The sequence below is a fragment of the Brumimicrobium salinarum genome, assembly GCF_002844555.1.
Classification (GTDB): domain Bacteria; phylum Bacteroidota; class Bacteroidia; order Flavobacteriales_D; family Crocinitomicaceae; genus Brumimicrobium; species Brumimicrobium salinarum.
The window spans coordinates 1-57,671 of record NZ_PJNI01000011.1; the positions used below are offsets into that span (position 1 = coordinate 1).

At 33.7% G+C, this 57,671-nt stretch carries 57 protein-coding genes and 1 tRNA gene (1 of these 58 running past the window's edge); 19 read left to right on the top strand and 39 right to left on the bottom strand.

The window, feature by feature from the left end; genetic code table 11:
- A partial coding sequence (locus tag CW751_RS10330; protein WP_133122196.1) for a T9SS type B sorting domain-containing protein occupies window positions 1-822 on the top strand: 822 nt, incomplete at its 5' end.
- A gap of 284 nt (window positions 823-1,106) precedes the next feature.
- Here CW751_RS10330 and CW751_RS10335 read toward each other — a convergent pair.
- A complete protein-coding gene (locus CW751_RS10335) occupies window positions 1,107-2,423 on the bottom strand; it encodes a dicarboxylate/amino acid:cation symporter (RefSeq protein ID WP_101334929.1) in 1,317 nt (438 codons plus the stop codon).
- 94 nt (window positions 2,424-2,517) lie between these two features.
- On the bottom strand, window positions 2,518-2,964 hold the full coding sequence (locus tag CW751_RS10340) for an Lrp/AsnC family transcriptional regulator (RefSeq protein ID WP_101334930.1): 447 nt from the start codon (window positions 2,962-2,964) through the stop codon (window positions 2,518-2,520).
- Between the two features lie 153 nt (window positions 2,965-3,117).
- On the opposite strand from CW751_RS10340, the gene CW751_RS10345 reads away from it, so the two are divergent.
- Entirely contained in the window at window positions 3,118-4,368 is a 1,251-nt protein-coding gene (locus CW751_RS10345) for a cystathionine gamma-synthase family protein (RefSeq protein ID WP_101334931.1), read from the top strand.
- Window positions 4,369-4,446: 78 nt separating this feature from the next.
- Here the strand turns inward: CW751_RS10345 and CW751_RS10350 are convergent, their stop codons facing one another.
- Together CW751_RS10350 and CW751_RS10355 are read right to left on the bottom strand one after the other, a co-directional pair.
- A complete protein-coding gene (locus tag CW751_RS10350) occupies window positions 4,447-4,821 on the bottom strand; it encodes a DUF3127 domain-containing protein (RefSeq protein ID WP_101334932.1) in 375 nt (124 codons plus the stop codon).
- Window positions 4,822-4,836: 15 nt separating this feature from the next.
- Window positions 4,837-5,733 carry a flavin reductase family protein gene (locus CW751_RS10355; protein ID WP_101334933.1) on the bottom strand — a complete coding sequence of 299 codons (897 nt, stop codon included), beginning with the start codon at window positions 5,731-5,733 and terminating at the stop codon, window positions 4,837-4,839.
- 299 nt (window positions 5,734-6,032) lie between these two features.
- Here CW751_RS10355 and CW751_RS10360 point away from each other — a divergent pair, with 299 nt between their 5' ends.
- Complete coding sequence (locus tag CW751_RS10360; RefSeq protein ID WP_101334934.1) at window positions 6,033-6,929, top strand: RluA family pseudouridine synthase; 897 nt, start codon at window positions 6,033-6,035, stop codon at window positions 6,927-6,929.
- A gap of 21 nt (window positions 6,930-6,950) precedes the next feature.
- On the opposite strand, the gene CW751_RS10365 is transcribed toward CW751_RS10360, so the two are convergent.
- From CW751_RS10365 to CW751_RS10380, 4 genes are read right to left on the bottom strand one after another with little or no spacing between them, the layout of a single operon-like run.
- Window positions 6,951-7,580, bottom strand: coding sequence for a hypothetical protein (locus CW751_RS10365; protein WP_101334935.1), 630 nt, complete (start codon window positions 7,578-7,580; stop codon window positions 6,951-6,953).
- A gap of 56 nt (window positions 7,581-7,636) precedes the next feature.
- Window positions 7,637-8,029, bottom strand: coding sequence for a T9SS type A sorting domain-containing protein (locus tag CW751_RS10370; protein WP_101334936.1), 393 nt, complete (start codon window positions 8,027-8,029; stop codon window positions 7,637-7,639).
- A gap of 2 nt (window positions 8,030-8,031) precedes the next feature.
- Window positions 8,032-8,298, bottom strand: a complete 267-nt coding sequence (locus CW751_RS10375; protein ID WP_101334937.1) for a DUF493 family protein — start codon at window positions 8,296-8,298, stop codon at window positions 8,032-8,034.
- A gap of 2 nt (window positions 8,299-8,300) precedes the next feature.
- Complete coding sequence (locus CW751_RS10380; RefSeq protein WP_101334938.1) at window positions 8,301-8,762, bottom strand: hypothetical protein; 462 nt, start codon at window positions 8,760-8,762, stop codon at window positions 8,301-8,303.
- 232 nt (window positions 8,763-8,994) lie between these two features.
- On the opposite strand from CW751_RS10380, the gene CW751_RS10385 reads away from it, so the two are divergent.
- Together CW751_RS10385 and ruvX are read left to right on the top strand one after the other, a co-directional pair.
- Complete coding sequence (locus CW751_RS10385) at window positions 8,995-11,394, top strand: M1 family aminopeptidase (protein ID WP_101334939.1); 2,400 nt, start codon at window positions 8,995-8,997, stop codon at window positions 11,392-11,394.
- 1 nt (window position 11,395) lies between these two features.
- On the top strand, window positions 11,396-11,806 hold the full coding sequence (gene ruvX, locus CW751_RS10390) for a Holliday junction resolvase RuvX (RefSeq protein WP_101334940.1): 411 nt from the start codon (window positions 11,396-11,398) through the stop codon (window positions 11,804-11,806).
- Window positions 11,807-11,876: 70 nt separating this feature from the next.
- On the opposite strand, the gene CW751_RS15910 is transcribed toward ruvX, so the two are convergent.
- From CW751_RS15910 to CW751_RS10400, 3 genes are all read right to left on the bottom strand, one after another.
- A complete protein-coding gene (locus CW751_RS15910) occupies window positions 11,877-12,536 on the bottom strand; it encodes an SLC5/6 family protein (RefSeq protein WP_317045810.1) in 660 nt (219 codons plus the stop codon).
- Window positions 12,533-13,345: a sodium:solute symporter family transporter gene (locus CW751_RS15915; protein ID WP_317045811.1), complete on the bottom strand. Its 813-nt coding sequence runs from the start codon at window positions 13,343-13,345 to the stop codon at window positions 12,533-12,535. The genes CW751_RS15910 and CW751_RS15915 overlap by 4 nt, the downstream gene beginning before the upstream one ends.
- 99 nt (window positions 13,346-13,444) lie before the next feature.
- A complete protein-coding gene (locus tag CW751_RS10400; RefSeq protein WP_101334941.1) occupies window positions 13,445-13,834 on the bottom strand; it encodes an START-like domain-containing protein in 390 nt (129 codons plus the stop codon).
- Between the two features lie 68 nt (window positions 13,835-13,902).
- Here CW751_RS10400 and CW751_RS10405 point away from each other — a divergent pair, with 68 nt between their 5' ends.
- The 3 genes from CW751_RS10405 (at window position 13,903) to CW751_RS10415 (ending at window position 15,719) form a co-directional block, all read left to right on the top strand.
- A complete protein-coding gene (locus CW751_RS10405) occupies window positions 13,903-14,652 on the top strand; it encodes a methyltransferase family protein (RefSeq protein WP_101334942.1) in 750 nt (249 codons plus the stop codon).
- Between the two features lie 64 nt (window positions 14,653-14,716).
- A tRNA-Met gene (locus CW751_RS10410) sits at window positions 14,717-14,790 on the top strand.
- 500 nt (window positions 14,791-15,290) lie between these two features.
- On the top strand, window positions 15,291-15,719 hold the full coding sequence (locus CW751_RS10415; protein ID WP_240612569.1) for an Hsp20/alpha crystallin family protein: 429 nt from the start codon (window positions 15,291-15,293) through the stop codon (window positions 15,717-15,719).
- Between the two features lie 53 nt (window positions 15,720-15,772).
- Here CW751_RS10415 and CW751_RS10420 read toward each other — a convergent pair whose 3' ends face one another.
- From CW751_RS10420 to CW751_RS10430, 3 genes are all read right to left on the bottom strand, one after another.
- Window positions 15,773-16,690 carry a glycosyltransferase family 2 protein gene (locus CW751_RS10420; protein ID WP_101334943.1) on the bottom strand — a complete coding sequence of 306 codons (918 nt, stop codon included), beginning with the start codon at window positions 16,688-16,690 and terminating at the stop codon, window positions 15,773-15,775.
- A gap of 24 nt (window positions 16,691-16,714) precedes the next feature.
- Complete coding sequence (gene fsa, locus CW751_RS10425) at window positions 16,715-17,371, bottom strand: fructose-6-phosphate aldolase (protein WP_101334944.1); 657 nt, start codon at window positions 17,369-17,371, stop codon at window positions 16,715-16,717.
- 81 nt (window positions 17,372-17,452) lie between these two features.
- Window positions 17,453-17,716 (bottom strand): hypothetical protein, encoded by a 264-nt coding sequence (locus CW751_RS10430; protein WP_101334945.1) that lies wholly within the window; start codon window positions 17,714-17,716, stop codon window positions 17,453-17,455.
- A gap of 58 nt (window positions 17,717-17,774) precedes the next feature.
- Between CW751_RS10430 and CW751_RS10435 the strand changes: the two genes are divergently transcribed.
- From CW751_RS10435 to CW751_RS10445, 3 genes are read left to right on the top strand one after another with little or no spacing between them, the layout of a single operon-like run.
- Window positions 17,775-18,878 (top strand): hypothetical protein, encoded by a 1,104-nt coding sequence (locus CW751_RS10435; protein WP_133122197.1) that lies wholly within the window; start codon window positions 17,775-17,777, stop codon window positions 18,876-18,878.
- Window position 18,879: 1 nt separating this feature from the next.
- The gene (locus CW751_RS10440) at window positions 18,880-19,470 is read left to right on the top strand and encodes an RNA polymerase sigma factor (protein WP_101334947.1); all 591 of its coding nucleotides are present in this window, start codon (window positions 18,880-18,882) and stop codon (window positions 19,468-19,470) included.
- A gap of 2 nt (window positions 19,471-19,472) precedes the next feature.
- Window positions 19,473-20,261 carry a hypothetical protein gene (locus CW751_RS10445; RefSeq protein WP_101334948.1) on the top strand — a complete coding sequence of 263 codons (789 nt, stop codon included), beginning with the start codon at window positions 19,473-19,475 and terminating at the stop codon, window positions 20,259-20,261.
- On the opposite strand, the gene CW751_RS10450 is transcribed toward CW751_RS10445, so the two are convergent.
- On the bottom strand, window positions 20,258-20,833 hold the full coding sequence (locus CW751_RS10450) for a YqgE/AlgH family protein (protein WP_165779283.1): 576 nt from the start codon (window positions 20,831-20,833) through the stop codon (window positions 20,258-20,260). The two genes, CW751_RS10445 and CW751_RS10450, sit on opposite strands and share 4 nt — an antisense overlap.
- A gap of 346 nt (window positions 20,834-21,179) precedes the next feature.
- On the opposite strand from CW751_RS10450, the gene CW751_RS10455 reads away from it, so the two are divergent.
- Window positions 21,180-21,755, top strand: a complete 576-nt coding sequence (locus tag CW751_RS10455; protein WP_101334950.1) for an RNA polymerase sigma factor — start codon at window positions 21,180-21,182, stop codon at window positions 21,753-21,755.
- 157 nt (window positions 21,756-21,912) lie between these two features.
- A complete protein-coding gene (locus CW751_RS10460; protein WP_101334951.1) occupies window positions 21,913-22,725 on the top strand; it encodes a T9SS-dependent choice-of-anchor J family protein in 813 nt (270 codons plus the stop codon).
- Between the two features lie 466 nt (window positions 22,726-23,191).
- Here the strand turns inward: CW751_RS10460 and CW751_RS10465 are convergent, their stop codons facing one another.
- From CW751_RS10465 to CW751_RS10480, 4 genes are all read right to left on the bottom strand, one after another.
- Complete coding sequence (locus CW751_RS10465) at window positions 23,192-23,857, bottom strand: hypothetical protein (RefSeq protein WP_101334953.1); 666 nt, start codon at window positions 23,855-23,857, stop codon at window positions 23,192-23,194.
- A gap of 90 nt (window positions 23,858-23,947) precedes the next feature.
- Window positions 23,948-24,583, bottom strand: a complete 636-nt coding sequence (locus CW751_RS10470) for a LolA family protein (protein ID WP_101334955.1) — start codon at window positions 24,581-24,583, stop codon at window positions 23,948-23,950.
- 98 nt (window positions 24,584-24,681) lie between these two features.
- Window positions 24,682-27,195, bottom strand: coding sequence for an FtsK/SpoIIIE family DNA translocase (locus tag CW751_RS10475; protein WP_101334957.1), 2,514 nt, complete (start codon window positions 27,193-27,195; stop codon window positions 24,682-24,684).
- Window positions 27,196-27,404: 209 nt separating this feature from the next.
- Window positions 27,405-28,040: a hypothetical protein gene (locus tag CW751_RS10480; RefSeq protein ID WP_133122198.1), complete on the bottom strand. Its 636-nt coding sequence runs from the start codon at window positions 28,038-28,040 to the stop codon at window positions 27,405-27,407.
- A 163-nt stretch (window positions 28,041-28,203) separates the two neighbouring features.
- Here CW751_RS10480 and CW751_RS10485 point away from each other — a divergent pair, with 163 nt between their 5' ends.
- The 4 genes from CW751_RS10485 (at window position 28,204) to lon (ending at window position 35,307) form a co-directional block, all read left to right on the top strand.
- Window positions 28,204-29,163 (top strand): arginase, encoded by a 960-nt coding sequence (locus tag CW751_RS10485; RefSeq protein ID WP_101334961.1) that lies wholly within the window; start codon window positions 28,204-28,206, stop codon window positions 29,161-29,163.
- 13 nt (window positions 29,164-29,176) lie between these two features.
- Window positions 29,177-31,081 (top strand): arginine--tRNA ligase, encoded by a 1,905-nt coding sequence (gene argS, locus CW751_RS10490; RefSeq protein ID WP_101334962.1) that lies wholly within the window; start codon window positions 29,177-29,179, stop codon window positions 31,079-31,081.
- A 12-nt stretch (window positions 31,082-31,093) separates the two neighbouring features.
- Window positions 31,094-32,242 carry a putative sugar nucleotidyl transferase gene (locus CW751_RS10495; RefSeq protein WP_101334964.1) on the top strand — a complete coding sequence of 383 codons (1,149 nt, stop codon included), beginning with the start codon at window positions 31,094-31,096 and terminating at the stop codon, window positions 32,240-32,242.
- A gap of 617 nt (window positions 32,243-32,859) precedes the next feature.
- Window positions 32,860-35,307, top strand: a complete 2,448-nt coding sequence (gene lon / locus CW751_RS10500; RefSeq protein WP_101335062.1) for an endopeptidase La — start codon at window positions 32,860-32,862, stop codon at window positions 35,305-35,307.
- Window positions 35,308-35,368: 61 nt separating this feature from the next.
- Here the strand turns inward: lon and CW751_RS10505 are convergent, their stop codons facing one another.
- The 3 genes from CW751_RS10505 to CW751_RS10515 all read right to left on the bottom strand — a co-directional run bounded on the left by CW751_RS10505 (window position 35,369) and on the right by CW751_RS10515 (window position 38,122).
- The gene (locus CW751_RS10505) at window positions 35,369-36,571 is read right to left on the bottom strand and encodes a class I SAM-dependent rRNA methyltransferase (RefSeq protein ID WP_101334966.1); all 1,203 of its coding nucleotides are present in this window, start codon (window positions 36,569-36,571) and stop codon (window positions 35,369-35,371) included.
- 34 nt (window positions 36,572-36,605) lie between these two features.
- Entirely contained in the window at window positions 36,606-37,364 is a 759-nt protein-coding gene (locus CW751_RS10510; protein ID WP_101334968.1) for a sulfite exporter TauE/SafE family protein, read from the bottom strand.
- A 113-nt stretch (window positions 37,365-37,477) separates the two neighbouring features.
- The gene (locus tag CW751_RS10515) at window positions 37,478-38,122 is read right to left on the bottom strand and encodes a hypothetical protein (protein ID WP_133122199.1); all 645 of its coding nucleotides are present in this window, start codon (window positions 38,120-38,122) and stop codon (window positions 37,478-37,480) included.
- Window positions 38,123-38,238: 116 nt separating this feature from the next.
- On the opposite strand from CW751_RS10515, the gene CW751_RS10520 reads away from it, so the two are divergent.
- Window positions 38,239-39,024 (top strand): alpha/beta fold hydrolase, encoded by a 786-nt coding sequence (locus tag CW751_RS10520; RefSeq protein ID WP_101334971.1) that lies wholly within the window; start codon window positions 38,239-38,241, stop codon window positions 39,022-39,024.
- A gap of 318 nt (window positions 39,025-39,342) precedes the next feature.
- Here CW751_RS10520 and CW751_RS10525 read toward each other — a convergent pair whose 3' ends face one another.
- The 3 genes from CW751_RS10525 to CW751_RS10535 form a co-directional block, all read right to left on the bottom strand.
- Complete coding sequence (locus CW751_RS10525) at window positions 39,343-41,754, bottom strand: alpha/beta hydrolase family protein (protein ID WP_205677819.1); 2,412 nt, start codon at window positions 41,752-41,754, stop codon at window positions 39,343-39,345.
- A gap of 80 nt (window positions 41,755-41,834) precedes the next feature.
- Window positions 41,835-42,941 carry a GTPase gene (locus tag CW751_RS10530; RefSeq protein WP_101334974.1) on the bottom strand — a complete coding sequence of 369 codons (1,107 nt, stop codon included), beginning with the start codon at window positions 42,939-42,941 and terminating at the stop codon, window positions 41,835-41,837.
- 64 nt (window positions 42,942-43,005) lie between these two features.
- Window positions 43,006-44,130, bottom strand: coding sequence for a CNNM domain-containing protein (locus tag CW751_RS10535; protein ID WP_101334975.1), 1,125 nt, complete (start codon window positions 44,128-44,130; stop codon window positions 43,006-43,008).
- A 177-nt stretch (window positions 44,131-44,307) separates the two neighbouring features.
- On the opposite strand from CW751_RS10535, the gene CW751_RS10540 reads away from it, so the two are divergent.
- Entirely contained in the window at window positions 44,308-45,963 is a 1,656-nt protein-coding gene (locus tag CW751_RS10540) for an ABC1 kinase family protein (RefSeq protein WP_101334977.1), read from the top strand.
- Between the two features lie 409 nt (window positions 45,964-46,372).
- Here CW751_RS10540 and CW751_RS15920 read toward each other — a convergent pair whose 3' ends face one another.
- From CW751_RS15920 to CW751_RS10605, 14 genes are all read right to left on the bottom strand, one after another.
- Window positions 46,373-46,804 (bottom strand): DUF2914 domain-containing protein, encoded by a 432-nt coding sequence (locus CW751_RS15920; protein WP_317045812.1) that lies wholly within the window; start codon window positions 46,802-46,804, stop codon window positions 46,373-46,375.
- Window positions 46,805-46,894: 90 nt separating this feature from the next.
- The gene (locus CW751_RS15925) at window positions 46,895-47,491 is read right to left on the bottom strand and encodes a hypothetical protein (RefSeq protein ID WP_317045813.1); all 597 of its coding nucleotides are present in this window, start codon (window positions 47,489-47,491) and stop codon (window positions 46,895-46,897) included.
- 12 nt (window positions 47,492-47,503) lie between these two features.
- On the bottom strand, window positions 47,504-48,130 hold the full coding sequence (locus CW751_RS10550) for a hypothetical protein (RefSeq protein ID WP_101334979.1): 627 nt from the start codon (window positions 48,128-48,130) through the stop codon (window positions 47,504-47,506).
- Window positions 48,131-48,760: a nucleoside deaminase gene (locus tag CW751_RS10555; protein WP_205677820.1), complete on the bottom strand. Its 630-nt coding sequence runs from the start codon at window positions 48,758-48,760 to the stop codon at window positions 48,131-48,133.
- An 81-nt stretch (window positions 48,761-48,841) separates the two neighbouring features.
- Window positions 48,842-49,801: a D-2-hydroxyacid dehydrogenase gene (locus tag CW751_RS10560; RefSeq protein WP_101334981.1), complete on the bottom strand. Its 960-nt coding sequence runs from the start codon at window positions 49,799-49,801 to the stop codon at window positions 48,842-48,844.
- Between the two features lie 9 nt (window positions 49,802-49,810).
- On the bottom strand, window positions 49,811-50,860 hold the full coding sequence (gene serC / locus CW751_RS10565; protein WP_101334983.1) for a 3-phosphoserine/phosphohydroxythreonine transaminase: 1,050 nt from the start codon (window positions 50,858-50,860) through the stop codon (window positions 49,811-49,813).
- A gap of 276 nt (window positions 50,861-51,136) precedes the next feature.
- Window positions 51,137-51,511, bottom strand: coding sequence for a 30S ribosomal protein THX (locus CW751_RS10570; protein WP_101334985.1), 375 nt, complete (start codon window positions 51,509-51,511; stop codon window positions 51,137-51,139).
- Between the two features lie 76 nt (window positions 51,512-51,587).
- On the bottom strand, window positions 51,588-52,271 hold the full coding sequence (locus tag CW751_RS10575; RefSeq protein ID WP_101334986.1) for a TrmH family RNA methyltransferase: 684 nt from the start codon (window positions 52,269-52,271) through the stop codon (window positions 51,588-51,590).
- A 61-nt stretch (window positions 52,272-52,332) separates the two neighbouring features.
- A complete protein-coding gene (locus CW751_RS10580) occupies window positions 52,333-52,605 on the bottom strand; it encodes an HU family DNA-binding protein (RefSeq protein WP_101334988.1) in 273 nt (90 codons plus the stop codon).
- Window positions 52,606-53,002: 397 nt separating this feature from the next.
- The gene (gene fmt / locus CW751_RS10585) at window positions 53,003-53,959 is read right to left on the bottom strand and encodes a methionyl-tRNA formyltransferase (protein ID WP_101335064.1); all 957 of its coding nucleotides are present in this window, start codon (window positions 53,957-53,959) and stop codon (window positions 53,003-53,005) included.
- A 233-nt stretch (window positions 53,960-54,192) separates the two neighbouring features.
- Window positions 54,193-55,524 carry an MATE family efflux transporter gene (locus CW751_RS10590; protein ID WP_101334989.1) on the bottom strand — a complete coding sequence of 444 codons (1,332 nt, stop codon included), beginning with the start codon at window positions 55,522-55,524 and terminating at the stop codon, window positions 54,193-54,195.
- A 57-nt stretch (window positions 55,525-55,581) separates the two neighbouring features.
- A complete protein-coding gene (locus tag CW751_RS10595; RefSeq protein ID WP_101334990.1) occupies window positions 55,582-56,715 on the bottom strand; it encodes a DegT/DnrJ/EryC1/StrS family aminotransferase in 1,134 nt (377 codons plus the stop codon).
- 85 nt (window positions 56,716-56,800) lie between these two features.
- Window positions 56,801-57,424 (bottom strand): acetyltransferase, encoded by a 624-nt coding sequence (locus tag CW751_RS10600; RefSeq protein WP_101334992.1) that lies wholly within the window; start codon window positions 57,422-57,424, stop codon window positions 56,801-56,803.
- Window positions 57,421-57,671, bottom strand: partial view of a sugar transferase gene (locus CW751_RS10605; RefSeq protein WP_101334994.1) — the 3' end only. 355 nt of this gene lie beyond the right edge of the window; only the last 251 of its 606 coding nucleotides appear in the window; its start codon lies off the right edge, out of view — the gene reads right to left on this strand; it ends in the stop codon at window positions 57,421-57,423. Before CW751_RS10605 ends, CW751_RS10600 begins: the two co-directional genes overlap by 4 nt.

Consider the following 57,671-nt stretch of genomic DNA (forward strand, 5'->3'; position numbering starts at 1 on the left):
CATCCTCTACCTGTGGTAAGTTTTACAGGGGTTGATTTAGAAGGATGTTCGCCAGTTTGTCCTGAGGTAACAACCACTTCGACAATAAATTCACCTTCAACAATTGCAGAATATGAATGGACATTGTCTACAGGACAAACCTATCAAGGTCCCGTTTTGAGTGATTGTTATGAGAATTTAACGGGCAATAATATTTTTCATGATTTAACTTTAACAGCAACGTCAAATGAAGGATGTGTAACCACGCATACGGAGAATGATTACATAGAAATCTTTCATAATCCTATTGCAAATTTCTATTATCAACCAAATGAGCCTGATGTAATTGACCCTGAGGTAGAGTTTTTAAACAACTCTTCTTATGCAGATTCTTATGCGTGGACTTTTGGTAATCAGGGTGTTTCCACAGTGACAAATCCTATATTCGAATTTTCAGCTGAGCCTCTTAAACATATTGTGACATTAATGGCAAGTACAGTTGAGGGATGCAAGGACACGGCAAGAGTGGCTGTTGAAATATTAGATAAAATCATTTTTTATGTTCCCAATACTTTTACACCCGATAACGACAATTATAATGAAACATTTAAACCTATTTTTACACATGGTTATGATCCGCAAGATTATACATTGTATATTTTTAATCGATGGGGAGAAATTGTATTTGAATCGCATAACACCAATAAAGGATGGAATGGGCGTTATGGTCTTAACAGCAATAAGATTGTAAAAGATGGAACGTATGTTTGGAAAATTGAATTCAAAGAAACAATGTCTGATAAAAGGCATACTCATAAAGGACACGTGAATGTATTGAAATAAAATAATAGGATTATCCATTTAAATCGCAACAAGCAATTTCGTTTAAATCTATTTACCATTTATTGTAAAAGACTTTGATAGTAAATAGATAAGAAGAGATGTGAAAATAAAAAAATCAATTTTTATTTTGCAAAGGATCTATTTTGATTTATCCTAATTAACAATAAGATGTCAAGGTTCTGACTATCAATATAAAATATTGGGCTTGTTTTAAGAGTCATTTATGATATGAAACTATACATAAATCTTCCTTTTTATGTAGTTAAAAAGGAAGATTTTCAAGTTTAAAGAACCTGTTTTTTTTGTTTATTTCCAAAATATTTATCAAAAACTAAACATGCAGTCAAATCTCCTGTAACATTCACGGAAGTTCTAAACATTCCCAGAATACGATCTATTCCGATGATGATCAAAAGCCCATCTATAGGAATTCCTGAGCTTTGTAAAACAGAAGTTAAGATGATAACGCCACCACCAGGAATCGCAGGTGTTCCTATTGAAGCTGCAACAACTGTAAATGTGATTAAGATTAGATTAACCATGGATAAATCAACACCATAAGCTTGAGCCATAAACAGAGTAGTAGCGACTTGAAATAATGCCGTTCCGTCCATATTGATTGTAGCACCAACAGGAATAACAAAATCACTGATGTTGGACGAAATTCCGAGTTTTTCATCAGCTGTCTTCATGGAAAGCGGCATTACTGCAGCTGAACTAGCAGTAGAAAAAGCTAAGAGCATGGGGCCTTTTATAGCTTTAAGGAAATGAAATGGATTTTTTGGCGTGACTAACCATACAATAATAAGATAAAAGGTCAATAATAAGAGTAAACCTAATATGATAACACCCATGTAGTATCCTAATCCAAAAAAGACCTCAACACCTGTTCTTGAAATTAATGCAGCTATTAATCCAAATACTGCATAAGGTACCAACATCATCGCCCAAGAAACGACAATCATACATATTTTTTGAACCGATTCAGCTACTCGTATTATAGGGGTTGCCGTTTTTTCTTTAAGTTGCGTTACAGCCACTCCAATTAAAATGGTAAAAACTACTACGCCTAACATTTCTCCTGTAAGAATAGATTCGAGTGGATTATTGGGGATTAACTCTGCTATTGCATCGGGAATACTTTTAAATTCTTGTACTACTTCATGCGTTGTTGGTGCATTTTCACCGCTAATAGGAAAGCCACCCAAAGATAAAATATATTGACCAGGTTTCATGATTAAAGTCACGAATAACCCAATAGTAATAGCCACTGTTGTTGTTCCAATAAAATAGAGCAACAATTTTAGTCCAAAAGACTTTAAATTATCAACAGTGTTACTGATAATCCCAGTAAGAATGGAAGTAAAAATTAAAGGAATCATAATCATTTGGACCAATCGCATAAAAATCTGTCCAGGTAAATCCAACCATGCTGCAATTTTTTCACTAGCTTTTTCCGTAATAAACCCAGTGTCTGGATTAAGGAAAGCACCTAAAATAGCCCCTAAGAAAAGTCCAATGAGAACTTTAAGCCACAAACGACCTTTTATCAATCGTTCTAGATGAATTGATAATTGATTTAAACGCTTGAATCTAATCATTGTATTTGTTTAGTAGGTTTTAATTTTAAAAATTAAGAAAGCTTAATTATAAGTAAAGGTACAAACAACTTGACAAATTTTGCATTAGCATGCGTTAATTACTTTTTACCACATCCAAAACAAAAGTGCTTTTTATTTGATTTACATTTTCCAATGCAGCCAGTTTTCCAGAAGAGAATTGGTGATAATCTTCAAGATTTTTCACCATTACTTTTAAAAGAAAATCATTTGCACCACCCATTAGGTAACATTCAAGTACCTCAGGAAGCTTTAGAATTTCTTTTTTAAATAATTCTATTTCTTTTAATTTCTGAACGTCTAATGATACTGTGCAAAAAATAAACATCGCATCATTTAACTTTTTATCATTGATTATAGCGACATACTTTTCTATAATCCCCGTTTTTTCAAGTTTTTTTATTCTTTGATGAACAGGGGTTTTACTCATCCCAACCTGATTGGAAATTTCATTAATGCTTAGTTTAGCATCTTTTTTTAATAGTGTTATTATTTTTTCATCGACCTTATCAATTCCTTTCATGGTAAAATTTTCTGTATTTAAATATATTCAAGTCAAATTTAATTCTTTTTCCTTGTTCTTGTATGTTTTTTAGGATTGTTTCCTTAATTTGAGTAATATTTCAATGTAAAAAAATCATTTGTTAAATTTGTAAAGAATAAAAATGATAAAAAGATGAAAAATAAGTTTAAGCCCGAAAGTTTGATGATGAGCTATGGTTATAAACCAAAATTATCAGAAGGGGCGGTTAAGTGTCCAATTTTTCAAACCTCAACCTTTGTTTTCGAAACAGCAGAAGAAGGAAAGAAGTTTTTTGAACTGGCTTATGGCCTGCGAGAAAAAGAAAAAGAAGAAGAATTGGGGTTGATATATAGCCGAATAAATAACCCAAATCTTGAAATACTTGAAAATCGTTTGTCGCTTTGGGATGACGCAGATGATAGTGCCGTTTTTGAGAGTGGAATGTCAGCAATTAGTACGGTGCTTTTGGAGTTTTTAAAACCTGGAGATTTACTACTTTACAGTTCACCTACTTATGGAGGGACTGATCATTTTATTCATGATTTCCTACCTAAAATTGGCGTTGATGCGGTTGCTTTTCACCCAGAAAACACCCAAGAGGAGATTGAGGAAATAATTCGAAATACTGGGAAAGCAGATCGATTAGGATTAATTTATATTGAAACACCTGCGAATCCAACGAATACAATTATTGATATTGAAATGTGTTGTCGAATTGCGAAAAAACATAAAAACAACACTGATAGGACCTATGTGTGTGTTGATAATACCTACATGGGGCCAGTATGGTCTAAGCCTTTAGCTTTGGGAGCTGATCTTGTCGTATATTCCGCAACAAAATTTATTGGAGGTCATAGTGATCTGATTGCAGGAGCTGTTTTAGGTAAATCGGATTTGATGACCCGTGTAAAAACTTTAAGAACTTTCTTAGGAAATATGGTTAGTCCACATACAGCTTGGTTGTTATTGAGAAGTTTAGAAACCTTAAAGATTCGCATGGAAAAACAATCGCGAAATGCACAGAAAGTAGCTAATTTTTTAAATCAACATGAAAAAGTAGAAAAGGTAAATTATTTAGGATTAATTGATGAACAATCAGCTCACTATGATTTGTACAAGCGTCAGTATAACTCGCCAGGTGCTATGATTTCATTTAATATTGTAGGTGGAGAAAAAGAGGCTTTTCAATTTTTAAATAATTTAAATCTGATTCAATTGGCAGTAAGTCTCGGAAGTACAGAGAGTTTGGCGCAACATCCTCAAACAATGACACATTGTGCAATTGAACCAAAAGCACGTGAAAGAATGGGCGTTACTGCTAATTTGGTACGTGTTTCAATTGGAGTAGAAGACGCAGAAGATTTAATTGCTGATGTTGATAATGCTTTAAAAAGTGTTGTGTAGAGATACAGATTGTTATCCAATAAAAAAACTCCTTTAAGATTTATCCTAAAGGAGTTTTTGCTTTTAAAATTTTATTTTTTAGAAAGGTAAATCATCGTCACCTTCGTCTACTAAAGTTTCTGCGCTATCTGCACTTGCAGGTGCGATATCTGGAGGTGTAGGTTGTCCACCACCTTGTGTTTTCTCTAATCTCCAAACATCTAAAGAATTGAAGTACTTTACTTCTCCTTGCGGGTTTGTCCACTCTCGACCTCTAATGTTAAAAGTAACATTTACGGCATCATTTTCATTGATGTTATCGAGTAAGTCTGTACGCTCTTGTGTTAATTGAAATAAGATGTCTTGCGGATAATTTCCTGAGGCATCTGTAACTACAAACTCTCTTTTTTTAAATTTTTCTGTTATTTGTTGGGTGTCTTTTTTGACCTTAACTAATCCCGAAATACTGAACATAATGTGTTGTTTATTTTATTGGTTATTAAATGCTAATAATGTTTTCCAAGCTACTTCAATTTCATTTTTCTCTAAATGTTTTTTGGCTAATTGATGAAGTTCAAGTTCTAATTTAGCTGGTTCATCTTCTAAAGTTACAAAAAGTTCTGATAATTCAATAAGTTTATGCTCATTAACATCAGTTTCATTTGGGAGTTCTTCAATACTTCCCAGTTTGCCTAAGTCATTGCCGTTTAAAATACTACTGCTTTTTATGTCGGCTGGAATTTGATCAAATCCTATCCCGATTGTAGTTACTGGTTTTTCAACCTCAAACATTGAAGCTTCGTTGGCTCGACAATACCAGTTTCCACCCATTCGTGCGACTAAATCTATTTTGTGCTGATCAATCATTTGGTTTTCATCTAAAACCTCTTCGTTCACATGAATTTTAATGACCTCACAAATAACAAGATTTCCTGCGCCTCCATTTTCTCCTAACTCTTTTACCTCAATGACTTTACATTCTAGTTGAACTGGCGATTCCTTTACGCGAAAAGGCTTTACTTTTTCGGAAGCCAATGGTGTGAGTCCACTTTTTTCAAATTCATTAATACTTTTGTCATAAGGTGATGAACATAAACTCATTTGTTCTACCATGTCATGATTTACGATATTAATAACGCATTCAGCAACTTTTTTCACGTTTTCGTAAGTATCTTTAGTCGTGTTTGTTCTTCCGCTTCTTGCTGGTGAAAAAACAAGAATTGGAGGATTGGCACTAAATACATTAAAAAAGCTGAATGGCGCTAAATTAGGATTTCCCTCTGCATCAATCGTAGAAGCAAATGCAATCGGTCGTGGACCAACTGCTCCTAATAAATAACGGTGTAGTTGCGGAATGGGTAATTCTTTTGGTTCTAATGTTAACATATCTTTATTGCGCTAAATTGAGAAGTTACAAAGGTAATGGTATTATGACTTAATAAAAATGAAAGTTCTAAATTGTTGAAAAGTTATTTCTAATATTTTTTAGTCTACCGTTTAAAATTATGCAAATCTTTCTAACTCTAAATAGCAAATTCCCTTGATTATATTAATTTTGATAGTGATTCCTTCGGCAACTGTTAACTCGAATTATTAACTTTATTCTAAAATTACTTGTCCTTAATTGAAATGGAGTATGTTAAGAACTAAAAGAAAACATTTTGTTTATAATAAGGCTTGAATAAATGAATAAAATTGAAATAGAGCATTTAATCGTTCAGGATTTAGAACGTAAAACGCGTATTTATGACTATTTGAATGGAAAACTTACTTCCATTCCAACGAGAAAAGGTCTTAAAAAGGCTTTTTCGAGAAAACAAATTTATTTGAATGGAGAGCTTTCTACTACAGCTGACTTTGTTAAGGATGGTGACGAGATCAACATATACGAAAGAGAGAAAATAACAACTCCCTATTTCGAGCTAGACTTAAAAATTATTTATGAAGACGAGGAGTTAGCGGTAGTTGAAAAACCAGCGGGAATTCCAGTTTCTGGAAACGTATTTAAGTCCATTCAAAATGCAATTCCACATCATTTAGCGTTAAGTAATTCTCAAGACCGCTTAGTTATTCCATTACCTGTTCATCGGTTAGACCAACTGACGCATGGTTTACTCATTATAGCAAAATCATACCATGCAAGGGTGGATTTGGGTAAACAATTCGAGAATCAAAGGATTGAAAAAAAATACATGGCTATTGTTCAGGGACGATTGCTGGGAAGTGGTACGTTAAACACAGCAATCGAGCAAAAAAAATCAATAACACATTATACTTCCTTGGCTGTTTATCCTTCTGTTAAAAACCAATGGATTTCGGTTTTGGAATTGCGTCCAGTTACAGGTAGAAAACATCAGATTCGCATACATTTATCACGGTTAGGTTTCCCGATTATAGGAGATCAACGTTATGGGAAGCCAGGAAATACATTGAAGCACAAAGGATTGTTTTTGTCCGCTGTGGCTTTGAAATTTAATCATCCTAAAACCAATGAGGTACTTTCATTCCAGATTACCCCACCAAACAAGTTCTCTCGGTTTTTGGAGAGAGAGGCCAAATGGGTGGCAAGAATTGGGAAATGAAAAGTTTAATTCGAGTTAAGATTAGAAATAATAAGAATACCCAAATCCAATAGTGAAATAGGTTGTGATTTCATTTAACTTTGAGTCACTAACTCCACTGAAATTGTCAACTCCCATTTGATATGGACTAAACTGAAATCCATGAAAAGCATATCCCAATGCTAATCGAAAAGATGTGTTTTCGTTGCTCATTAATGCTAGTCCTAAGGTGGGTTCAACAAATCCACCATCGTTTTGATAGGGTTCTCCAAGTTTTTCTTGATTTTTATTGGTATCAAAAAAATTCATCGAATATCCAATTCTTACACCGTAGTCCAAACCGAATTTGCCATAAAACTTTTCTTGACCAATTTTTCCAAAAATACCAGCGATGTGCATACCACCAGACATGTCAATGTTGTTTTTAAATTCGTTTACATTAAAAAAACCATATCTCAGTCCAACTCCTAAAGAAAAAGAATTGTCCATGGTGAATTGATAACTGGGTGTAATTGCAACCAATCCTTGCATTAAATCTCGAAATGCAAAATTTGTAGCATTATTGGGTAAGCCTACCTCAACTTTAAAAGAAGATTTAGGATTGAAATCGGTTTGTGCGTATGTTGCTGTAAGTGAGAGTAGAATGAGAGCAGATAATAAGAATTTCTTCATTGCAATTGATTTGTTTATGAATATAACGAAAATAGAAGACGAATCGTACTAAAAGACTAGTTTTTTATTTCAATTATTTTTTTAGTTTTTTGATTTTTTGAAGTGGCTTGATAGAAATAGGTGCCATTAGCAAAAGCTGTTGTGTCTAATTCAATAATGTTCCCTCCTTTACTAAACTTTTTATTTTCAATAACTTCATTGATTTCATTTTTCGTCGAAAAAAGCCGTATCTCAACCTCCATTGGTGTATGCATTTCAATGAAAATAGGAACTGTTCCGCTGGCAGGATTTTTCTCAATAGGATGCAGAATTAGATATAGTTCTTTTTCTATTCTTCCTTTTTTTAATCGCCGCATAACGATGCGATAAACAATAAAAAAAAGGAGGATAAAAAGTGTGATCCATCCTATTGTAGCAAGTGTTTGTTGTATGTCAATTACTAATATCATTTTTATATTATTATTACACCTTTAATTTTTGCGGCTTTTTTATATACCTTAATAACATTTTCAGCACTCATCATAACTTCTTTTACACTGATGCTTGTATATGTTCCTTTCTTCGAGGGACGCATGTTAATGTCAGAATTCTCATTAAAAATAGAAGTAACCATTGCAATTTTTTTATTGTCACTAGGCGCTATAAACTTGAATAGGTACAAGCTAGGCCAGTCTTCTTTTTCTAATTGCTTTTCTAATTGATCAAATTGATTTCCCATAACTATTCTTTCGCCAGCAAAGTTAATCTTTTTACTTCTTTTTGAATAGTTTCAGGAAGATTATTGTAATTGTCTTTTAGTAAAGCTATACTTTCAATTTGATTGTCGCTTTTTACTTTTTTTAATGCTGCAAGTATTTCCATTGGGTCTGGCTCTTTGCCTTGTAGAACCGACAAGTGATTATCGGAGCATGCTACATACGACCATGTTTGGGCGTACTTTTTCTCTAAAGTTAACCAAGACGCAATGATGACTATTAATTCATCTGCTGATTGAGCTCTTAATAACAGAGATTTGAATTCATTTCTTTTTTGATGTAATTGATTAAAACAGGTTATAGGATTATCAGAAAATTCAAATTTGTTATCAATTAACACTTCCTTGTTTTTTTCGTCTTTCTTTGCAGAGGTAAGCACTAAAAAAGCAATATGTTGTTTTTCTATTTTTTTAGGCGAGCACTCCAAACTTTCTCGATAGGAGGACGCGTTAGAAAAAACTGTTTATGTTCAAAAAAACGTGTTTCCCAAAGCTCATGTAAATTATCTGTTGGACTATGTTTGAAAAATAATGTAGCTTGTTCCTTTGTCATTTTGCGAAAATAAGGACTTACTTTCATATTTCTTTTATTTATGTGTAATTTCGTTCTGTATAATCATTTTATAAGATCGAAGTTTAATTATATATAAAATATACTTTATGGGAAACATAAAAAACTGGTTCATTAACCTTGCTTTTCTTTTTATTGCGTTGTCTTCCTTTTCTCAAGTCACAAGTGAGATTTACAATAGAAGAAGTGATACCATCGATATTTTAAACTATAAAATTAATATTGATTTTTCGGAAATGGGACAAAGTAAAATCTCAGCGTCTTGTGAGATTACTTTTGAAAGTAAAATGAATAATATAGACTGGATTACCCTTGATTTATTGCAAATGAATATTGATTCTGTTCAAGCTGCTGGAATCGATTTAGGTTATATTTACAACGATTCCCTTTTAAATATAACGTTACCCAATTCTTTAAATATAGGAGATCAACAAAGTGTTACCGTTTTTTATCAAGGGGAACCACAAATGGATCCTTCTGGTTTTGGAGGTTTTTATTTTCAAGGAGATTATGCCTACAATATGGGAGTTGCATTTGAATCACAACCTCATAATTATGGCCGTGTTTGGCATCCATGTTTTGATAATTTTGTTGAAAGAGCTACTTACGACATAGAAATCATTGCGCCGCCTTCAATGCATGGTTACAGTAATGGATATATCCACAGTGAAAGTGTTGGTGTAAACAATGAGAATATTAGAAGATGGAAGTTGGATGAATCTATTCCGACTTACCTAGCTTGCGTTGCTGTTGCGCCATATACACATGTAGATCAAACTTATATAAGTAGTATTTCAAATGCAGAAACACCGGTCATGTTAATTGCTAAAGAACAGGATACGACAGCATTAAAACAATCATTTATTAATTTGTTTGGTGCGATGGACGCATTTGAACACCAATATGGGCTTTATCAATGGAATAAAATAGGTTTTGCCCTTGTTCCTTTTAATGGTGGTGCAATGGAACATGCTACTTGTGTTATGTATCCAACTTTTGCAGTTGATGGAAGTTTAAACTATGAAACCCTGATGGCGCATGAATTATCTCATCATTGGTGGGGGAACCTAGTGACTTGTAAAACAGCTGAAGACATGTGGATAAATGAAGGTTTAGCTAGCTATAGTGAATCTATATTTTTAGAACATGTTTATGGGTACGATAGATATTTGGATGAACTAAAATCTGTTCATCGAAGGGTGATACAGAATGCACATTATTCAGATGGTGACTTTTTGCCGATTTCCGGTGTCCCACATGATGCAACTTACGGGTCACATACTTATAGTAAAGGAGCTACATTGATGCATAACTTGAGAACACACATGGGAGATACTGCTTTTTTTAATGGGTTAAAAGCAATTCAAACCAATCATGCTTTTACAAGTATAGATGCTGAAGGATTTAGAGATGAGCTAAATCAGGCAACTCATTATGATGCAACCCATTTTTTTGATAATTATGTATTTAATCCTGGTTTTAATGGATTTGAGATAGATTCTTTTAACGTATCATCAAATGCAGGTCAGTTTGATGTGGAGGTTTATATCCAACAAAAACTTTTTGAAGCGCCTAATTTTTTTAAAGATGTGCCTATTCAAGTTACCTTTTTAGATGAAACCAATCAATCGTTCTCATTTGAGGGAATTGTTTCTGATGAATTATCTGTGCTTGCAGTTACTGTTCCATTCGAACCAGCAATCGTATATCTGAATAAGGACTATAAGCTGTTGAATGCTGTTACTGCACAAAATGTCGATATTATAGCAGATAGCACAACATATTTTCCTTTGAATTATGCTTATTTCACATTAATGGTAGATAATGAGGATGATACTTCGTTTATGCGTATTGAGCATTGTCGAATTCCACCTGATAGAAGCTTAAATGGTAATCTTTCACATTTATATGAAATCTCTCCAGATCGATACTGGAAAGTGGATGGTTTGCTTTCTGATTCTTTTTCAGCTTCTGGGCGATTGTTTTATGATGCTAGAAACAATAATCAAGGAAATTTAGATAATGGACTCATGATTGATCATGGAGGTGTTGCTTTTCACGAGGACAGTTTAGTGTTGCTTTGGCGTAAAAACCAGAGAGAATCATGGGAAGAATATCCTTATTATGAATTGAACCCTCAAGGAACTAAAACAGATGGTTACGGAAGGGTGGAGTTGTTAGATGTGAGATTAGGAGAATACACCTTCGGATTTAAAAAGAGTACTCTTTCCGTTCAAAAGAACGATAAGGTTGTTTCTTTCAAAGTTTACCCTAATCCTAGCGATGATTCTGTTACAATATCATGTGAGGACCTGGTTGAGGCGGAATTTGCTAGGATTTACGATGAAAGTGGTCGTGTAATGAATAATGTGAAGTTGGAAGGTGGGGGAGCTAATTTCTCTATTAAATCCTATCAGAGCGGAACTTACTTTGTGTTGATTTACAAAGGAAATGAAGTTTTAGGTAAGCAAAAGTTAATGAAAAAATAAAATGAAAAGATATTTAGGGATTGATTTTGGGATGAAACGCACAGGGATTGCGATAACAGATGAGAATAATATTATTGCTTCAGGTTTGACGACTGTTCCTACACAGGAGCTTATGCAGTTTTTAATCAATACAGTAAAAGATAAGAACGTAGGAACTTTAGTCTTGGGTGAACCAAAACGATTAAATATGGAAGATTCGCACAGTTCTCAAAACGTTCGTTTGTTTAAAGAGGCGTTAGATCAACAATTTCCAAATTTAAAAATAGTAATGATGGATGAACGATTTACCTCAAAAATGGCTTTGGATTCTCTAATTGCGGGGGGTGTTTCTAAAAAGAAAAGAAGACAAAAAGAAATTATCGATGAGGTGAGTGCAACTATTATCTTACAATCTTATATGTCATCTATTTAATGTTGATTTTGGATTGCTGTAAGAATGCCTTCGACCATTTGGATTATTTAAGTTGATAAAAAAGTAAAGGTTAAGGTTTTTTGGATAAACTCCATAGTCCTATATAACACAACAAACCATTTACTCCTAAAATTTCGTGTCCCGATGTGTAACCATCAAACCATTCTTGTTCATAAGATTTAAAGATGTAAATAAGTATAGGGGCAATCAGGCAAACAGTCCATGTAAGTCTATCGTCTACAACTCTTTTGCTTATAATTCCAAAGAAGAAAAGTCCTAACAAAGGTCCGTAAGTATAGCCTGCAAGCGTGAAAATAGTATTGATCACATCCTGACTTTTAAAGGCATTAACCAGAAGGATTACGATAAATAAAATTCCGGTCATTCCAATATGGACATATTTTCTTATTCGTTCTGCTTTATCTTTGTTTTTCCATTCGTTCACCCTAAATAAATCCACGCTTGTTGATGTGGTTAGAGAGGTTAGTGCAGAATCTGCAGATGAATACGCAGCTGCTACCAATCCTAGCAGGAAAGTGATACCTATTAAACTGCCTAAGTCACCATCTAGAGCAATTAACGGAAAAAGTCTATCGGTTTGTTTATCAAGATCCATTCCTTGCACAGAGTTGATGAATTCTGGATTTTGTTGGGCGTACAATACGAGTAATCCACCTAAAATTAAAAATACAAAGTTCACCATAAATAAAATGACAGAGAACCACATCATATTTTTTTAGCTTCTTTCTCATTGCGGCAGGTTAGGTTTTTTTGCATCATGTCTTGATCTAATCCTGTCATTCCTAGAGTTATGAATAATCCACCTAAGATTCCTTTTATGATGTAATTATTGCTTTTTGGGTCATTAGTTACAAACCAATCTGTCATTCCCAAAGACTTCAAACCTGTGGTGACCTCTTCAGCTCCGCCAATTGATTGTGTAATCATAACAACACTAACTACTAGGGCAATTAACATGAAAAGTGTCTGAAGTGTATCTGTCCAAACAATAGTTTTTATACCGCCTCGATAGGTGTAAACATAAATCAGAAGTAATGTTACTAAAACAGATGCTTCAAATGGAATTCCGTATCTGCTTAGTACAAAATAATCAAGTACATCGGCAACTAAAAACAATCGGGCTGAGGCTCCTAGAATACGTGATATTAAGAAAAATCCTGTTCCGACTTTGTGTGTTTTTGGACCGAATCTCCCGCCAAGATAGGAATAAATTGAAGTGAGGTTAAGGCGGTAGTAGAGTGGTAGTAAAACAAATGAAATTATGGCGTATCCAATCATGTATCCAATCACCAGTTGCATATAAGAGAACCCCGATTTACCAACAAGTCCAGGTAATGAAATGAATGTGACGCCGGAAAGTGATGCGCCAATCATTCCAAAGCTTACCAAATACCATTTTGATCCTCTATTTCCAGTGAAGAAAGCTTCATTTTTTGCTCCTTTGGATGTTAATTTAGAGATAACCAACAGCACAACAAAATAAGCGATGATAATAGAAAGGATGAATATACCACTCATAATATTTAATTATGGGGATAAAAGTAATTTAAAATAATAAGGATGCAATTCTAAATTGAAATAAATAGGATGCGGTGCTATATTTCAAATGTGAAGAATTTATGCGCCTATAATACGACGTAATTCTTCGATTGTGCTTTCCCAGTATAGTTGTATTTCATCAAGTTCATCTGGTTCGGCAAAACTAGTAAGATGGAGTACGACCGCCTTAGTCATTGGGTCTACTTTAAATTTTAACTCTACAAAAGTCTCTAAATCCTCCTCTTCGTCTTCAATCCATTGAAACTTAAAGTGATCATTATTCTTTTTGCTGATTAAACGTGCTTCTTCTTCACTGCCATTCCAATAAAAAGTATAAAGATCATCTTTTATATTTACATCGTCAGCGAACCATTCACTAAGCCCACTAGGTGTTGTAACCATAGAGTTAAGAACTTTCATTGAGGTTTTAAAAAGATATTCTTGTTCAAACTTAATTTTTTCAGGCATGTTGTAAATGTTTTTTATTTTCTATCTTCGCCGAAGAATTTGTTTCGCAATATACTAAAAAGTTTTAAATGGCTCTAATACATTCACTTGAAAAATCAGGTAATACCTTATTCAAATACAGAGGTCAAATCCCTGTAATCCTTTTTGTTTTGGCGATTCCAGTAGTCTATTTTACTGACTATGGTTGGATGAAGCTCAATGAAAGTTATTACTGGATTTTATTAGGCTTTGCAGCTGTCTTATCTCTATTGGGGCAAGTGATTCGTGCCATTGCAATTGGAACATCAAATAAGAATACCTCAGGAAGAAATACCAAAGAGCAGGTGGCTGAAGCTCTCAACACTAAAGGGATTTACTCTACAATGCGTCATCCTTTATATGTAGGTAATTATTTTATGTGGATCGGAATTGTTGTTTTTACAGCGAATATCTGGTTCGTTGTAATTGTTTCCTTAGCGTTTTGGCTGTATTATGAAAGAATTATGTTTGCTGAAGAACGTTTCTTAGAGCGTAAGTTTGGACAAGATTATCTCGATTGGAGCATGAAAGTTCCTGCATTTTGGCCATCTTTTAAAAATTACGTAAAGACTCCAATCTCATTTTCAATGAAAACAATTTTGAGAAGAGAATATTCTGGTGTTACGGCAACTATTATTGGTTTTTTATTTGTTGATATACTACGCAACTATTTACTAGATGATGCTTTTATTTTTTATACTTATTATATAATTGTGTTAGGAGTTGCTTTATTTATTTCTTTGTTTTTAAGAACGTTAAAGCATCATACGAAAATTTTATTTGAGGAAGACCGTTCTTAGTGTTTGAAATTCAAAAAAAGCTATTATATTTGCACCCGCATTGAGAAATTAATGTAACAAAAATGGCGAGGTAGCTCAGTTGGTTAGAGCGCAGGATTCATAACCCTGAGGTCAGGAGTTCAAATCTCCTTCTCGCTACTTAAAACCAGAGTGAAAATGAATACTAAAACAATCATTTTCATCTGGTTTTTTTTATTTTATACATATTCTGTATTTTTTAGTGTTTTTATGGGATAAGGTATATCTCTCCAAATCTGTTGACATCTTGGAAGATTAATTTGAATAATCATCTTTAATTCTGTTTGTGAAATAGATAACATGTACAAGGTTTTATTGTATTATTTGTGAGGATCGACATCTTTTATGAAATGCCACTACGGAAAAGTCAGGTTTGTAAAATACTTTTACACCTATCTTTTAAAAACCTTACCTCCTTTCTAGATTAATAGTGAGTGTCTTCCTTGAAAAGTATAAATGAACAGGTCAAAAAGTCATGTTTTAAACACGTTTACTGACTAATTGGCATTTAGGGTAGCTGATTTAAGACATTCTAACAGCGATTTTCGTTGTGTTTTGCATTGGTATTTCATTTGATAACTATAGACCAAAAGAAATTAAAAATTAAAACAATAGAAGTTATGGAAATGTCAAGAAGAAATAGTGGTTTTTTACCGTCTTTTTTAAGTGGATTTGATGAGGAGCTTTTTAATAATCGTCAAAATATGAAATTTTCTAAGGTGGCTGTTAATATTATGGAACGCGATGAAGATTATCTTGTAGAAATGGCGGTGCCTGGTATAAAAAAAGAAGATATTCATATTGAATTAGACGGTAACAAACTCTCTATAAGAGGTGAAGCTAAAGAAGCTAAGGAAATAAACGAAGAAAACTATACACACAGAGAGTTTTCTTATGGGGAGTTTAGACGCTCATTTACGCTGCCCAAAGATGTTGATGGTCAAAATATAGAGGCAGATTATAAGGATGGAGTTTTAAATATATCGGTTCCAAAACCAGAAGCAAAAAAGAAAATAGTAAAGAAAATTGAAGTTAAAAGTAGTAAGTAGAAGTAATAATAGTAGTAATAAGTAGTTTTAAGTTAATTAATGAAAACAGAGGTCTATTGAAATTGATCTCTGTTTTTTTTATCGTAATATGCCAAATAACTTAATCGGTAAAAGTCAAATAAACGTAAAGATGGAGAGGAACTGAAAAGTCGAGTTTTCATATTGTTATTGAACGTTTTGTGCATCAATGCGATGATGCTGACCAATCCTAATTTCTTTATTTTTTCATAAACTTTGAAGATTTTTATTTGGGCTACTACCTCCTTATTTCTAAAGTGAGGATTGGATACATATTTTTCTACGGCTGTCAAACTATTTTTAAGAAACCCTTCGTTTGTTTCTGAATAGTTGTGAACCAGTTGATTGTCGATGTGTAAAACGGTGATATTCTGTTTTTTGAACGAAAGACCTAGAAGTGTGTCTTCATGTCCATATTCGTTTTTACTGATCACCATTGCTTTTTCTTCAAAAGAAATCTTGTTAAAAACCTTTTTCTTAATGAGTATGTTAAAGCTTATTAAGGATTTATAAGGGTTGATATTTCTCTTTGTGGCAGGTATGTTTTCACGTTGTGTGCCGTAATACCAGCGTAAAGCATTTTCTTTTGGTGGATTCCTGTCATAAGCCATCCCTCCAATTATGACTTGCGCCTTCTCGAGATGTTTAATGTAGTTTTCGATAAAGTCTGTACGTTGTACCTGTGCGTCAGCATCGATAAACAATAAGTTTTCGTATTGTGCACGTCTACCTAGCTCATTACGAATCTTAGCTCGACCATAATGTTCTTCAGATTCAATGTATGAAACATTAGCTAGTTGGTTTATTGTCCGATTTTCTTGTTTAAACAACGTGGAGGTATCATCTAGAACTAAAATTTCAAATGCTATTTTACTGTCAACAGATTGTTTGTACAAAGCTTCAACCAAAGCTGTACAATCAAAATTGTATACTGGAATGAGAATTGAGAGCATTTAAAACTATTTCAAAAAAAACGCCTATTTATTTCCTTTCTCAAAATCTGCTAAAAACTTAGCTAATCCACTATCGGTAAGTGGGTGATGCGCCAATTGCATAATTGCTTTTAAAGGTCCGGTCATTACATCAGCTCCAATTTCAGCACAATCAATAATATGCATTGGATGACGAACCGAGGCAGCTAAAATTTGCGTTTCAAAATTATAATTATCGTAAATCCTTCTAATCTGTGCGATTAAGCCAATTCCATCTGCTGAAATATCATCTAATCTTCCAACAAATGGAGAAACATACGTAGCTCCTGCTTTTGCTGCTAAAATAGCTTGTCCAGCAGAAAATATTAATGTGCAATTGGTTCTTATTTTATTCTCAGAAAAGTAACGTATGGCCTTAATTCCTTCGGGTGTCATAGGTACTTTGACAACAATATTGTGATGTAAGTCTGAAAGTCGAGTTCCTTCCTCAATCATTCCCTTGTAATCTGTAGTGATAACTTCTGCACTAACTGGACCATTCACAATGTGACAAATGTCCTTGTAGTGTTTGATGATTGCATCTTTGCCTGTAATGTTTTCTTTGGCCATTAATGAAGGATTGGTTGTAACGCCATCTAAAATTCCTAAATCATTGGCTTCTGTTATTTCTTCTAAGTTTGCTGTATCTATAAAAAATTTCATCTTTTTCTTTTTTACTAAAATAAAGAGATTTCTGAATTATTCAACCTAAAATTTGTTTTTCATTTTGGGTTGATTTTGGACTTAATCCAGACCTAGATCTTTTCGAACATTGATGTTGCTTCCATATTCATTAATAATCGACTGATTTTCTTGTATTTCAATCCAATGAATTTGTTGAATTGAAAACAAAATCCATAATTCTACATAAAATCCACATACCGCGTAAAGATGAACTCGGTGATCGCCTAGTTGACGAACTCCAATATATTCACCTTCTTCTTGAACTACTCGATAGCGTTTAGGAAGTGACAAAGATCTGAATTCTTTTTTATCGTATTTATGCATTACTTTTGTGTGAACCCTTTTTTATCTAAACTGTACACCTATAAAAATAAGCAAGATTATGTACAAAATGTTCATCATTTTTATCTTTTTCACATCAATGTCCTTTGGACAAACTGTTCCTCCAATAACCAATCAAGCCAGTCCTGAGGAAAAGCAAGAAGAACTTCAACAAAATAGAGTAAATACTTTTGATTCGCAAGCCCTAAGTGTGCGTCAAATTGAGTTTCAGGAAAATGTAAATGCGTTTTATTCGGGTATTAATGCAATCAACTATTCTTCTACTAGAAAAACACCAACTTCACAACAAAAGCAACAATTAAATAAACAATTGAAAACAATTGAGAAGATTGATAGTGAGAGTTTTGAATATCATTTGTTCAAATATAAACTCGGTAATTATGATTTTTCTAAAATTAATCATTTAAAGAAAGCTGCCGAATTAAAACCCCATCATCAAGAGGTCTTAAAAGAATTCTCTGCTTTTTCATACATTAACGGAAATGAGCGTCAATTGAGAAAATACCTTAAACTGTATTCTCAGTTTAATTACAAGCAAGATGAATTTTATGTAATGGCCAGAAATGTCTTGCTTTCAATGCCTAAAAATACTTATTTAATTACGCATGGCGAAAACGATACTTACCCAATATTGATCGAACAAAAAATAAAAAATATACGTCCTGATGTGGAAATTATCAGTTTAGATCATCTACAAAGTGAGGATTTTCGAGAAAAACTAAAAAAACAAGGATTTAAAATGCCCAAAAAATTAATTATTGATACCGCATTTTTTGATGTATTTATGCATTTGAATAAGACCAAGAATATTGTTGTAGCTCCCTCTGTTCCTCGCTCTTATATTGAAAAGGGTGAAGAAATTACTTCAATGGGGTTGGGGTTTGCCTTGTTTTCTAATCCGCAAAAGGATTATAACAGAATGTTGTATGAGCAAACAATGCGAAAGCAAATTACTGAACACATTAATAATAGTCGGGAAAATGCGCCAATTATGAGTAATTATTTACCTTTTTTATTAAAAGTAAGAAATGAATATAACGAAAGAAATGACATTGAATCGTTACAAGAAATAGAGCATCTGATTTTAGAAATTGCGAGACTGTCCAATAAGCAAAATCAAGTAAATAGACTTTTGAATAAATAAGATGGGAATATTTCGGGTCAATCATAAAAAACAAAGTGATGAGCAACTTCTTCGGATGATGGCGAAAGGGGATGAACGCGCTTTTGATGAAGTTTATCAAAGGTACGCTTCAAAAATGGCCGCTTTTTTTACACGAAAATTAAAACATGATAAGGAAAAAGGAGAGGATTTTATGCATGATTTATTTGCTAAATTGATTGATCGACCTGAGCTTTTTGATCCCAACAGAAGTTTTAAAACGTGGATTTATTCAGTGGCAAATAACATGTGTATCAATGAATACAAGAAAATGGCTGTACGTTCAAATACAAATAATGGTTTATCTTCAGATTTACAAGTTTCAGCAAATAATCTACCCATTGAAGAGCAACTATTTGAAAAAGATTTTAGTTCTGATTTAGAAAAGGCAATGGCTAAATTAGAGGAAAAACACAAAGAAGTTTTTGTGCTTCGACACATCGATGGTTTGTCTGTTAAAGAAGTAGCTGAAGTGATGGATATAAAGCCTGGGACGGTAAAATCTCGATTATTTTATGCAACCAAAAAAATCGCCAGTGTTTTACAAGTGTATGACCCTACAAAAGTGAGTTAATTATGGAAGATCACGTTAAAAATATAATTTTAGAAAAAAAATGGTTTGAACTGACCATGAAGGAGCGAATGTGCTTAAAGGATTGGGCGCAAAATGAGGAGGAGTTTGATGCCTTGAAATTGACTTTTCTTTCTGCTGAAGAATTGAGACAAGAAAATAGAGGTGAAAAAGTATCTCCTTCTGTTAAACATCGATTGGACGAGCGATTTGCGCAAAAACATGTTCATAAAAAAGAACTGTGGCTCAATAGAGTTTTTATTTTCTTCTTTCCTAAAGATGTGGCTGTTTATAAAAAACCAGCTTTCCAGTTGGTTATGGTTGCCTTACTGGTTGTAATTGCTATTCCTTTTCTATGGCAAAAAGATACGCCTAGATATGCTATGAGCGAAAAACATCTCGAAATAGAGATATGGAATAAAGAGAAGGAAGTTCAAAAATCAAAGAGTAATTCAGCAGAAACAAAAACAACATCAAAGATGGGGAGTGAGGATAATGAAATTCCTGTACCGGAAATTACACCTGAAGAACAGCAACCTGGTTTTAAAATAAAATCTTTTGAAAAGTTAGAAGAACCTATTCTTGTTCCGCTAAATGCTGATGCTTATGAAGTTGAAACAGAGATTCATGAAGATGTTGAAATTGAAATAGCTGAACAAATCCAACCTGAAATTCAATCATTGAAAGAAGTACAGGGCGATTTTAGTAAAAAGAGGGCAGTAGAGAAGAGGAAAAAACAGCATAAGCATGTTAATCCAGAGGAAACCTTAGACTTGTTAACGGTTTTGTATTAATTGTCGTTAAAGTCAAGTGGAGCTCTTGATAGAATATCATATTTTTTACCTTCTCTTTTCATAAATTTTTGCCAAATATCTTTGATGTTGGTGTCCATGATTTCCATAGGGCTAATGACCGGTGCTACAATCCAATTATTTCGCGTGATTTCTTCTTCGAGTTGACCAGGATCCCATCCAGAATATCCAAGGAAAAACCTGACTTGCGAAGGATCTATTTTTCCATCAGTAAGCTGCTCTGTAATTAAATCATAATCTCCACCAATATAGATTCCATCCATCACTTCTGTACTTTCTGGAATTCGATTTCCAAGCGTGTGAATAAAAAAGATGCTTTCTGTTTGAACAGGGCCACCAATGCTAATATTTGCGTTTATATTGGGGAAGTTTTTCGCTACATCTGCTAAATTTATATCCAGATAATTCGTTAGCACAAAACCAAATGTTCCTTTGCTATTATGATCACATATATAAACGACAGATCTTCCAAAATATTCATCTTTGGAGAACGGATCGGCAATTAAGACTCTCCCTTTGGTAGGCTTTCTGTTGTTTTTAAATGATAAGTCCATTGTCATAACTTTATAAGTAAGTCCAAATTTATTGGTTCAATATAGATATTCTTATTCAACCATTATAAGATTTTAACTAAAAAATTATTTAGGGAATTTATTTATTGAGTAATGATTAACGTAAATATGTATCGCGTTAACCAAAATAAGTATGGAATAAGGGTTTATGATATCTGTGGAGTGAAAAGCGAAGAAATCATTTAAATCAATATTAAATCAAACGATTTGCAATATTTCTCCATTTAATACGTTAATATATGTGAAAAGCGGTCAATTACTTTGACGGTCGCTCAAAAAAATACTGTCTGCAAGCAGTTATTTCGAACCCCATAAAACCCAATAAACTATGAGTAATGTAAACCCCATTTACCATCACACCCATCAAATGTTGATTCAAGAAAAAGAATGGATTGATAACGCAAAAGATGATATTACCAATTTTGCGCCTTTGTATGAAAAATATTATGATCAAATTTTTCGTTATATCAATCAGCGTATGCATGACGAACACCTTGCATCTGATGTCACCTCTCAAGTTTTTCTAAAGGCAATTAAAAACCTTAATCGTTTTGAATTTAGAGGAATTCCAATTGCTTCTTGGTTGTATCGCATTGCTAAAAGTGAATTGAATCAAGCATATAGAGATGCACGTGCGAAAAGAGCCATTAATATCGATGATGTTCAAATCGCAACCTTTATTGATGTTTTTAAAGACGAGTCTTTTGACTTGAATAAAAAACGTATGTTTCATGCGTTAAGTCAATTAAATGGTAGGGATATACAATTAATTGAATTGCGTTATTTTCAAGGTTATGCCTACAGAGAAATTGCTGATATAATCGGTGTAAAAGAAAATAATGCTAAGGTTAAAACCTTTAGAGCATTGGAAAAGTTAAAGAAACATTTTGCAAATAATCAATGATTTTATTTTTGAGACTTGGCTTATTAAGTAATTACTGATTTGTTTTAAATGCTAAATTCACTTTTATATAAGGGATATTTACCCTAATGTTTGTTGATTTTACTAAATTTGTGTGAATAAGTGAATTTACTTATTTTAAATAACAATTTGAGTGTAGATGAGAACGGTATTATTAGGATTTTTGTTTTTGTTAGGAGCTAATTTAACAGCACAAGTTTCGATTTTAGAAGAAAATTTTGATAATGGAAATATTCCCGCTACGTGGTCTGTTATTGATAATGATGGAAATGCCGTGGACGCTTCTGTGCAAGAATATGATAAGGCATGGATTTATAAAGAAGATCCTATTAATGTAGGGAATGGAACTGCATCAAGTACTTCTTTTTTTGACCCTATTGATCGCGCAGATCGTTGGTTGATTTCTCCTCAAGTAACATTAGGAGGTTCAGGAAATTACATATCATGGAAAAGCTTGTCAAAAGATGCTTCATTTCCAGATTCATACAAAGTGATGATTTCAACAACGGGAAATGCAACAACTGACTTTACGGATACACTTGAAATTGTGAGTAATGAAACCCCATATTGGTCAAGCCACACTACTGCGTTATCTAATTATAACAACCAATCGGTATATTTTGCTTTTGTCAATACAACCTTTAATGGCTTTAAGCTTTTTATAGACAGTGTTTATGTAAGAGAGCAAGATCCTTTGAAAGTCGTAAAAGAGGAGATGAACCTTTATGTTTATCCAAATCCATTGCGTGAAAACATTACCATTTCACTCGATAATTCGATCATAGAACAAGTTCAGATTTTTAATATATCTGGAAATTTAGTAAAAGAACCTGTCGTTATGGAAACGATAAACGAACTAAATATTGATGTAAGAACCCTAAAATCGGGTGTGTATTTCCTTCGTGTAAAAACCCCTACACGAATTATCAATAAGAAATTGATCAAAAAATAATTAATTAAGTCCATAAGTCCTCGATTTGAAAATAGAGAAGTTCCTTGCCGCAATGATAATATGATAAGGTCGGGCTTGTATAACTTTTCTATTCATGCTTTTTACAAACACATCATCTCTATCTCCTCGGGATTAATAGTATTTATACAGCTAGATAAGTAGTATCGTTGTAATTTTTTACTGATTTCCCGCTATTATACGACCAGCGATTTTACATGTAAGAACTGTTACACATACTCTGTTATTTCTATCCTCAGCCCAACTGACTGTCATTTATAATATTTTTAATTTCATAAATAGAGAAATATTATAAAACCATACTGGTATACTTGTGGGGAATTATTTTATATTTTAAAGGCCTCCTCAAATTTGAGATTGATCCCTAGTTTTTTTATTAAAAAATAATATTTAAAACAGTTTTCTCATTTTGTTTAAACTGTTTATAAATGGGGGCTTAGATATTGATTTATTTTGATGACTTTTTAAGATTCATCAATACGGAAAAAGCAGAATCGATATCATCATCATTAACGACTACGGTAAATTCATTGGCTGTTGAAACGACCTCTACAATATTAATTCCTTCCCAAGCTAAATGTTTTAGAATGTAATAATAGATTCCGCTTATCTCAGTGTTTTGAGGTGGAAGCTTGATGGTTATTGAAGCTAAATTCTTTGTATTGGATTTTAATTTCTCTCCCTTGAAAATTGTAGTTAGGTCTTTTGATATTGAATTACTTGTTATAATTGTAGACTCTCCTACACCATGACAGAAAGTATAAAAATAATCTCGCTTATTGACCAACAATCGCATCAATTCGGATTGTTTTAAATTAAGTGTGTTTGAATTCTGGTAAGTGAAATCCTCTAAATCACTTCTAACTAAAAAATCACCTAAAGTGGCAATGAAGTTTCTAATTTTCACATCAACATGGTAGTAGTGACCTGGTGTCATGCGTTTGATAGCCATAACAATTGCGCCTTCTTTAACGCTTTTCCCTAGAATATCTTCAAGTTCTGGTTTTATTTTTCTTGATAAGGCAGAAACATTGATTAGATTTTCGGTCATTGCTTCTCTTAAAAACGGAGAACGATTGATTATCTCTTCCGTAACTTTTCCAACTGAGCTCATTTGTTAAATAATTAGTGATTGGGTTAAAATTAAACAAAAAAAACATCTTTTGTTACAAAAGATGTTTTTTATATAAAATATATTTTTGTTTTAATCTCGAATCAATTGATAACCTGGGTAGTTTTTAGGATTGTAAACAAATTTACTGTCTGGAACTTCTTTATTCTTAGCAAACTTTTGAATGGTATATGTCATTGTGCTTCCATCTTTAGTGCTCATCTTGGCTTTTTTTAATTCATTATTTAAACCAACGTATAAGGTGATTGTATGGTAGTTTACTTCAGACGGATTGGTTGGAAATAAATTGATTTTATGTACACCAACTCCGTTTAATTTAGTTTGTTCAACATATCTACTTTTGAAACCATTCTCCCAAATTGTCATTAATTTCTTAGGATTCATTGCTTCGTCATCCTCTAAATCTACATCACTTTGATAAGTGACCTTTTCTTCTTTTACAATCGTCCAATTTTTCACACCATTTGAGACTAAGGTATTTTGTCCTAATGAAGCGAAGTATTTATCTCCTTTTACATATCCATTTCCTTTTTGATTGGAGTTTTCTCCTGTAGCTGGATTTTTAACTTTCATATCAAACTCAATATAGAATGAGTTCAGGGACTTAATTTCAGTGGACATCTTATCAAGGATTTCTGAAGATTTTTTATCCGACTGAGCGAATAATGATGCAGATATAAAAACTAGTGTAATTAATAAGTATTTCATTTTTTATTTTTTCGTAAGTTTTACATAAACTGTGCCACGTTAAATGCACTTTAAAAATTTGTTTCAAATATAGGGCTAAAATTTTATATTTAAAAAGCTTATAATAAACCTTTGGTTGTTAGGTGCTCATTCAATGCTTCTGCAGTTGGAATTAAAACATCTCTAGCTTTACTGCCTTGAAATGGCCCTATGATTCCATGCGCCTCCAATTGATCAACAATTCTACCGGCGCGATTGTATCCCAATTTTAATTTTCGTTGTAATAAACTTGCCGATCCCTGTTGGTGCATAACAATAATTTCAGCAGCTTCAATAAATTTAGCATCTAAATCATCATCAACATCTGCTGAACTCGATTCACCGCCTTCACCAACATATTCTGGAAGTGCCATAGCATCTGGATATCCGCGTTGGTCTCCAATGAAATCACAAATTTGTTCCACCTCAGGAGTGTCTACAAACCCACATTGTAAACGAATTACATCATTTCCTGTTGAAATAAGCATATCACCTTTACCAATTAATTGATCAGCTCCTGAAGTGTCAAGAATTGTACGTGAGTCTATTTTCGAAAGAACACGGAATGCAATTCGCGCAGGAAAATTGGCTTTAATCATTCCAGTAATTACATTTACTGAGGGTCGTTGTGTTGCTACAATGAGATGGATTCCAATTGCTCTTGCCAATTGTGCTAATCGCGCAATGGGGTGTTCTACTTCTTTTCCTGCCGTCATAATTAAATCAGAAAACTCATCGATAAGTACAACAATATATGGCATGTATTTATGTCCGTTTTCTGGATTGAGTTTCCGTGATATAAATTTGTCATTGTATTCTTTAATGTTTCGCGTTTGGGCGTCTTTTAAAAGATCATATCGCTCATCCATTTCAATACATAATGAGTTTAAGGTATTTACAACTTTTGAAGTGTCTGTGATAATTGCCTCCTCCTCATCAGGTAATTTCGCTAAAAAATGACGTTCAATTTTATTGAATAAAGTTAATTCTACCTTTTTAGGGTCAATTAAAACAAATTTAACTTGTGATGGATGTTTTTTGTACAACAAGGAAACCAAAATTGCATTTAATCCTACAGACTTACCTTGTCCAGTTGCACCTGCGACTAATAAGTGAGGCATTTTTACCAAATCAAAAGCGTACGTTTCGTTTGTAATGGTTTTACCGAGAACAATCGGAAGCTCAAATTTTGAATTTTGAAACTTTTCAGAAGCGATCAATGAACGCATACTTACAATTTCTGGAGAACTGTTTGGAACCTCTATTCCTATTGTTCCTTTTCCTGGAATAGGTGCAATAATTCTTATTCCTAGTGCAGCCAAACTTAAAGCAATGTCATCCTCTAAATTTTTAATTTTCGATATCCTAACCCCAGGAGCTGGAATGATTTCGTAGAGTGTTACGGTTGGACCAATGGTAGCTTTAATCTTAGAAATATCAATTTTATAATTGGCGAGCGTATTTACAATATTATTTTTGTTTTCTTCCAACTCTTCTTTTGAAACACCTCCTTTTTTGCTATCAAACTTTCTAAGTAAATCAATAGGAGGTAAGGTGTAACTCGATAAATCGAGTTTCGGATCATAAGGTCCAAAATCACCTAGCTTTTTATTCAAATCATCATCTGACAATTCTTTTTCTTGTGATGCTAGTTCAACAGAAAACTCTTCTCCTTCCTCTTCATCCGAGTCGTTAGAAGTAGTTGTAGGTGATTTCTCTTTTTCGGGAGAAACTGATTCAAATTCATCATTGTTATTGATTTCATCAACTAAATTTTCTTCAGTTTCATTTTCCGCTTGATTTTCATCAATAAATGTAACATCTTGCTCTTCCTCCTCTTCCTCTTCCTTTTCCTTTTCTTTCGTTTGCTCTTGCTCTATATCTTCTTCTTCTTTTAATTCAGGTTCAAGCGTATTGATATCTTTATCTTCTTCTGTCTTGTTGTTTTTTCCAAGATAAGTAGCGAATATTGCTTTAAAGTCAGGATTAAAAAGTGCTACAATAGCAATGAAAAGTAAAACTAACAGTAAAAGAGAAGCTCCAAAATAACCAAGTACAGCGGTGAGCCATTGATTGGTTGCAAAACCGAAGGCGCCACCTAAATAACTCACAGAGCTAGAAATTAATCCAAAAAAGGCTGAAAACCATAATATTGCTATTAAAGTAACAAGGTAAGTTTTTCGTAATGGAAGAATCCTAACATTGAGTAATAGACGAACTCCTGTTATCATTAAAAGAAAGCTAAAAGCGAAAGATGCAATTCCAAACCATCTATACATAAAGAGGTGAGCTGTCCACGCTCCAAATTTACCTAACCAATTTTTTACTTCTACATCTTCACTGTTAAAAATAAAATCAAAAAATGAGGTGGAAACAATTAAGTTTTGATCTTCCTGCCAAGAGAACAGATAAGAGGTGAAAGCGATGAATAGATATATGGATAATAACAGCATTATTGAACCACTAATGGACTTAGCTTTTCGGCGATCCACTTTAGCATGAAGCGAAATTAAAGAGATTCCCTTTTTTTGTTTTTTTGAAGGCTTACTCTTTTTGGTCTTCTTTTTCTGCTTTAAAATATTTCCTTTACTCATTCTGTTCGTCACAATTAATCTTACGAAGATAAGGAATCAATTGCTTGAAAAGTGGAAATGTTTATTCTGCTATTCACAATTAATTGTTAGCAGCGAAGAATACTACTATTAGTGGTAGATTGATGAAATTTTTAAAGAAAAACTGTATTTTCTTCTATCGGGTAGTAGTCAAATAAACATTGTATTCAAATATAATTCTTTTTATTTTCTTATTCCTTAATTATGTCTATAAATTCATCTAAAGTGATGATTTCATGATCTGAGGGTATTCCAAATAAATCGATATCTATTGTTTTCTCTTCCATTTCTATTAATTTATATTGTATCCAAGTTCCATTTGAAAATAATGCATATTTCAAAGGAAGACCAGGGATGTTCTTTAATGCAGTCGTATATTTCGGAGAAATGGTTGGCGAATAGTTCATAATTATTGTTGTGTCTTGCTCGGTATCGGTAACTTTTATGTTCTTTCCTTTAAGTCCAGCAAAACGAGAAGCCCCAGCTTTATGTTCAAATATATATTTATCATCATCCTTTAAGGTGTCAGGAATAGTTTGGATTGCTACTTTTTTTACGCCTAAATCCATTAATATATAAGCGCGATTTTTCGGGATATGCTTAATATAAATTTGTTTTCCTATAGGTGTAAAATTATCAATTCTCAACATTGAATCTTTGGCGTATACAATTTGGTAATTAATACTATCATTTGGATTAGGTGTATTACCAGGAGATTTCACAGTATAAACAAATTTACCTTCAAAATCGTCGGAGACAGCATTGGGAAGTGAACAACTTGAAAGATAGAAAATCAATAAAAAGTGAAGAAGAAATTTTTTGTTCAAAATATGATATGTTTATATTTAATAACTTAATGCGAATTTATAAATTATTTTTGCAAAACGCTTCAATACTTTCTTTGAAGATAATGGATAGCGTGTATTCATGAAGTAGATACATCTATTTTTTTAACTTTGTGATGTCTTAAACTATTAAAAGTATTATTCAATGTCAAAATCTATAGCATATATTATTAATGATTCTGAAATCTCTGCTGGAACACGTGGTGCAAGCCTTGGACCTGGAGCAATGCGTGTTGCGGATGATAACTCAGGAAATTTTTTGTTTTCTAAGTATCCTATTCATTATGTTCAAACAATGAATCATTTACTAGACCGTCCTTCTCCTTATAAATATGGAAAAAGAGCAGATGGCTTAGCAACGGTATATAAAAACGTAGCATCTGTAGTGAGTGAGCAAAGGAAAAAAAATGAATTTATCGTTGTTGTTGCTGGAGATCATGGCTCGGCAGGAGGAACGATTGCCGGTTTGAAAATGGCTAATCCTTCTAATAGATTAGGGGTGTTGTGGATTGATGCACATGGTGATTTACATACACCTTATACTACACCTTCAGGAAATATGCATGGAATGCCTTTAGCTACTGCCTTAAACGAAGATAATTTAGAATCAAAACAAAACGAACCAGATACTGATACTCTAAAGTTTTGGAATGAAATGAAAAACACAGGGAATATAGCTCCGAAGATTGAAGCAGAGGACCTTGGGTTTATTGGACTAAGAGATTTGGAGACGCCAGAGGTCGAGTTGATGGAAAGAAAGGGAATAAAAAACATTTCTGTTGATGAATTGCGTTCTGAAGGTGTGCAAAAGATAGTAGAAAGACTAGAACAAAAATATGCTAATTGTGATGAATTATATATTTCCTTTGATGTAGATTCAATGGATCCTGATATTGTGTCTCATGGTACAGGAACTCCAGTACCGAAAGGCTTAACTCCTCAAGAAGCAAGTGAGTTGTTGCGTCATTACGCTGGACATCCAAAGGTGAAGTGTATAGAATTTGTTGAGGTTAATCCTTGTTTGGATGAAAAAACAAATCACATGGCTGAAGTCGCTTATTATTTGATGAAAGAGGTAGTTGAAACTGCGGAAAAAAAGATCTAGATTAAAATAAATAATGGAGAATAAAATAAAAACGTTATTACTCGAAAATAGTCTTTCTGTTTTTGGTGTTAAAATTGACGAAAAATTAATTCAGTTTCAAAAAACTAGAAAAGATGTTGATGGAGATTTAACCTTGGTGATCTTTCCATTTGTTAAAATCTTGAAAGCATCTCCCGCACAAGTAGGAGATGATATTGGTCGATTTTTAAAGGAAAACCTAGAAGAGATAAAAAGTTTTGAGGTGGTTAGCGGTTTTTTAAACATTAGTTTGTCCAATCCATATTGGAAGGAGGTATTAATGAATATTGCCAAGGATGAACTTTTCGGATGTTCTTCCGAACTTTCAGGTCAATTGTATATGGTTGAGTATTCTTCGCCAAATACGAATAAACCTCTGCATTTAGGACACATGAGAAATATCTTTTTAGGATACAGTGTCGCAGAAATTCTCAAAGCCAATGGTCATGAAGTGGTGAAAACACAAATCATTAATGACCGAGGAATACATATTTGTAAAAGCATGGTGGCTTGGGAACAATTTGCAGCAAAAGATGTGAATGGAAATAGAGAAACCCCTGAAACCAGTGGTATGAAGGGTGATCATTTTGTTGGGAAATATTACATCGAATTTGATAAGCAAGTTACTCTTCAAGGATTTGAAATGGCTTACCAATGGAGAGAGAATGATTACGCGGATGCTATTATTCCAAATGAAGCCAAAGAAAAGTTACCTGGATTATTTAAAGCTTATGAAGATTCAACAGATGATAAAAAGAAAGCGGGTATATATCGAAAGATAGCTGCTTTTGCTGTTCCTTTTGCGCAATTAACTTTAGATGCAAAGGAAATGTTGTTGAAGTGGGAAGCAAATGATCCTGAGGCATACAAATTGTGGACAACAATGAACAATTGGGTGTATGTTGGTTTCGATAAGACCTACAACAGAATGCAAGTCGATTTTGATAAAATCTATTATGAATCTGAAACTTTTTTAATCGGGAAAGACCTTGTTACTGATGGTTTGAAGAAAGAGGTTTTCTTTAAAAAAGAAGATGGCTCTGTTTGGGTTGATCTCTCTGATGAAGGATTAGATGAAAAACTTGTTCTTCGAGCTGATGGAACTGCTGTTTATATGACACAAGATATTGGAACTGCAATCGATAGATTCAAAGATTATCCTGATTTGAATGGAATTATATACACGGTTGGAAACGAACAAGATTATCATTTCCAGGTTTTGTTTTTAATTCTAAAAAAATTAGGCTTTGATTGGGCTAAAAACTGTTACCACTTATCATACGGAATGGTTGATTTACCAGATGGTAAGATGAAGTCACGTGAAGGAAGAGTTGTTGATGCTGACGATTTGATGGAAGAGGTTGTTTCAATGGCAAAAGAAAGCACCAAGGAACGTGGTCACCTTGATGGAATGACAGATGCTGAGCGCGAAAACCTTTATGAAATGATTGGTATGGGGGGATTAAAGTATTATTTACTGAAAGTTGACCCACAAAAAAGAATGAAGTTTAATCCCGATGAATCAATTGAGCTCAACGGAAATACAGGTCCATTTATTCAATATGCCTATGCACGAATCAATTCACTGATGTCTAAGGTAGAATTAGAAGATGTTAATAATCATTTGGCTATTCAGCAGGATGAGAAAGACCTGATTAAGCAATTAAATGAGTTTCCTAACATAATAAAAGAAGCAGGAGTAAGCTATAGTCCAGCCTTAATAGCTAATTATACCTACGATTTGGTAAAGAACTACAATTCTTTCTATCAATCAAATAGCGTAATGAAAGAAACGGATGTTGCACTTAAAAATGCTAGAATATTGATTAGCCAAAGCACAGGAAAAGTAATTCATACTGCAATGCGCTTGTTGGGTATTAATGTTCCAAATAGAATGTAAAAACAAACAATAATGAACATTATTCTTCACGATTTATCAAACCATTTAGTCTTTGCTCCTCTGAGTTTGACAAGACCTGTTGGGAATCTCCGTATGGGAATGTGGACGAATGATGAACGCTGGCAGTTCTATCTTCCAGAAGCTACAGTTTCCTTTCGAACAGAGGAATATTTGGTAGATAAATTCCCAATGCATCAAACAGATGATAATGTGTGGGTGAATGCTACTGTGATTCCAAACGAAGAACTTGTAAAGCTTGTTCAGGAATTAAAAGTAGATGAATCTTTGTACGTCAATGGCGTGTTTGTTGCCCAGCGTGGAACAACATTTTCTCCAAAGGAAAACGATTCTCATCAACTTGAAGAATTCTTAGTTTTAGAACATCGTTGGGATTTATACCAAAAAAATGATTCCATTTTAGCAACAGATTTTGCAGCCTATGTAAAAGGACGAAAAAGCGCTTCACTTTCCAAAACAAATACATTGATTGGTGATGCAAATCAGCTTTTTATCGAAGAAGGAGCAACTGTTGAATGCGCAATATTAAACGTGAAATCAGGACCGATATATGTTGGCAAGAATGCTGAAATAATGGAAGGTAGTGTTGTGCGTGGTGGATTAGCCATGGCTGAAGGCAGTGCCTTAAAATTATCAACAAAGGTATATGGTGCAACTTCTCTCGGACCACATTCTAAAGTTGGTGGAGAGGTGAACAATGTTATTTTTCAGGCGTATTCCAATAAAGGACATGATGGATTTTTAGGTAACTCCTTGATAGGGGAATGGTGTAACCTTGGAGCCGACACCAATTGTTCTAACCTTAAAAATAACTACGGAAATGTAAAAACCTACAGTTATTTAACTGAATCAATGGAGCAAACAGAATTGATGTTTATGGGGGTTACAATGGGAGACCACTCTAAAACAAGTATCAATACTATGCTAAACACCGCAACAGTTGTTGGAGTCTGTGCTAATATTTTTACTTCTGGATTTCCACCCAAATACGTTCCGAATTTTTCTTGGGGTGGAGAACAAAATTCACCGGTTTATGACTTGGATAGAGCAGTGGATGCAGCCAATCAAATGATGATTAGAAGAGGGAAGAAAATTCAAAATGGAGATTTAAAAATCTTGGAACATTTGTTTCCAAATAAGTAAAAGAGGAAGGTAAGTAAATCCAAGCTCCATATTTTGAGAATATGAAGCTCGGTTTTTTTAATGAATAACTTCAGTAACCTAATTGCTTTTAGAAAAATAGTTGAACTACTAGAATTCCCAGGCTCAAGACAAGCTTTTGTAAAAAAAAGTTATTATTACTGTAGTTTATTAAGCTACTGGCAAAGGTACCGATAAGCATAAAAGAAAATTATCATCTTTATAAAGTACTTCAAAAGCGTCTTCACGCTCAATACTCTCCCTCAAAACTGTAAAAAACTGTCAAACCATGTCTTTACATTTAAGTGTTTTAGCGTATGGTACGTCTGAAATAGATTTTGGGGCATCTCATCTATTTACTATCACCAATGATCTAAAAATTTAATTCTAAAAGAAAATGATAAAATCATCTTCATAAAGCACATCAAAAGCGTCTTCACACTCTATACTCTCCCTCAAAACTGTAAAAAACTGTCAAACCTGACAGTTTTTTATTATGGCATAAGTCTTGTCTAATACAGCCCTACATTTATAAAAGATGAATTTCACGGAATCAATAATTTCCCCTTATGAAATTCATAGTATTAACTGACAGATTGACGCAAAAGCGAATAAAAGATATGACTGACATTTTTGACAAAAGTTTATTTGGAATGGGATCACCAGATGATTCTGAAGCAGAATTTATTCCATTAATAACGCAAGAGGAGGAGGACGATATGCACAACGCAAAATTCCCTTCTGATATTCCAATACTTCCGCTACGAAATAATGTGTTATTTCCTGGAGTTGTAATCCCCATAACAGTTGGACGAGATAAATCTATTGATTTAATTAAGCACGCCAATAATAGTGATAAAGTTGTGGGCGTAGTCTCTCAAATAGACCCAGAGGTAGAGAATCCAGAGGAGAAAGACTTGAATAAAATTGGTACGGTAGCAACAATATTAAGATTGTTAAAGATGCCTGACGGTACTTCAACTGTAATCATTCAAGGGAAAAGGCGATTTGAGCTAAAAGAAATCACGCAAAAGGAACCTTTTTTACGGGGTAAGATTGAATTGTGTGAGGAAGCTAAAGCACCTAAGAATAACAAAGAGTTTACGGCAATTATTCAATCAATGAAAGAATTGTCATTAAAGATAATTCAAGAATCTCCAAATATTCCTTCTGAGGCGCAATTTGCAATTAAAAATATTGACAGTCCAAGCTTTTTAATCAACTTTATTTCATCAAATATGAATGCCGATGTTTCGACAAAGCAAAACATGTTGAATGAAATGGACTTGAAGAAACGTGCAATGGCTGTTTTACAACACCTAACCGTTGAATCTCAGCAGCTTGAAATGCGAAATGAAATTCAAACACGCGTTAAGGTAGATTTAGATAAACAACAACGTGAATACTTTTTAAATCAGCAAATTAAAACCATTCAAGAAGAGTTAGGCGGAAATCCGCAAGAACAAGACTTGGAGAAGATGCGCGAACGTGCGAAAAAGAAAAAGTGGACGAAAAAAGTAGATGAGATGTTCCATAAAGAATTATCTCGTTTGCAACGTATGAATCCACAAGGTGCAGAATATACAGTGCAATTGAATTATTTGGATTTGCTGCTAGATTTACCATGGGAAGAATATACCAAGGACAACCTAGACTTAAATCGGGCTAAAAAAGTCCTCGAAAGAGATCATTATGGATTAGAAAAGGTGAAAAAGCGTATCCTTGAATATTTAGCAGTATTGAAATTGAAAAAGGATATGAAATCACCCATTCTTTGTTTTTATGGACCTCCAGGAGTTGGAAAAACTTCTCTAGGAAAGTCTATTGCGGAGGCACTGGGTAGAAAATATGTGCGTATGTCTTTGGGAGGTATTCATGATGAAAGTGAAATCCGTGGACATCGAAAAACTTATATCGGTGCGATGCCTGGACGGGTTATGCAAAACATTAAAAAAGCAGAATCATCCAATCCAGTTTTTGTTTTGGATGAGATAGATAAAATTTCAAGATCAAACCATGGCGATCCATCGAGTGCAATGTTAGAAGTATTAGATCCAGAGCAAAATGATGAGTTTTACGACAATTATTTAGAAACAGAGTACGATTTGTCTAAAGTGCTATTTATTGCTACGGCAAATGACTTATCTACTATTCAAGGCCCACTGCGAGACCGAATGGAGTTAATTGAAGTTTCTGGATATACGGTAGAAGAAAAAATAGAAATTGCTAAACGTCATTTAATTCCGGATCAGATTAAAGAACATGGAATTAAAAAATCGGATATCTCAATTGGTAAAGCTACTCTTGAAAAACTTATTGAAGAATACACCCATGAATCAGGAGTGCGTGGTTTAGATAAAGCAGTCGCAAAATTAATCCGAAATCGAGCGCGTCAAATAGCAATGGAAGAAGACTTCAAGAAAGTTATTGCTGCAAAAGATTTAGTTGATATTATGGGGCCTGGTCGACCAAAAACAAAATATGATAATAACAATGTGGCTGGCGTAGTTACTGGATTAGCGTGGACTGCAATGGGAGGTGATATTCTTTTTATCGAATCATCTTTGGCAAAAGGAAAAGGTAAACTTACACTTACTGGAAACCTAGGTGATGTAATGAAAGAGTCGGCAACAATTGCCTTACAATTTTTAAAATCACATCCTGAATGGTTGAATTTAGATGCAAATGTATTTAATAAATATGATGTTCACATGCACGTTCCTGAAGGCGCAACTCCTAAAGACGGACCTTCTGCTGGAATCACTATGTTGACCTCTTTAGCTTCCTTGTTTACACAACGTAAAGTGAAGAAAAACGTAGCTATGACAGGCGAGATTACTTTAAGAGGTGATGTTTTGCCTGTTGGTGGAATTAAAGAGAAAATATTGGCGGCTAAGCGTGCGGATATTACAGAAATCATTTTGTGTGAAAAAAATAAACAAGATGTAAATGAAATTAAAAAGGAATATTTGGAAGGACTTCAATTTCATTTTGTTAAACACATGAAAGAAGTGTTGGACATTGCTTTAACTAAGGATAGGGTAGCGGATGCAATAACGGTGAGTTAAATAATTACATTATTCAATTACGAATTACGAATTGCGAAATTACGTAATTCGTAATTGATAATTATTTCTCTTTTCTGTAAAATATAGTTTTCAAATAATTACTTTCTGGAAACGCAATCGGGTGATCGTCATCGTGAAGCGTGAAGTGTAGGTATTTCCAATTATTCATTTGGGTTATGCCAGCATCTTGATGGATTTCTTCAAAGTCTGTTAAACTAATGCGACTAGAACATGATCCAAGGATTAAAACGCCTTTTTTATTGACTAATTGTGCACCTAAACGAGCGAGTCTTTCATATTGATTTGAAGCACTATCCACTTCGCTTCCTTGTTTTGCAAAAGATGGCGGGTCGATGATTACAATGTCAAACTTCGTGTTTTTCTCTATTAATGTCTCTAAAGCTTCAAAAGCATCAGCCGCAATTGGGGTCCATTTTGAAAGATCTAAATTGTTGAGCGATAAATTCTCTTTGGCCACATCCATAGCTTGCTGACTAATATCCACAGAAGTCAATGATTTTGCACCACCTTTTAAAGCATGAATTCCAAATCCACCGACATAACTAAAAACATCCAGCACCGTTTTGTCCTTTGCATTTTCTTGTACCCAAAGTCTATTGGGACGCTGGTCTAAAAAGAAACCTGTTTTGTGGCCAGATTGTGTGTAAGCGTAATACTTTACGCCGTATTCTTCAAATTCTACTTTTTCATCCGTTAAGGTTTTCCCAACGACATCGCCTTCTTGGTAATTAAAAGTGTTTTTTAATTGTATTTTTCGACTAAATCGAATGACCAAACTTTCCAAGCCATAGATTTCTTGGATGGTCGTAATTAAGGTTTCCAAATACGGTTTCCATATATTGGAATAAATTTTCAAAACACCAACATTGGCGTAAACATCTAAAATTAATCCTGGAAAATCATCATTTTCACCATGAATACCTCTGTAGCCTGTAACTCCCTTTTCGATGAGGTTTGTTCTTTTTTCGTATGCCTTTTTAAGTTGATTTTTCCAAAATTCATCATTCAGTTGTAATCGGTTTGCTCTATAAATAATTTTGATACGAATTATTTCTTCGGCATCCCACAATCCAAAAGCAATGGGTTTGTTATAGCGTTGATCAAAAATAACGCACAAACTACCCGCAATAGCTTTGTCTTTCGGGCCTTTATCAATGCTGTTCTCAAACACCCAAGGATGTCCTTGTTTAACGGCTCTTTCTCCAGCTTTATTGAGTTTTATAGCTAATGTGGGGATTTTCATGACTTTAATTTAAAGCAACGAAAGTAGTGAAATTTCAAGATAGAAAGCTACCCATCTGTCCATAAATCAATAATACTCCACTAATAACCATTAAAGCGATAACCCATTTGCGAAAGGTTTCACTTTTCATTTTGGAAAGGAATTTTTTACCGATAATGTTTCCTATCGTAGCGCCTATTCCTAATGCGATTCCGTAAATCCATAATTCTTTGTGCAGTAATCCAAAGAAAGCGTAACTTCCAATTTGAGAAACTCCCATTAAAAATGAATTGGCAGTTTTGGTAGCTATCAACTCTTCTTTGTCTAAACCGAGGTTCATATAAAAGGGATTCAGCACGGGGCCTAATGCGCCGATTATTGTTCCAAAGACCGAAACTAAAAATCCTAAGGGAATGAAATACCATAACTTCATCTTGAAAGATCTCTTCTTTTTTCCAAAACGAAATTGCCAAATTGTACTGATTAAGAAAACACCAACAAAGATTTGAAGCCATTCTACTTTGAAATAGCTAAAGAATAAAGCAGCAAGATAAGCCCCAACAATTGCTGCGGGTGCATAGTAAAAACAAACTTTCCAGTTAACGTGTTTCCAGAAAATGATGAGTCGAGCGGGTCGACCAAGAAATGTTCCCAAATTAAGAACAGGAGCAGTGTTGCTTACACCAATTAAAGCATTTAATATAGGGATGGAAACAAGGGCACCGCCTCCGCCAGAAATGGTAGAAAGAATAAAAGCTCCAATTCCTAATACGAATAGCAATAAAATTATGCTTAGGTTACTTTCGATTAACATTGCTTTTAGAGATTCAAAAGTTCAAATTAAATTTCAGCAAAATTAATTAATGCAATTATTATCTAACGATTACTTCTATTATGAAATGGTTAATTCTTAATGAAATCAACTCATTACTTTTTAAATGATATCGAATCGAATATTTCCATTAATTCTTTTCTTTGTTTCTTATCTGTATAAGTGGTTATGAAGCTGAACGCGAACATCTTAGTGATGGTTGTGTAATAGACTTGTGTTATTGAAACATCTAAGTATTGTATTTCACATTTCATGAGGTAAAAAGTATGTCCACTAATTATTGTTTTTTTGAATTTTTCATCAATATGTTCATAATTCATTTTAGACTGTTTTAATAATCTCTTGACTTGAAAAAGATAATCGCTTCCCTTTTTAACTCCAGGAGCATGAGAAATATTTTCTACTACAATACCAAAACTAGGGTTAAACTCTACTGGAGCGCCCAATTCATATTTGTTTACAGACAGTAAGTTGGCGGTATTAATCTCTGAAATTTCAAAAATGGTATTTAATTCTTCATCATCACCTGCCATCATTTGTTTTCCTTGTTTTTGCAATGCTTCTATTTGTGCTTTATTTTGAACAAACCAATCTTCGGGTATGTCTATCGTAAAATTAAAATAGTCATTTTGATACTGATTGTTTTCTATTTTTCCATAATCAAATTGCGTAGATTGATTTTGTGCTAATGATAGCACAGATGACAGACAGACGAACAATATTAAAAGTATAGATTTCATAATAGTAAGGATTGAAAGTAGTTCAAAAATAACATTTTTGATGAAGAAAGTTGTACCTTGCAAGAACTTTGCGCTTCTTTATCATGTTGTATAGATGTAGCAATTATAATTTATACATGTTAAGTTATTCAATTTTCGAAAATAAAAACACATCCAAATGGGTGACATTTGTTCATGGAGCAGGGGGAAGTAGTTCAATTTGGTTTCGACAAATTCGTGCTTTCAAAGACGACTTTAATATTCTATTAATAGATTTAAGAGGTCATGGAGCAAGTAAAACACCTATTAAAAACATAAATAATCAGAAATATACTTTCGAGGTAGTTTCTAATGATGTCTTGGAAGTTTTAAATCACCTTAATATTAAAAAATCACACTTTATCGGCATTTCTTTAGGAACAATTTTGATTCGTGACCTAGCAGAAAGAAATCCAGAACGGGTAGAGAGTATGGTAATGGGAGGTGCAATACTAAAATTAAATGTCCGATCGAAATTCCTAATTAAATTTGGAAATGTTTTTAAATCTGTTGTACCCTACATTTTCTTATATAAACTATTTGCTTTTATTATCATGCCCCGCAAAAACCATAAAGAGTCAAGGTCTTTGTTTGTAAAAGAGGCGAAAAAACTATATCAAAAGGAATTCAAGCGATGGTATAAATTAACAACTGAATTAACGCCATTATTGAAACTTTTTAGAATGAAAGACATCAGTATACCCACCTTCTACATTATGGGGGAACAAGATCATTTGTTTTTACCTTCTATAAAAGAGGTGATTTCTAAACATTTAAGCGCACAATTGCACGTAATAAAAAATTGCGGGCATGTGGTGAATGTTGAACAACCTGTGGAATTCAATCATAAAGTACTTTCATTTTTGAAGAAACAAAAAGCTTGATCCCGCTTTATTCACCAATCTTAATCTTTAAATTTATAAACCAGTAATATTCTTGTATTTGATTGTGTTTCATTCAATTTTTAAGAACCCCAAATTTGGGTACTAATAATTTTGCAAGATTTTGATTTAATTTTGACCTATTTGTCGTTACAAGCCCCGTGAAATATGCATATATTCCTTTAGGGCTTGTGCCTAAAATAGATTCAAAATTAAATGCATGAATAATGCGGGTGATGTCACATTTTATTGAATAATTTGTAAATATTATAAATTCAAATTGAAAATGCTTTCAATTATCAAAATCTAGTAATTTAGAGTTTATTTTTGCTTAACGTACTTCTCTAACCATTGGTCTTGCTCCCACAACAAATGCAGAATACTTTCTTTGGCTTTGTAACCGTGACTTTCTTTGGGCAAAACAACTAATCTCACTGTTGCTCCCAAGCCTTTTAGCGCATTAAAATAACGCTCACTTTGCATAGGGTAAGTTCCAGAGTTGTTGTCTGCTTCTCCGTGAATAAGCAATAATGGCTGGTTCATTTTATCGGCATTCATAAACGGCGACATGGTGTTGTAAACATCTGGCGCCTCCCAGTAATTTCTTTCTTCACTTTGGAATCCGAAAGGCGTTAATGTTCTGTTGTAAGCTCCACTTCGTGCAATTCCTGCTGCAAATAAATCAGAATGCGTAAGTAAGTTGGCCACCATAAAGGCTCCATAAGAGTGTCCTCCAACAGCTACTCTTTCTCTGTCGATATATCCCATTTCGTCTACTGCGTCAATTGCCGCTTTTCCATTCGCAACCAATTGTTTTACATAAGTATCGTTAGGTTCTTCATCGCCTTCTCCAACAATTGGAAATGCAGCATTATCTAAGACAGCATAGCCTTTGGTTACCCAATAAATCATAGAACCATAATAAGGGAAAGTGAATTTATTTGGGTTTTGTGTATTTTGTCCTGCACTTGCAGAATTTTTATATTCTCTTGGATAAGCCCAAATGATTAATGGAACTTTCTCCTTCTTCTCTTTGTCGTATCCTACAGGTAAATATAAAGTTCCAGACAAATCTAAACCATCATCTCGTTTATAGTTGATGACTTCTTTGTGCACATTCTGAATACTTTTAAATGGATTTTCAAAGAATGTAATCTGGTTTAATTTATTTCCTTTCGTTTTTCTGAAAAAGTAATTCGGATATTCAGTAGGTGATTCAATTCGAACCAGCAAACGATTATTTGTCGGATCAAAATCTCTCAAATTTTCCACTTTATCTGTGTATTTTGATTGATAAATGCGCTTTGTTTTTAAGTTGGATAAATTTAATTCATCTAAAAACGGAAATTGACCTTCTTCGGAGTGTCCAGCACCTAAAAGATATGCTTTGTTGTCTTTTAATGCCAAAACACTACGACTCATCTCATTTCTTTTCATTACAAAACTTCCAGGATCGCTGTAGGCGTCTTGGTAACTTCTGTCGTTGATTACCTTTGCTTCTTGGTTATTGTCAGAAGGATTAAAAAGGTATGTTTTTGTATTTCTTGTGTTCCACCAGTAGTCGCTAGCAATTGCAACATTGTCATTTGCCCAACGAATTCCACCCATTCGATTAATTGTCTTTAGCAGGCTTCTTCCTTCTCCATCAAACGGAGCTTCTACTTCAAAAGTTTCATCTCTAAATGGTACTTCATTTTCTGGATCTCCGCCATCTAATGCTTTTGTATAAATCAAGGAGGAAGGCTTGTCATTTCTCCATGAAAAATTTCTTTTTCCTGTTCTCACGGCCATAAATCCTTGTGGTAAATCTTCAATTAATGGAACTTCAAGCACGGTTTTTACTTCTTTTCCTTCTTTCGTATAAATTGTTGTTTTCGATGGGAATCGGTAATACGGTACGAGGTATGAAAATGGTCTTTCAACGGTTTCAATCATTACATAGTTTCCATCTGGAGAAAATGAAACAGTTGTGTAAATATCATCATTCAACCATTTTTTACTGCTTCCGTCAAGATTTACTACGTAAAGTTCTGTGCGGGCCAATTGTTCAAAGTTGTGTTCATCACTTTTGTTACTCAATAAATCTTGATAAGTTCTGTTTTGTGCTTTTTTTCCGTCATTTACAGAAATTGTTGGACCAGAAGGAATCGCAGTTTTAGTATTGATCAATGCTTCTTTTTGCGAAGAAACTTTCTTCACTAGAATTGAATTTCCGTCGGCAAACCAGTTAATTGCATCACCAATATTTGCATTGATGTTGGCATCTGTTAGTTTTCTTACTTTCGCTGATTCAACATCCAAAAACCATAGTTCAACCCCATTTTCTGTAGTATGCGTAAATGCAATTTTTGATTGATCAGGAGACCAACTAAAATTTGTGAGTCGAGGATTTTCAGGCAATCCTTCTACTTGAATCCTTTTGGTATTTTTTGATTTTAGATGTTTAAGTTCTATGTTGTTGAAATAACTTACACGGCTTCCAATGTTTGTTTTTGGGTCAATTCTTAATCCTCCTAAGCGCAATTCTTCTTGAGAAAGCTCCTCAATTGAACCGTAAGCATTTCTAGAAACTAAAATCATGTGATTTTTTGCTTCGTCCATAAACACACTTGGAGCCCGACTTACATCAACTAAATCTAAAATTTCTTGTGATGGTTTTTGATAAGTTAAGCCTTCTTGGGCGTGAACGCTATAAAATGAAAGGACTACCAATAAAAATGAAAATATTCTCATGATGTTGATTTATTAATTTGTGAAATGTTTATTGTGCTTCTAAAGTAACGAATGTTAATTGATAAATGGCTTTTTTTGAATTATAAACTCTCAGTTCCCTTCATCCCTTCAAAAACCGCAATAGCAATTTCCTCCGCATCTTTTATCATGTCTTTGCCTATCCAGGATGTCATTTTGAAACCAATTCCTGCGGCAATGGCTTGACCAACAAATGGAACCCATTTAGAAGCGGTTTTTGTGGCAATTGATGAACCAACGCGCTTGAGTAAAATCATAATGGCTTCTTTTCCGCCATATCGTGAGGTATATTGAAGGATTTTTGAAGCAATAAACTTTGTGGTTTTCTTATCCAAATACTGTAAATTGAATTCCTGATGTTCTTCGTCAAGGCCGTAAATGGTTTTTACTTCTTTCGACATTTTTACCATTAACGCAATGTCTAAACTGATGTCGACTCCAGGTACAGGGTTCAATCCGTTTGCGGCAGCTAGGGCAGAATGACGCATAACAGTTTTCTCGGCAATTTTCTTTTTTTCTTCTAAAATACGCTGACTCGTTATGTTGATATCAGCTATGAATCGTTCTTTTTTAAAGTCATTTAGAGAAAAAAAAATATCTTCAAGCAGCTGACTTAAATCAAATAAATTAGGGTGGTCTGCCGAGGTAAGATAAATTCCATTGACATCAATTGACCCCAAATTTTCCTTAAGGTTGTTAAGAATTGTTTCTTGTGTTTCCTCTGGCGTAATTCCTCTTTTTAAAGCTCTTTCTATCGAGAAGTCAATTTTTGTTCGCACGATAAAAACAGGCATTTCTATTTTAACCAATTCTTTAATTAAGAATAAATCATCTTCAAAAAATCGATCGGCTGTGACTAGAATAACGCAGTCAAAAGACTTGATTTTAAAGGTTTCGATATATTCTTCCTTTGGAAAAGAAGTGGTTGAACATCCAGGAAGATCGTAAAATAAAAGTCCGTTGCTTTCAAAAGGTGTATTAACATCTTGAGTTGTTTCAATTTCACCTACTTCAGCAATTTCTTCTCCAGCAATAGTATTGATCAAAGAAGATTTTCCTGTACCACTTCGGCCAATAATTCCACATTTGATCTTCGCATTTTTATATTGTTCTAAGTCTTCTTCAAACTTTTTTAAAATGTTCGTTTTATCTGAGTTTTTAGGATTCATATCTAAAGATAAGGATGTTAATTGAAACTATTCATTAAGAAAGATAAAATTTATCAGTTTTAAGCTAATTTTCTAATCGCTCATCGTCTTCCTCATTCTTATCTTTGAGGGAGGTTATGTCACTTGGCGCATCCAAATGTTCCAGGTCAATAATGAACTTGTATTTTGTTTGGCGTCTTTTCCATCTTTCGCGCGCATATTTTTGCATATCTGTTACCGTGTCTTTTTCGTCTAAAATTTCCAAACCAAGTAGCGTCTCAATAATGTCTTCCAAAGAAACGATACCATCAACACCACCATATTCATCTACAATTAAAGCGATATGCTCTTGATTTTCTAGCAACTGCTCCCATAAATTTAAAAGAACTGTTTGGTTTGGGATGGTTAAAATTTTATGTTTTAAATCTTTTAATGTAAGCTCCTTTTGACCTTCGGCTAAATTTTCAAAAACCTCTTGACGTAATACGTATCCAGTGATGTTTTCAACATCGTTGTCATAAATAGGGATACGTGAAAACCTTAAAAACTCTTTATTTTCTAAAAACTCTTGAAGCTTGAGATTTTCATCAGCTGAGGCTACAACTACTCTAGGCGTCATTATCTCTCTAACACGCACATTTTTAAGTCGTAATATGTTTTGTAAAATTTTATTTTCTTTATTCGTAAAAAGTCCCTCATCGGCTCCTATACTTGCAAGAGCAGCGATTTCTTCACGGCTTGTTGTATTTTCATTGGCATTCTTAGATAAAAGTTTGGTAACTAGTGCTGACAATATTACAAAGGGATAAGTTAAAAATATGGTAACGCGAATAATAGAATAAACAGGTTTCGTTAATTTCCTCCAATATCGCGCGCCCAAGGTTTTAGGAATAATCTCAGTTACAAACAAAATTAGAAAAGTTAAAACAGCAGAAACTACTCCAAAAGAGGCTTCACCAAAAACCTTTACTGCTTGTGCACCAACTCCTGCAGCTCCTATTGTGTGGGCAATTGTATTAAGTGTTAAAATTGCTGAAAGTGGTTTGTCTATATTGACTTTTAATTTCATGAAAGCACCTGCCCAAGTTTTACCTTCATCTTGTTTTACAATTAAATATGCTTGTGGAATTGAAAGTAAAACCGATTCCATAATTGAACATAAAAAGGAAACAAAAAGCGCAAGAAATAGGTAGATAAATAATGTAATCATTATGTCTGTTTTAATTTTTTTGGTTTTAATTAACTATTGTAAACCGCAATCAAAAATACTAAAAGTTTCAGGAATCAAAATTCAATTCAAGATGCTTTATGTTAAAAAAGACTTGTAAAGTTTCTTAAATAAATTAAATCTTTACGCTTTTTTTGTAGTTTTCATAAAAAAATCAAAATGGGAATTCTGCCAGAGCAATACGATAAATATATTCGTTTCTTTAAATTCATGCTTAAATATTGGAATAGCGACGTGTTTTCCTTTCCGGATGGAGAAATTTTAAGCGCAGAAAAAGAAGAGGCCCTAAAAGAATTCGATCATTCACCAGAAGAACTCACAGAAGATTTGAAGAAAATGGGACCAACTTATGTCAAGTTGGGTCAATTGCTTTCAACACGTCCTGATTTACTTCCTTCACATTTTATGGATGCTTTAGCGACTTTACAAGATGATGTAGATGCGGTTGATTATAAAGTAATAGAGGATGTTTTTAAGGAAGAAATAGGTAAAGAAATTTCTAAAGTTTTTACTTTTTTTGATCCAAAACCGCTTGCAAGTGCGTCAATAGGTCAGGTGCATAAAGCTGTTTTACATTCCGGAGAAACAGTAGCAGTAAAGATTCAACGTCCTGGAATTCGAAAAAGATTTATAGAAGATTTGGATACATTAATGGAGATTTCTGAAAAAGTTGAGGAATTTAGTGAGGTCGCCAGGAGTTATAGTTTTCACAACGTTATAGAAGAGTTGCGGTATATTTTATTAAAAGAATTAGACTATACGTTAGAAGCTCAAAACCTTACGACGTTAAAAAAGAATATGCGAACGTTTAAAAAACTTTATGTTCCTGCTGCATTTCCCGATATCTGTTCGTCTCGTGTTTTAACCATGGAGTATGTTGATGGCGTAAAAATCACTGAAGTTTCTAAACCTAATCACGCTAAAATTGAATTTGAGCCGTTGGTTGATGAGTTGATTAAGAGTTATTTAACACAAATTGTTATTGATGGTTTTGCCCATGCAGATCCTCATCCTGGAAATGTTTATTTTACCAATAATCATAAGATTGCTTTGATGGATTTGGGAATGGTAGTAAAATTCAATGACCAAATGAAGGAAAATATTTTAAAGCTCATGATTGGGTTGAGTAACTATGATGGTGATCGTGTTTCTTCAGTTTTGCTTTCAATGAGCGTTTACGATGAAAAAAGTGTAGATATACAAACGTTTAAAAAAGAGATTAACCGTAAAATTCAAGATAGTAGAAATCAAAAGGCGAAAGATCTGAATACAGGTCGAATATTGATAGATGTCAACCAATTAGCTGCAAAGCAAGGCGTGAAAATTCCTGTTGATTTGAATATTTTAGGAAAAATCCTATTGAATATGGATCAAATTGTGGCTACATTGACACCGGAATATGACATGCAAGAGACTGTAAAATCCTACGCTCATCATTTAATGCAAAAACGAATTAAGTCCTCATTAAATCAAGAGTACCTTATGGAATTATTGATGGAAATGAGAGGTTTAGCTAAGGATCTTCCGTTTCGAATAAATAAGTTTAGTGAGAATTTAGCTGAAAATCGGTTGAAAATAAAAGTGGACGCCATTGATCAAGATCGTTTTACAGATGCCTTTCAAAAAGTGGCCAATCGTATAACCGCAGGAATTATTGTAGCCGCTCTAATTATTGGTGCTGCTATGCTAGTAAATATTCCAAGTGAATGGACTGTTTTTGGTTATCCAACTTTTGCTTTTATCCTTTTCGTTTTTGCCGCTTTGATTGGCTTTTATTTGGTTTACCAAATATTGTTTAAAGACGAAAATAAGTAAGTGAAATTTTAAATGTTTATACAATACTTTACCAGTAAATATATCTAAGCCGTCAATCATGTGGATAAACGGTTAATTGACAAGATCCTTCGCAAATTTCAATTTCCAACCAGTTCAAAAGAAAAATCCCCTCTCAATTGCTTCCCACCCCAAAATCGTCATCCTGATCAAATTTAAAAATTAAGATTTTCAAATTTGGAAGGGTTTTGTCAGGTAAAAGAGAATACTTTTTTCATCTGGTTTATTAAACTACTGTTAAATTTTCTGGTAAGCATTAAGTTTTAAACTGTTTAATGATATTTGAAGTTTTGAAATGATTGACTTTTTCACTAATTATAATTTGATTGATAATGAGATAAGCTGTTTTTATGTAAATATCTCTATCCCACGTTATTCATGTGTTTAATAATTAATAAGCACTTTTCGATATATTTACTTCTTGTTTTGGTTTTATTACAATTTCAAACTTTAAAACGCCTAAAATTTGTTCCTCAAGTGTAAGCACCTCAACCTTCCATTTACCAGGATGTGTGTTTTCTTTATATGTGTATCCTCGATATCCTTTATTTCTTCCTCCTATGATTTCATATTGGATTTCATCTGTTTTGAGCCATTTTTCGTTGTTATTGTCAAATTTAAACCATCGGTGAAGTATTGGTTTGCGAATTTCAGTGGGTGCAAAAATAGTTGTGAATACATAAACGGGGTCGTTCTTTTGTAATGTGATTATTTCGTTGTAGTCACGCCAAAAAGTTGACCAATGATTTTTTTCGTAACTCACCTCGAATCCATTCTTTGTTTTCTGTACATTGTGTGCGACAATTCCCTCTTTTAACGCCAAAGGAACGGGGGGAATTAGATTTGTGAAATAAAAAGTGTTAATGATAAAATATATCACTGCTATTAATGAAAATGTTTTGCTTAGCTTTATCTATTCTCGTGTGCTCGGACTTTTAAAATAGATCCATGTTATTAGTGACAACGTAAGCACTAAACTAATTATTCCTGAAAGTATAAACACCGCAGTATTCATTTCTTTAATGATAACTGGTATCATAAAAGTGAAAAAAGTAAAACTAACAAAAAAGTAAAGTGAAAATTGCAGGTATTTATTGGAGATTTTCTTTTTCAAAAATTCATTGGCGAGCAGTAAGATAACGAGAATGATAAAAAATGAAATTGTTTTGGAAATAGAAACGCTACGTGAGAAATAAATGACGTATGCGCTCGATAAACCTCCAAAGAAAAACTGAATGGCTAACGGCAAATAAATTTGATAACGCTCAAAGAATGTCTCTTTCCATTTTTGATCATCTGCGAGATTATACAAGTATAAAGCGCATGTTAATGCTGTAATATGAAAACTTAAAACTGTTAAGTCATACACACGGTCAATTCGACCTAAAGTGAGCGAATCAAATATAAAGCCACCAACAAAAAATAAGATTAAAACCGTCTTTTCATTGTTTTTAATAAACTTTCTGAACTTACTGTTCTTAAATTGTGTTATGGTTTTATTTGTTCCCACCTGTCATTTAATTTATAGCGTGATGACCATAAGTAATCCAATCATATTTATACTACCAATCAATTGTTTATTTGAAGTGTTAAAGTTTTGGTTTCCATTGGGCTGAAAAAAAGTAAAGTCTTGTTGTAAGGCATAATTCAATCCAATTTGATACGTACGGTTAATTTTATAGGTTAATCCAATGCCTAATTGAGCGCCCATATTCCATCCTGAATAAACATTTTTTATTGTGGAGCTTTCCAGTTGAAATCTGTCTTTCAAAATGTTTTGAGCATAAATCCCAATATTCGGAACAACGCTGAAATGATCCGTTATTGTATAGTCTAATATGATTGATATTGGTAGTTTTAATGTAATTCGTTCATGAAAAAAATAATCTTTAGCCTTAAATCCGTTTCCAGATATTCGATTTATCCCTATTCCTGTTGCTAAACCTAAACGATAGGTGATTCGATATTTTAAAAATAAGTCAGTGTTATTAATATTGACATTGTAATTTGGATCAAGTTTATTGTTTACAGTTCCAAATCCAAAGTTGCCATGAGCAAGAATGTTAAAGTCATACGATTTAATCTGCGCGCTTGTTGGCAATGATACAATGAAAATTAAAATGGCGAATAAGAAACGAAATGGTTTCATTTATTGCGTATAATATTTTACGTGCATTTTTTTAATTTCTTCAACCAAAGGGCCTTCTGCTGGACCTTTAACCATAACATTTTTCATGATTTCTTCTGACGGAATAAATTTAATAGGAGCTGCAGGAACATTTAATTCGCTTAGCCATTTTTCCAGTTGCTCGGCTGAACTTAAATAATTCATTTCCCCAACCTGAGACCAAGCATGAGCACCAGCACACATCGGACAATGTTCTCCTGTAGTGTACATTTTCGCAGCTTTACGTTCTTTTAAACTTAAGTTGTTAATGGCCCATTCTGCTAATTCATATTCAGGATGAGCAAGTACATTTTTCTCATTGACTCTATTTCTTGCTTCTGCAAGTATTTCATCATTTTCGTTCACCAGAATAGAACCAAAAGGTTGGTCTCCAGCTTCGAGTGCTTCTTTTGCCAAGCCTAAACAATGCTTTAAAAATCGTAAATCAGTTTGAGTGAATGATGCTGCTCCTTTTTTGTTACTTTTTGTCATGTTATGTTCTTTTTCTGTCTCCTTAGCCTGATCTGTTTCTTTGTTTGCTTTTTTGTCTGTTTGTTCACAGCTAACAAAAAGCAGTAAGCTAATTCCCAAAATATAAGGTATTATTTTCATCGTTTTCATTTTTACAAAAATATACAAAAAAAAGCGTTTAACTTTTACGTTAAACGCTTTCAAAATTATAAATTCAAACTACTATTTTAAAGTAGCAATAATTTTATCTGCCAATTCAGTTCCGATTCTGGCTTGCGCTTCAGAAGTTGCCGCTCCAATGTGTGGAGTAGGAGCAATTGATGCGTCTTCCAATAAATCTGTTCTTGGAGATGGTTCGTTTACGTATACATCGAGTGCCGCTGCAGCTACTTTTCCGCTTTTTAAAGCATCTAGTAAGTCATCTTCATCAATGACACCACCACGCGCAACATTTACAATTCTCACTCCATCTTTCATTTTGTCAAACTCCGCTTTTCCAATGATGGCTTTACCATCTGGCGTTGCAGGAACATTCATGGTGATAAAGTCAGCTTTTCCAAGTGCTTCGTTTAAATCTGCGGTTGTTTTTATAGTACTTTTCACTTCACCTACGCCTTCGATGGAAATTGGAATTTCTACTTCACGAGCAGTTCTTGTAACTCCTAAAACTTTCATTCCAGCACCTAAGGCATAACTCGCTAAAGATTGACCAATACGGCCGAACCCAACAATTAGTAATGTTTTACCTTTTAGTTCAACACCTTTGCTGTATTTTTTCTTTAATGTTTTAAACTCTTCTTTTCCTTTGTTAGGCATTTCCCTATACGAATCGTACGTTGAACGTGCCAAGGCAAATAAAGAGCCCATTGCTAATTCAGCAACAGATTGAGAAGATGCTGCAGGTGTGTTCTCTACTGTAAGTCCTTTTTCACGCGCATAAGCCACATCGATATTGTCCATTCCAACTCCACCCCGACCAATAAACTTAAGGTTTGGACAAGCGTCAATTAGATCTTTTCTTACCGTGGTTGCCGAACGCACTAAAAGTCCAACATAGTTTTCCTCATTAATTGTATCAATTAATTGATCTTGCTCAACCTTTTCTGTGACTACTGTAAATCCGGCAGCCTCTAATTTTTCTATTCCTTCTGGTGAAACACCATCGTTTGCTAATATTTTCATATCTCTATTTTACAGTGATTTCATGATATTGACTAAAGCTTTTACGCTTTCAACAGATAACGCATTGTACATAGAAGCTCTGTAGCCTCCAACAGATCTGTGACCTTTAAGGCCTACAATATCACCTTCATTCCATAATTTGTCAAACTGCTCCTTTTTATTTTCGTCTGTTAAACGGAAAGTAACATTCATCAACGAACGATCTTCTACCGCTGTAGCACCTTCAAAATTTGGGTTGCTATCAATTTCGTTGTAAAGCAATTCGGCTTTTTCTTTGTTTTTCTTTTCCATTGCATCAACACCACCATTGTTAAGTAGGTGCTTCAAGTTTAAGTTGGAAACAAATACTGAAAATACAGGTGGAGTATTAAACATACTGTCCTTTTTATGTTGAACTTGTAAGTCTAAGTATGTTGGAATATCAACAGTAGATTTACCAAGAATACTTTCTTTAACGATGTATAAAGTAGCTCCTGCTGGACCTAAATTTTTCTGTGCTCCTGCGTAAATAATATCAAATTTAGAGACATCAATTGGCATAGAGAAAATATCAGAAGACATATCACAAACCAATGGAACATCTGTATCAGGAATTGATTTAAACTGTGTTCCTGCAATTGTATTATTTGAGGTGTAATGTAAGAAATCAATATCCGAAGGAATATCATCAACTTTTGGAATATAGCTGAAGTCTTTGTCTTCAGAAGAAGCAACTTCAACAACTTCTAAACCTGCGTTTTTAGCTTCTTTAATCGCTTTAGTTGACCAAGCCCCTGTGTTAATATAACCTGCTTTTTTATGTTTGCCTGCCATGTTCATAGCTGAAATTAAAAAACCTAGACTCGCGCCACCCTGAAGAAAAAGAACAGTGTAACCTTTTGGAATATCTAATGCTTTCTTTACATTTTCACGTGCTTCTTCCATAACTTTTACAAAGTCTGGACTCCTGTGTGATATTTCTAAAATGGATAAACCGTTAAAATCAAGAACTGCTTCTGAGGCCGCTTTGAATACTTCTTGAGGTAATATACATGGACCTGCTCCGAAATTATGTTTCATATCTGTCTTTTTTTACAAAGATGTTAAAAAAATAGCAGTTTTCAGAAGAAATAAGCAATTAATAAAGGCTGTTCAATAGAAGTAGAGTGAGATTTAACTTTATTTAAACGTATAGTCTAAATGAAAAAAATGGTCAGTAAGATCGGATGGAAAATGTTGAATCAAAAATAAATAATGAAAGCTTATTTATTATTTTAGGTCTCGTTCAAAAAATAACTTTAAGAATAAAAAAAGAGTCAATTGTATTGACTCTTTTTAGTATCGATTTCAAAAATTTTATTTCTTATCGTCTGATTTTTTGTCGTCTGTTTTGCTTTTTTTCTCAGCAGTGGTCTTTTTTGTTGTCGTTTCTTTCTTTTCGGTTTTTTTCGTTGTTGCTTTTTTAGCTGCTGGTTTCTTTTCTGCAGTTTTTTTAGCGGTTGTTTTTTTAGCGGTTGTTTTTTTTGTCGTTGTCTTTTTTGCTGTCGTTGCTTTTTTTGCCGTTGTAGTAGACTTTTTATCTGCAGTTTTTTTTGTTGCAGTCGTTTTTTTCGTCTCTTTAGCTTTTTTTTCTGGAATTATTGTAGTTGATTCAGATTTTCTTGGTCTTGACTTACCGTATGAACCTCTAAACCTTTTTCCTTTGGCTGTTTTAACGTCACCTTTTCCCATATTTTATGTATTTGAGTTAGTATGTGAGCTAAATATATGAAAAATATATAGTTTATTGTGATTTACGAGTGGACTTTTAAGCTTCTTTATCTAAAATTCTTCTTTTAAAATCTTTGATTGTTAGATTAGGATTTTTAATGATGCGCTTACACCATTCTATTTTTAATAGCGTTTGTTCTTCTTTACTCAGTTTCCATTCAAAATCTTCTTGATGCTCTAAACGTGTTCTGATGGTGTTGATTGTAAGTGCTGCTGAAACTGAAATATTAAAGCTCTCTGTAAAACCAACCATTGGTATTTTTACAAAGTAGTCGGCTAAGTCAAGGGCCTTTTCAGATAGTCCTGTTTGTTCTGTACCAAATACAAATGCAATAGGCTGATCAATCGGAACATTATTAATTGTATAGGCTTCTGTATGCGGAGTGGTTGCTGCAATTTTATAACCTTTATCCTTTAAAGTTTGAATACATTTTGTGGTTGGGTACAAGTCATCTGAGTAGTGATGATTATCGACCCATTGAGCGGCTCCCATGGCAATGTCTTTGTTGACATTGAATTTATTGTTTTTTTCAATGATATGTAAATTTTGAATACCAAAACAATCACACGTTCGCATTACCGCACTAGCATTATGCTCTTGAAAAAGATTCTCAACGGCAACGGTAACATGGTTGGTTCTTTCGGCAGCTATACGGTCAAACTTCTCCACCTTTTCGGGAGTAATAATTTCGTAAAGGGCTTTTAACAATTTTTCATTCATCGAATCGAGGTCAAAATAAAAAAGGGAGCAAAAGCTCCCTTAGTTTCAATTTAAACTTAGACTAGTTAACAGCAGATGCTAATTCTGATCCAGCTTTAAATTTAACTACATTTTTTGCAGCAATTTGAATTTCCTTACCTGTTTGTGGGTTTCTACCAGTTCTCGCTTTACGATTAGAAATAGAGAACGAACCAAATCCAATTAAAGAAAGACGATCACCGTCTTTTAATGCTCCAGTTGTCGCGTTAATAAATGCATCTAATGCTTTCTTTGCATCAGCTTTTGACAATCCAGCTTCAGAAGCCATTGCTTCCACTAATTCTGCTTTGTTCATAGTTATGGTTTTTGTTTGTTAAAAATTAATACTGTAGCAAATATAGCGGAATATCCAATAATCACAAGTGTTTCGAATAAAAAATGCGATTTTTTGTTGAAAAAACTGTCAAAATGTTGAAAATATTGAGCTGAACCTACCTATTTAATTGACTTTTTTTGAATTTTATGGTGTGAATTTCACAAATAATTAATTTCAAATACAGATGAAGTTATATTTTTTGTCGACCAATTGCCTTAAAGCGAATAGCTATTTTTATAATATATATTGTTGTAAACATTTTACTGACGAGAATCTAATCAATCGATGGGTTGCTGGAGAATTAAATTTGAAATTCTAATTATACATTCCTAATGGTCAAAGTATCATTCTAAAATGAATATATCGTTGAATGTTTTTATAATACAAGTGACCATTCTTCTGGTTTAAAACCAAGTAAGAATGCTGTTGCATCTAGTCTTTTCTTGCCTTCTAGTTGAAGTGTTTTAATGATTAATCTACCTTCAGGATGACTAATGTAAAGCTCTCCGTTCTCTTTCTGTAGCGCTATTTCTTTATAATGTGTTGAGAGCTCAATTTCAGAAGTAAAAACCTTCATTGTTTTAATATCTTCGGTTTTTGTGTTTTTTATTTTTAACCATGCTGTAGGATAGGGAGACATTCCTCTGATAAAGTTATGAATTGTCTCAAGAGACTGTGAGAAATCAATTAGGCAGTCTTTTTTATTAATTTTTGGGGCTTCTTTTAGTTCATGATTTGATTGTGGATAAGTGGTAACTGTTCCCTGTCGAATTTCTTCTATGGTGTCAATAACCGTTTCTGCTCCAACCAACATCATTTTATCGTGCAGAGAGCCAGCGGATTCATTTTTACCAATCGTTATTTTATCTTGTTTGATAATATTTCCCGTATCGATCTTTTCATCTATAAAAAATGTAGTAACTCCAGTTTCTTTTTCTCCATTAATGATTGCCCAGTTAATGGGAGCGGCACCGCGATACTGTGGTAGTAAAGAACCATGTAAATTAAAGGTTTTCATTTTGGGAAGTTCCCAAACTACTTTAGGTAACATTCGAAAGGCAACAACAATAAAGAGATCAGCATTCAATTCTTTTAATCTTAAAATAAAAGATTCATCTTTTAAGTTTGTTGGTTGTAAGACGGGAATTTTATTTTTCACAGCACATGCTTTCACTGCACTTTCTTTCAATTTTCTACCTCTCCCAGCCGGTCGATCTGGTGCAGTTACGACTGCTTTTATGTTATACCCTTCTTTAATAATGCGTTCTAATATAGTCACCGCAAATTCAGGAGTTCCCATAAAAACGATGCTTAAGTCTTCTTTTTCTTTCATTGGTTTTATTGTCATTTTAAAATACGCTTTTTTTAATGTTGCACTGTTCTCGATACACCTCCATTTCATTCCAGCACTCGAACTGACGTGCAAGCTCGATACACCTCCATTTCATTCTGATACTCGAACTGACGTGCTCGTTTTCGTCAGTTCGAGTGATTTTATGTAGTGAAACGGAATAAAATTGTATCGAGAACCGAAAACCCCAATATAATTCTACGCCTTCCTAATAATCAATACTCTTTTTTGCGCCAATTAAATATCGATAAATATAATAAGGAAAATACTCCTAGAGAGATAAAATAGAGATACTCAACAGTCCAAACAGCTTCAATGTTCCATTTCCAAACCTTTATTGTTACATAAGCGTAAGCAATATATAGAATCATACATAAGACTTCAATTAAAAGGGTTACTCTGGTGTTTCCAGACCCATTAATGGTTTGGAAATACGGTGTAGAAAGTCCAAAAAACAAGATAGATCCAAACATTAGCCTTAATATATAAGCACTGTCTTCTATATATGCTGGGTCTGGATTAATAATGGCTATCAATGTTTCAGGGTAGAGTAAAGCACCGTGAAAAATGAGTAAAAGAAATACAATAATTAGGAATTGGATACGGTGGACGATTTTAGGAATAATCTTTTTGTCAGCAATGTCCATATATTGAGCAACATAAGTTTTTGTTGTTGCTGCAAAGCCAAAAATGGGGACAAAAGCTAGAAAATATATTGCTCTGATGTTCTGAGAAACGGTGAGATCATACGTACTCATTTGTTCAATCCAAATAAAGAAAACCGTCCATGTTGCAAGTGCAAAAAATCCTTGAATAACGAGAGGTAGACCTACTTTGAATAATTGTCTAAGACTTTTTAATGTTACTTGGAATTGTTCAAAGATACCATGAGTCTTCAGCTCTTTTGAGTTGAATAATAATATCAACAACACTAAACCTGTTATTCCTTCTGAAATTACAGAAGCCAACGCTGCTCCTTTTACGCCCATTGGTGCCAAATCCCAAAATCCAAATATTAGGAGATAATCTAGAATTATATTTGAAATGGCGAATATTATAGTGCTCACCATTATCACCCAAGTTTTTCCTGTGGCCATGAAAAAACTGTTTAAACTCAGCATTAAAATTCCCATGAAAAAACCATAAGAACGAATAGATAAAAAGTTTATTTGTTCCTGAGCAAGCTCTTTGTTTTTTGAATAATTTATCAAAAAATCATCGGTTCCAATTTGTATCAAAAGAAAGAAAGCTATGGCAAAGGAAAAAATGACAAGCATTGCCGATTGTAGCACTGCATTCAAAGATTTGGGCTCATTTTGACCTATTCTCCGCGCCATTATAATTTGAGAAGCATCTCCTAATCCCGTTAATCCCATAAAAAGAGTAACATAAATTAGTCCTGCATTTCCGCTTGCGTCAAAACTTATAGTGCTGTATCGACTTAGAAAAGCTGCATCCGTAATCATTACGATAGACTGAATGAAAGTCCCTAACATTAAAGGAAATGCAACCTTTAAGATTTGAGGATAGGAATAAGAGAGTCTCATGGGTTTTAAGGGAGAGGGAGGAGTTTAAGGGAGAGGGAGAGATAAAATTAGTTGTGACTATTTAACCAACTTTAAGATACCATTTAGGATTCTTTGTCTGTCTTGATCTGTTAAATTTGAACCACTAGGCAAACAAAGACCGATTTCAAATAAATTTTCAGCGACATCAATACCATAGTAATCACAGTCCTTAAAAATAGGCTGTAAGTGCATAGGTTTCCATAGAGGTCGAGTTTCTATGTTTTCTTTTTCTAATGCTAAACGTAAGTCTTCACGTGTAAAACCTGCTTTTTCTGGGTGTATTAACACCGTCGAAAGCCAACGGTTACTGAAAACTCCTTCAGGTTCATCGACAAATTCAAATCCTGGTAGGTGACCTAAACTTTCTTTATAAAAATCATAGTTTTTTCTTCTTGCTTGGACATGACTATCTAAAACCATCATTTGTCCACGACCAATACCAGCAGTAATATTAGACATGCGGTAATTGTAACCAACTTCGCTGTGTTGATAGTGTGGAGCTTGATCTCTTGACTGAGTTGCAAAAAATACTGCGCGTTGTTTCTCTTTTTCAGTATTACAAACTAACGCACCACCGCCTGAAGTTGTGATAATTTTATTTCCATTAAAAGATAAAATGCCGTACTTTCCAAGCGTACCACAGTTTTGGCCTTTAAAGTTACTTCCTAATGCTTCAGCAGCGTCTTCAATAACAGGAATATCGTATTTCTTTGCGATAGCATTTATTTCATCTGCTAAATAAGGCATTCCGTACAAATGAACTCCAATAATTGCTTTGGGTTTAACGCCATGTTTTTTTATTGTTCCTTCAATAGCATCAATTAAATCAGTTGGACAAATGTTCCATGTTCTTGTTTCACTGTCTACAAAAACAGGATGTGCTCCTTGATACATGATTGGATTTGCTGAAGCTGAAAACGTCATAGACTGACAAATTACAAAATCACCTTGTTTTACACCAAGCATAATCAAAGCAAGATGAATAGCAGCTGTTCCAGCAGATAGAGCAGCAACGTGTTTATCCTCTTTGATGTAGTCTTTTAAATCTTCTTCAAAACCATTCACGTTTGGACCTAATGGAGCCACCCAGTTTTCGTCGAAGGCTTGTTGAATGAATTTTTGCTCATGGCCTCCCATGTGAGGTGAAGAGAGCCATATTTTCGAGTTCATACTTTTCTAACTTAATTATTGTTCTAATTCTTTATTTATAGATAAATCAAAAAATGCACTCACGCAGTGCATATACTTCTTTTTATCATTTATTTTCATCAACTCCACCGATTGTAGACTTAATTATCTTACCAGGATTTCCAACTACCGTTGCGCCGTCCGGAACATCTCTAATGATTACAGCTCCAGCACCAATTGTGCACCATTTACCAACTTTAATTCCTTGAATTATATTTGCGCCAATACCAATATGAGTTCCTTCTCCAATCTTTACATTCCCAGCTATTCCTACGTTAGGAGAAATATGGACGAATTCTTCAATTTTACAATCATGATCAATGGAAGCATTCGTATTGATTATACAATGCTTACCAATTTTCGATTCTGAATTAATACTTACTCCTGCCATAACTACAGAGCCTATATCTATGTTTACACTACTTGAGAGTGAAGATTTGGGGTGTATTAACTTGGTGTACTCTTTTAAACCAAACTGCTCAACTATTTTTTTTCTAATTGTATTGTTTCCTATTGATATTATCCAATACTTATCTTTTGCTTTAAACTTATTGTGTATCTGAATATTCAAGAGTGACTTTAAATCTGCATTATCATCAACTAAGCCAGTAACTTTCCAATTTGTACTTTCGGCAATTTCAATTAAAACTTTAGCATGACCACTAGCACCAAATAAATATAATTCTTTCATTTATTTCCTTTAAAAACTTCCATCGTAGCTTGTCCGTCTTGAGAAATTCCTTCTCTAACAAACACTTTTTTCAATGTCAAAAGTATAATTTTTAAGTCTAACCAAAAAGACAAGTGATTTATATAATAAACGTCATATTCAAATTTCTTTTGCCAAGATATAGCATTACGACCATTTATCTGTGCCCATCCTGTAATTCCTGGTTTTATTTCATGTCTGCGTTTTTGTTCTTCATTGTACAAAGGTA

What these genes read in the sequence shown, in the direction of transcription:
- CW751_RS10335 (WP_101334929.1), bottom strand. Translation starts at nt 2,423, where the DNA reads ATGATTAGATTCAAGCGTTTAAATCAATTATCAATTCATCTAGAACGA.
- CW751_RS10340 (WP_101334930.1), bottom strand. Translation starts at nt 2,964, where the DNA reads ATGAAAGGAATTGATAAGGTCGATGAAAAAATAATAACACTATTAAAA.
- CW751_RS10345 (WP_101334931.1), top strand. Translation starts at nt 3,118, where the DNA reads ATGAAAAATAAGTTTAAGCCCGAAAGTTTGATGATGAGCTATGGTTAT.
- CW751_RS10350 (WP_101334932.1), bottom strand. Translation starts at nt 4,821, where the DNA reads ATGTTCAGTATTTCGGGATTAGTTAAGGTCAAAAAAGACACCCAACAA.
- CW751_RS10355 (WP_101334933.1), bottom strand. Translation starts at nt 5,733, where the DNA reads ATGTTAACATTAGAACCAAAAGAATTACCCATTCCGCAACTACACCGT.
- CW751_RS10360 (WP_101334934.1), top strand. Translation starts at nt 6,033, where the DNA reads ATGAATAAAATTGAAATAGAGCATTTAATCGTTCAGGATTTAGAACGT.
- CW751_RS10365 (WP_101334935.1), bottom strand. Translation starts at nt 7,580, where the DNA reads ATGAAGAAATTCTTATTATCTGCTCTCATTCTACTCTCACTTACAGCA.
- CW751_RS10370 (WP_101334936.1), bottom strand. Translation starts at nt 8,029, where the DNA reads ATGATATTAGTAATTGACATACAACAAACACTTGCTACAATAGGATGG.
- CW751_RS10375 (WP_101334937.1), bottom strand. Translation starts at nt 8,298, where the DNA reads ATGGGAAATCAATTTGATCAATTAGAAAAGCAATTAGAAAAAGAAGAC.
- CW751_RS10385 (WP_101334939.1), top strand. Translation starts at nt 8,995, where the DNA reads ATGGGAAACATAAAAAACTGGTTCATTAACCTTGCTTTTCTTTTTATT.
- ruvX (WP_101334940.1), top strand. Translation starts at nt 11,396, where the DNA reads ATGAAAAGATATTTAGGGATTGATTTTGGGATGAAACGCACAGGGATT.
- CW751_RS15910 (WP_317045810.1), bottom strand. Translation starts at nt 12,536, where the DNA reads ATGATGTGGTTCTCTGTCATTTTATTTATGGTGAACTTTGTATTTTTA.
- CW751_RS15915 (WP_317045811.1), bottom strand. Translation starts at nt 13,345, where the DNA reads ATGAGTGGTATATTCATCCTTTCTATTATCATCGCTTATTTTGTTGTG.
- CW751_RS10400 (WP_101334941.1), bottom strand. Translation starts at nt 13,834, where the DNA reads ATGCCTGAAAAAATTAAGTTTGAACAAGAATATCTTTTTAAAACCTCA.
- CW751_RS10405 (WP_101334942.1), top strand. Translation starts at nt 13,903, where the DNA reads ATGGCTCTAATACATTCACTTGAAAAATCAGGTAATACCTTATTCAAA.
- CW751_RS10415 (WP_240612569.1), top strand. Translation starts at nt 15,291, where the DNA reads ATGGAAATGTCAAGAAGAAATAGTGGTTTTTTACCGTCTTTTTTAAGT.
- CW751_RS10420 (WP_101334943.1), bottom strand. Translation starts at nt 16,690, where the DNA reads ATGCTCTCAATTCTCATTCCAGTATACAATTTTGATTGTACAGCTTTG.
- fsa (WP_101334944.1), bottom strand. Translation starts at nt 17,371, where the DNA reads ATGAAATTTTTTATAGATACAGCAAACTTAGAAGAAATAACAGAAGCC.
- CW751_RS10430 (WP_101334945.1), bottom strand. Translation starts at nt 17,716, where the DNA reads ATGCATAAATACGATAAAAAAGAATTCAGATCTTTGTCACTTCCTAAA.
- CW751_RS10435 (WP_133122197.1), top strand. Translation starts at nt 17,775, where the DNA reads ATGTACAAAATGTTCATCATTTTTATCTTTTTCACATCAATGTCCTTT.
- CW751_RS10440 (WP_101334947.1), top strand. Translation starts at nt 18,880, where the DNA reads ATGGGAATATTTCGGGTCAATCATAAAAAACAAAGTGATGAGCAACTT.
- CW751_RS10445 (WP_101334948.1), top strand. Translation starts at nt 19,473, where the DNA reads ATGGAAGATCACGTTAAAAATATAATTTTAGAAAAAAAATGGTTTGAA.
- CW751_RS10450 (WP_165779283.1), bottom strand. Translation starts at nt 20,833, where the DNA reads ATGGACTTATCATTTAAAAACAACAGAAAGCCTACCAAAGGGAGAGTC.
- CW751_RS10455 (WP_101334950.1), top strand. Translation starts at nt 21,180, where the DNA reads ATGAGTAATGTAAACCCCATTTACCATCACACCCATCAAATGTTGATT.
- CW751_RS10460 (WP_101334951.1), top strand. Translation starts at nt 21,913, where the DNA reads ATGAGAACGGTATTATTAGGATTTTTGTTTTTGTTAGGAGCTAATTTA.
- CW751_RS10465 (WP_101334953.1), bottom strand. Translation starts at nt 23,857, where the DNA reads ATGAGCTCAGTTGGAAAAGTTACGGAAGAGATAATCAATCGTTCTCCG.
- CW751_RS10470 (WP_101334955.1), bottom strand. Translation starts at nt 24,583, where the DNA reads ATGAAATACTTATTAATTACACTAGTTTTTATATCTGCATCATTATTC.
- CW751_RS10475 (WP_101334957.1), bottom strand. Translation starts at nt 27,195, where the DNA reads ATGAGTAAAGGAAATATTTTAAAGCAGAAAAAGAAGACCAAAAAGAGT.
- CW751_RS10485 (WP_101334961.1), top strand. Translation starts at nt 28,204, where the DNA reads ATGTCAAAATCTATAGCATATATTATTAATGATTCTGAAATCTCTGCT.
- argS (WP_101334962.1), top strand. Translation starts at nt 29,177, where the DNA reads ATGGAGAATAAAATAAAAACGTTATTACTCGAAAATAGTCTTTCTGTT.
- CW751_RS10495 (WP_101334964.1), top strand. Translation starts at nt 31,094, where the DNA reads ATGAACATTATTCTTCACGATTTATCAAACCATTTAGTCTTTGCTCCT.
- lon (WP_101335062.1), top strand. Translation starts at nt 32,860, where the DNA reads ATGACTGACATTTTTGACAAAAGTTTATTTGGAATGGGATCACCAGAT.
- CW751_RS10505 (WP_101334966.1), bottom strand. Translation starts at nt 36,571, where the DNA reads ATGAAAATCCCCACATTAGCTATAAAACTCAATAAAGCTGGAGAAAGA.
- CW751_RS10510 (WP_101334968.1), bottom strand. Translation starts at nt 37,364, where the DNA reads ATGTTAATCGAAAGTAACCTAAGCATAATTTTATTGCTATTCGTATTA.
- CW751_RS10515 (WP_133122199.1), bottom strand. Translation starts at nt 38,122, where the DNA reads ATGAAATCTATACTTTTAATATTGTTCGTCTGTCTGTCATCTGTGCTA.
- CW751_RS10520 (WP_101334971.1), top strand. Translation starts at nt 38,239, where the DNA reads ATGTTAAGTTATTCAATTTTCGAAAATAAAAACACATCCAAATGGGTG.
- CW751_RS10525 (WP_205677819.1), bottom strand. Translation starts at nt 41,754, where the DNA reads ATGAGAATATTTTCATTTTTATTGGTAGTCCTTTCATTTTATAGCGTT.
- CW751_RS10530 (WP_101334974.1), bottom strand. Translation starts at nt 42,941, where the DNA reads ATGAATCCTAAAAACTCAGATAAAACGAACATTTTAAAAAAGTTTGAA.
- CW751_RS10535 (WP_101334975.1), bottom strand. Translation starts at nt 44,130, where the DNA reads ATGATTACATTATTTATCTACCTATTTCTTGCGCTTTTTGTTTCCTTT.
- CW751_RS10540 (WP_101334977.1), top strand. Translation starts at nt 44,308, where the DNA reads ATGGGAATTCTGCCAGAGCAATACGATAAATATATTCGTTTCTTTAAA.
- CW751_RS10550 (WP_101334979.1), bottom strand. Translation starts at nt 48,130, where the DNA reads ATGAAACCATTTCGTTTCTTATTCGCCATTTTAATTTTCATTGTATCA.
- CW751_RS10555 (WP_205677820.1), bottom strand. Translation starts at nt 48,760, where the DNA reads ATGAAAATAATACCTTATATTTTGGGAATTAGCTTACTGCTTTTTGTT.
- CW751_RS10560 (WP_101334981.1), bottom strand. Translation starts at nt 49,801, where the DNA reads ATGAAAATATTAGCAAACGATGGTGTTTCACCAGAAGGAATAGAAAAA.
- serC (WP_101334983.1), bottom strand. Translation starts at nt 50,860, where the DNA reads ATGAAACATAATTTCGGAGCAGGTCCATGTATATTACCTCAAGAAGTA.
- CW751_RS10570 (WP_101334985.1), bottom strand. Translation starts at nt 51,511, where the DNA reads ATGGGAAAAGGTGACGTTAAAACAGCCAAAGGAAAAAGGTTTAGAGGT.
- CW751_RS10575 (WP_101334986.1), bottom strand. Translation starts at nt 52,271, where the DNA reads ATGAATGAAAAATTGTTAAAAGCCCTTTACGAAATTATTACTCCCGAA.
- CW751_RS10580 (WP_101334988.1), bottom strand. Translation starts at nt 52,605, where the DNA reads ATGAACAAAGCAGAATTAGTGGAAGCAATGGCTTCTGAAGCTGGATTG.
- fmt (WP_101335064.1), bottom strand. Translation starts at nt 53,959, where the DNA reads ATGAAAGAAAAAGAAGACTTAAGCATCGTTTTTATGGGAACTCCTGAA.
- CW751_RS10590 (WP_101334989.1), bottom strand. Translation starts at nt 55,524, where the DNA reads ATGAGACTCTCTTATTCCTATCCTCAAATCTTAAAGGTTGCATTTCCT.
- CW751_RS10595 (WP_101334990.1), bottom strand. Translation starts at nt 56,715, where the DNA reads ATGAACTCGAAAATATGGCTCTCTTCACCTCACATGGGAGGCCATGAG.
- CW751_RS10600 (WP_101334992.1), bottom strand. Translation starts at nt 57,424, where the DNA reads ATGAAAGAATTATATTTATTTGGTGCTAGTGGTCATGCTAAAGTTTTA.